Genomic DNA, 56,123 nt, shown 5'->3' on the forward strand with positions numbered 1-56,123 from the left:
TTCTCTCTTGGTTGAAAGATCTGATCGCAGAACCAGCTTTTAGTTCACTTCTATTTTTTTATCCCGAGTTCAGGTTACTTAGTAAAAACAAAAGGAATCAACACCATGAAGGGAATCACTCGCAGCGCACTTACCGCAACACTACTCTCCACTAGCTGTTTGGCTTTTGCATCGAGCTGTCCAGATATCTTGCGAGGAAAGCAAAGGCTTCTCAATTCAACGGAAGAAATAGAGCTTTGTGACGCCTTCAAAGGCAAAACGCTACTGGTCGTGAACACCGCAAGCCAGTGTGGCTTTACCCCTCAATTCGAGCAATTAGAGCAGTTGCATCAAACTTACAAAGACCAAAACTTTGCCGTTGTGGGCTTTCCAAGTAACGACTTTCGTCAAGACCGTGGCAGTGAAGAAAAAACCGCTAAAATTTGCTATCTCGACTACGGTGTTACCTTCCCTATGATGGCGCGAACCTCTGTTCTTGGCGAGGATGCAAACCCAGTATTTGCCGAGATCAGTACTCAAGCGGGCATTACTCCGAAATGGAACTTCTACAAGTTCTTGATCGACAAAGAAGGTAAAGTCGTTGCGACCTTCCCAAGTTCAACCTCTCCAACAAGTACTACGCTTACTAACATGATTGAACAGCAACTGTAAGGAAGGCTGCTATGACGACCACACGTACGACAATGCTGCAATTGGGTTATTTAGGACTGCTGCCCTTTCTGTTCAGCTTAGTTCTCATCGTTACAGAAAGGACTTTGTTTAACTTATCTGGGGAGCAGTTTTTTATTGCTTACAGTGCGGTGATTTTGAGTTTTCTTTCCGGGGTACTTTGGGGCAACGCCATTGATCATTTCTACCATCGATTGAGTCGAAATGCCTTGGTGCTAAGTAACTTATTCGTATTGCTTGCTTGGGGAGCATTGCTGCAAGGTAACAAGCATTATGTCACCGCGACTCTGTTATTGGCAGCTGGCTACATTGCCGTTTGGTACGCAGAAAAGCTGATTCGAAGAGTAGAAAAAGAGGCGGAGCCAAAAGGGTATCAGATGATGCGAGGCAAGCTCACGACAGGTGTGGTACTAATGCATGGGTTGGTTTTAATTGCTTAAACTGGTCTGTCCACCTACCAGATCACAAAACTCATCAAGTTATATAAAACAATGTTCATTTCGTGAAGTGTGCGTAATTTTGAACACCGTTTTGTTTTAATTATGAATGGATGGTCATATAAGTATCTCAAAAGCATTCACAAAGGATATGAATATGTTTTTTCGTAAACTTCTTTTTAGTACCGCAGTTATCAATGCAACAGCAGGTTGTGTGTCTTATCAAGCACAACAGGCTGCGGTCAATACGGTGAATACCACCGGAGTGGTTCTTAACAACGTAGTGAAAACCACCATCGCTCAGCCTTGTAACGTTGCCGTCACTGTTGCTAGCTTGTTTTATCCAAATGCGATCTTTATGACTGATATGCCAACCGCAGCTTGTACGGCTGTGCTTCGCTAACGCAAAATGAACACAAAAAACGGCGACCTCGATGGTCGCCATTTTTATTTTTCTCAAAAACTATAGTGTCAGTAGGTAATTCACTAACTCGTTGTATTCATCATAAGTACGAATCTCATTAGGGATAACGATGTACTTATCGTTGACCAATACACCTGGAACACCCGTTAATGTGCTTTGTTTGAACTGCTTATCAAAGCCCTTCTGCATTGAGTTAACGGCAAAGCTGTTGTAAGCCGCATCAAACTTCTTCGCATCGACGCCGTTATCAACGAAAATCTGCTTGAGTTCAGCTTCATCTTTTGGCGCTTGGCGCTTTTGATGAATTTGAGCAAACATCGCCGGTACCATCGTCTTCTCTACGCCCAAAGACACCATTGTTGCGTATGACTTAGCCATTGGAACGGCCATATCGCTGCCCATAAAAGCAACATGAACTTTCTCAAAACTTGCATCTTTCGGTAATGCTGGCTTCATGTTGTCAATCACTGCTTCAAACTTGTAACAATGGGGGCAATAAAAAGAGAAGAATTCCGTTACTGTCGGTTTGCTGGCCTTGTCTACATCTAAGACCTTGTAGTGCTTACCTTCTTCAAATTGTGCTGCGTGGGCAGTAAATGCCAATAAAAGGGTGCTGCATAGCGCGAGTAGCTTTTTCATGTTTGATTCCTTTAGGCACACCAGTGCCATTCTCATTAATAAATAAAACGCCAGTTGGGCTGGTCAATGATTGAGGCGGGAATCAAACAATTGGAGGACGGTAAGGCTTATAAATAACGAGCACCGCTTTCGGTGTGAGCGCTTTGTCGATCAAAGCAAGACAATGAGGGAGTTGTATCTGTTCATCTTGCAAAAGGTTCGTGGGAATTTTAACGAGGCATGAAGAGGTACAACTGGTATGTGGTTGCTGTCCTTTCTCTAAGACATGCACATCTTGATGAGACTCAACACAATCCGTTCGTTCAGTACCTAATGGATGATGAAAGTCATCAGAAGCCGTTTGTAACGTATGATGTTCAATCTGTGCCGTAGCCGCACGTACACTTGACGCAACGCCCGTTAGCAACATGGCTAATAGACAGAGCATTGTCGTCATAAATGTACGGTTAAAACTCAGCATATAACTTCTTCAAAATACGGTGAATCTTCATCATACAGAATCCTTCTTTTCATACAAGCCAATCACTTAATGCTAGGTTCACAAACAAGACGATTCTGACACTCGATACCGACTGCAATGCCGATAACACTTGAAATCACTATGAAACCTGAGTAATAGTTAGATCAGTTTTTGTACAAACAAGGAAAGATTAATGCTTAAAAAGAGATTCTTTAAAACAAAAGATGAAGTCGAAGTCACGTTCGAGCTAGACAAAAACCAGTGGGAGTCGATTCAAATTGCAGGCGATTTTAACAACTGGCAACCGGAACCAATGAAGCTCGTGAAGAAAAGTGGCCAATTTAAATTTAAAACGCGCTTGCCGAAGGAACAGAATATCCAGTTCCGTTACCTATTTAACGAAGCCGAGTGGGAAAACGATCCACAAGCAGACGCATACGTCCCAAATGGCTTTGGTAGCGACAATAGCGTCGTTTGTACCCAAGAGCAGCCAGCTTAATCACTAAATACATAAACTAAGGTGCACTAGTGCGCCTTTTTTATTGCCTAATTTTCATAAAGTTACCGCGAATTGTTGTTATATAGCAACAGTGTTTTACCTAAAGCGATATATATCAACAAACACCATTTCCTTAATATACCCACATCGCAGCGAAACAGGTGTTCTTGACTAAAAGCTGCTCTCATACAAAAACTATTCTCAAAAGAAGAGATGAAGGAAACAAAAGATGAAAAAACTGATTGTAATCACAGGTGCAAGTTCTGGTATTGGTGAAGCTATCGCACGCCGTCTAAGCGATGAAGGTCACCCACTTCTTCTTCTTGCTCGCCGTGTAGAGCGCTTAGAAGCACTAAACCTGCCAAACACGCTATGTGAAAAAGTAGACGTTACTGAAAAAGCTTCGTTTGAAGCGGCAATTGCTAAAGCAGAAGAGAAATTTGGCCCTGCTGACGCACTAGTAAACAACGCAGGCGTGATGCTACTTGGTCAAATTGACACACAAGATGCATCAGAGTGGAAACGTATGTTCGACGTGAACGTACTTGGTTTGCTAAACGGCATGCAGTCTGTGCTAGCACCAATGAAAGCACGTAACAGCGGTACTATCATCAACATCAGCTCAATCGCAGGTAAAAAGACGTTCCCAGATCACGCGGCTTACTGTGGTACTAAATTCGCAGTTCACGCTATCTCTGAAAACGTTCGTGAAGAAGTGGCTACATCAAACGTTCGCGTAACAACAATCGCACCAGGCGCTGTAGAAACTGAACTCCTTTCTCACACTACATCGCAAGAAATCAAAGATGGCTACGGTGCGTGGAAAGAAGACATGGGCGGCGTGCTAGCTGCTGATGACATCGCACGTGCAGTTCTGTTTGCTTACCAACAACCACAAAACGTTTGTATCCGTGAAATTGCACTAGCACCAACTAAGCAACAACCTTAATCTCTGCGATTCTAAGACAAAGAAATTCAAAAGCGGCTTCAAAGCCGCTTTTTTTGTTGCTGTAATCAAACGGACCCAAAACGGCATTATTTCCTCGGTTTAATCGTTCGATAAGCCACATCAGTTAGGTAGTCATTGAGACGATGTGATGCCGCGACCGCTTCCTCGCCATCAGTATGGCTGACAGCACGTAAAACTGCAGCATGAAGAGAAGATGCTTCAACCAAATCTGAGTCTTGGTTTTTAAATGCAAACCAAAAGCGGCGGGATAAACCTTGTAGTGGTGCCATTGCTAACTGTAGATACTCATTACATGCAGCTTTGACGAGCAAGGTATGGATTTCTTTAAGTAAAGACGCGTAAAGCAGATCATCTTGGCTTTCTGCACAAGCTTCTAACTGCTCTGCCAACATTAACATCTGCTGTTTCTCTTTAACACTTGCTCGCGAGGCAGCGTAGTTGACACATAAAGCTTCAATGTCGCGACGGACTTCTAGGATCTTTAGTTGACTCTCGACAGAGATTGCTGGGATTTGAATTCCACGTCGCGGGTGGATCTCAACCATACATTCATAAGCCAATCTTTGTAACGCTTCTCGAACTGGTGTTCGCCCAAGCTCTAACTCTTCTGCCAACTGCTTTTCACTGACCATACTCCCTGGTTCTAATTCGCGGAAGATGATCATTTTTTCAAGTTTGCTGTATGCAACTTCTGTCTTATTGACTGAATTTACGGTCATTCTCGTTCCTATTCCATTGATCAATCTTTTAGTGAGCAATCTCACGATAAGAAGTTTTGCCATTGTACCAAAAAAAGAAATCCGAATATATTAAAAACATACAATTGATATATCAAATGAACATCAGTCATCTATTAGTGAGGTAAGAATGAAATCTTGGAACATTATCCGTCGTTATGAACACACTCCGAACCTACCTGTTTTGGCTGAAGTGGAAGTGTTAGTCATTGGCGGAGGTCCTGCTGGTGTTGCCGCAGCTGAAACGGCAGGTCGTCTAGGTAAGAACACTTGGCTGATTGAGAAATACGGTTTTTGCGGTGGTGCTGCCGTCGCGGGCTTATCTGGCACTATCTGCGGTATGTACATGGCATCAGATGATGAAAATGCACAACCAGAACAAGTGGTATTCGGTTTTACAGAACGTTTTCGTCAAGCATTAGAAAACAAAGGTGGCGTCACTGCTCCACAGCGTTACGGTAAAACGTACACAGTGACTCACGATCCTTTGATGTGGCGTGAAGTAGCAGATGATTTCCTAGAGCAAGCAAATGTCAAAACTCTATTCCATACGTCAGTCACTGGCGTGATCATGGAAGGCGATGCATTTAAAGGCGTGATCATCGAATCAAACGCAGGTCAAAGTATCATCTTAAGTCAACAGATCATCGACGCTTCTGGTGATGCTGCTGTGGTAGCTCGTGCGGGTATGGATTATTACTTTGGCGACAATGGTCGTATTCAAAACCCAACCATGTTCTTCCGTTTTGGCGGTGTCGATATGGACACTTATCTCGACTACTACGGCAACGACACGATCTGCCCTCCAAAAGTCACCGAAAATATTCTTGCAGCCAACCAGAGCGGTGAATACCAGTTGCCACGTCATAAGATTTGGATTTTTCCGACCACACGCGCGAATGAGCTGATGGTTAATGCGACACGCCTTGCAGGTCAAGATGGACGCATGCTGAACGTCATTGATCCTGAAGATTTCACAGAAGCCGAAGTGTTCGGTCGTCGCCAAGTTCGTGAATACGCCCGTTTCTTGAATAACTTTGTTCCTGGTTGTGAACAGGCATTCGTTGTCGACACCGGTGTAGAAGTCGGCATTCGTCAAACGCGTTCTATTGTTGGTATCGAAACGCTAACTAATGAAGACGTTGTTAACTGTCGCAAGCGTGAAGACGGTATTTGCCGTACCCCTTGGCCTATCGAATTGCACTCCGGCGACAAACCAAAACTGCACTGGCTAATTAACGATTACTACGACATCCCATTCCACACGCTAGTGCCAGTGGTTGGTGAAAATATCATTGTTGCTGGTCGATGCTTGAGCGCCGAACACGAAGCCCTTGCTTCTGCTCGCGTCACCGCGCAATGCTTTGAGCTTGGTCATGCAGCGGGCATTGCTGCTGCACAAGCGATTGATACAAATACGGCGATTCGTGACCTAAATGTCGCGGAGATTCGCGCCACCATGATTAAAAATGGCTCACGCCTGTAAGGACTGAAAAATGACCGATCTAAAAATTGAACGTGTAGAACTTTACGCTGTAGCAGACCGCGATGCAGCACCTGTACCATGGGCAGATAACCAAGAACCTTTGTTATACACCAATAACATCGTCCGTCTAATTTGTAACGATGGTACAGAGGGGTTAGGCGCAACAATCAGCTATACAGAGAATGATTTTGACCGTTGCATTATCGAATCTCAACGCACCATAGTTCCAGGTTTACTGGGTAAAAATCCATTGGCAACTCAAGAGCTCTACAACTGGTTAATGGCGCGTTGTACTTGGGGTGGTCTGCCAGCTAAAGCGCCAATTGATATCGCAGCATGGGACATCAAAGGCAAAAAAGCGGGCATGCCTCTTTACATGCTTTTAGGTGGCGCTCGAAACAAAATGTTGTCTTATGCATCGACGCCAATGTTCGACACCGTAGATGAGTACTTCCCGTACCTAGACGACTGTATTGCACACGGCTTTAAAGCAATCAAGCTTCACTGCTACTGCGTGTACGAAAAGGACGTTGCCCTTGTTGACGCAGTTCAGGCTCGTTACGGGAAAACTGGCATTCGATTCATGCTTGATACGGCAACCTTCTACACGCCAGAACAAGCAATGGCAATGGCAAAACGTCTAGAAAGCTACCACTGGGAGTGGTTAGAAGCACCGGTTTCTGATTACGACTACAACACTTATAAACGCCTAGTTAAAAATACCGACCTTGAGATTTCTAGCCATGGTAACTGCTTGTTAACACTGCAAGAAGTGACCTATGCCTTATCACAAGAGATGTGGTCTGACATTCGCCAAGACGCGACGGTTTGTGGTGGTATTACGCCTCTAAACAAATGCTTCCACATTGCAGAGGGCTTCTCTAAGAACCTAGAGATCCAATCAATGGGTTACACGCTAACGCAAGCCGCAAACCTGCACGTCGCTCTTGCGCATAACAACTGTAAATTCTTTGAACAATTCTACCCTTACGAAGACTTTGAGCTAGCGTCGAAAACCGTTATCCGCACCGACAAAGAAGGTTATGTCCGTGCTCCTGAAGGCAACGGCTTAGGTGTTGAAATGGATTGGGACAAAGTGAAAGAAATGTCTGTGGCATCGTACGTGTTCGAATAAACCGCAGCTTCAAGACAAAAACAATTAATACAGAGACAGCAAAAGACTGACATCCCTCTAACCCTACACTGTCTGCCTTTCTAATTACTCGTATGGGAACGGGAGAAAGGCAGACGCCCTGAGTGTCAGTGACAATAAACAAGGCCGTCCGAGTATTCTCATTAATAGACAATATTGGAAAGTCACAATGAAATTGAATACTTCAGAAATCGACTGGAAACTTACTTTTGGCAGTTTTGGATTTGTACTGCTTCTAGGTATTCTTGCAGTGGTATACCCAGAAGCCGTAAAAAGCACCATGAGCGGCATGCTAGATTTTACCGTCATTAACTTCGGTTCTGGCTTCCTTTGGTACACACTTTTCGCAACAGGTGCCCTATTGTTCCTCGCCTTTTCTAAATATGGCGATATTCGTATGGGCGACACCAAACCTAAGTTTACGAAATTCCAACTGTTCGCAATGGCATTGTCTGCGGGCATGGGCGCAAGCACCATGTACTGGGGCTTTATTGAAGCGGTATACTACTTCATGGACCCTCAGTTCGGTATTACAGATAAGGCCATGGCAATGGAATACGCTACGGCTTACAACATGTTCCACTGGGCCGCTGCAGGCTGGTTTATCTACCTCATTGTAGCCATCCCATTCGCCGTCGTATTCTACCTAAAGAAAAGCCGACGCATGAGCCTAAGTGGTGTTATCAACTCACTTTTTAATGATCGCCTTCCAGTTTGGGCTCAGAAGTTTATTGACCTACTGTTCATCATCACCACGCTTGCCGCAACCGCATTAACATTAGGTTTGGGCATCCCGATGATTTCCTCTAACCTAGCGAGCTTAACAGGCATTCCAGACAATTTAATGTTGGGTATTGGCGTTATCCTTGGATTGTCAGTGATCTTCTCTCTCAGCTCTTACATCGGCATTGAGAAAGGCATGGCCCGCCTATCTAGTGCAACCATTTATATCTGTGCAGCGTTTGTTGGTATCATCTTCATCATCGGGCCATCAGCTCTGATCATGAACAACTTAACCAATGGCATTGGTATCATGTTGACTGAATACATCCGCATGAGCACCAACACAGATCCATATGGCACAACGTTGTTCCCTCAATACTGGACGGTATTTTTCCTAGCGAACTGGATTTCTTACTCACCGGGTGTAGGTGTCTTCATCACTAAGATCATCCAAGGTCAGAAGCTAAAAGACGTGGTTCTAATCCTAGTGATTGGCGGCACAATGGGCTCTGCGGTTATCTTCGGTGTATGTGGCACCTTCTCAATGGATCTTGTAAACAACGGCGTCGTTGATGGTGTCAAACTGATTGGAGAAGGTCAGCCAACTGAGTTGGTGAAGCAAGTATTTGACTCAACATCTATTCCAATGTTGCTAACTGCTATCTACCTAGTCACGATGATTCTGTTTACAGTAACAACACTAGATGGCACCTCGTATTCACTAGCAGGCATCGCAACTAAACAGCTAGATGAAGAAGCAAACGTAAACCCAATGTTTCGTCTGTTCTGGTGCTTATTGCTAACAGCACTACCAATCATCTTCTTACTGATTAATGCTGACTTGAATATCCTTAAAGCGTTCCCTGTACTGATCATCGTATTGATCGTGCCAGTGTTCTTCATCGCGGCGGTTAAAACACTCCAATACCTTAAGCAAAACTACGAACAAATTATGGAGCATCAACGCAAACAAGATGAAATCCTTGCCAAGGAAGTACAACAAGAACAAACCGAGGTTACCAACCAGCAACCTGCTCCACAGGCTAGTTAGTCACCTTTAGGCAATTAAAAAAGCTCCGAGTAATCTCGGAGCTTTTTTGTTTTGACTGACCCGTCCTGAAATGTGTTTTCACATTGTGGATGAATTCCGACTACTTCACCCAGATCCTTGCAGCTTTATCATTGTAGTGACTTGAAGAATGCCAGATTCGTGTCCATCGGTAACAACCATAGTAATGGTGTTTACCGCGTTTTTTACCCAACTTGATTTTGTAGCCACGAGTTAGACGTGGAGATATTGTCATCGCGGAAAACGTGTAGATGTAATTATCACTCAAGTCGTATACCGCTTTCTTTGGTGCAACGCATAAACGCTTACCTGTAAAGTCATCATTTTCGTAAAAACAGGCAAGACTATCATCAGGTTCAATCAATATCAGAGATGTCTTATCATTCAGATACTTAACAAATCTTTCATCCTTGTAATAAGTCCTATATTTAGTTTTTCGACCAAATTCATAGTCAGAAACTAAAGTCACACGATACCCATTACGAATAGTGAAAGATGACGTGATGTCGTTAAAGTCAGCAGGAAGTTTCAAAGGTTTGTTTATATCTTTGGTGGAGTAGCAAAGACTTCGCCCTTTATAGTGTGCATGCTCGTAAAGACACAAGGCTGTCTCACCTACCCCATCATCAACTTGATACGAAGGAGAACAATCACTTACAAGAGTCGGATTACCAATTGAAAAACCACCCACAGCACAAGCTTTAATAGAGCTTGTTTCGTTAGTAACAGCTTTGCCTATCAATGTTTGTTCATCGACAAAATAACTAATCGTATTGTCCAGTACGCGTTCATTTTGATCCAAGTGCTCTTGGTAAATGAACGAAAACACTCCCGCCCCATCAATAGACTGAGAGTAGGACTCTGGTTGTACACCCACCATAAGGTTATCACTGTCAACAAAATCGATTTCAATACCGCCTGTATTCTCAATGATCTGTCTAGTACTTACAGGACTGCTCACATACTCAGAACACTGAACCTTCAAGTTGTTATCAATACAAAATCGTACTTTATTGGTTTCAATAGTGTTACTGGTTAAGTAAACTTTGCTACTCAGTTTGACACCATTCTCAGCTTGCCAGTAGATATCTTGAGAGTTCCCTTGTTTATCAAAGTTCGTCGCCAACTCACCATCAACATAGGAAAAAAGTACATACTGCCCAGATGTACCCATGCTTTGTCGCGTTATAGAGAAGCTTTCGGAGACTATTTCTAGATTACCTAAATTGTCTAGCGCTGATGCTGACGTTCCGGATAGTGCTTTCTGGGGTATTGAACCCACTAATATATAAAACAAAATAAATGAAAACTTTTTCATAATACCTTTCCGTTTGTTCGTTACCTTATTTCATTAAGTAATAGGTTTTTAAATCTTCTGATGAGTTATAATTAAGAAGCTCAATTTCCTATGTTAAATGAAACAAATTAAAATTGGTTAGCAAGAATTTAAAAAGTAAAACATCTCGCTAACCAACACTTATTAAATAGAACAAACTATTGCTAGCATTTCTTGTAAAAATAAAGCAATAGTGCTAACAATAAATATTAATCCGTATTTTTCTTACAGATATAATATCCTTTATAGAAAGAGCGAGGTGCTTTTTGAACGGAAAGATCATCACTTAGCATAGTGACTTCTCCCCAGCCACCAGTGACAGCGAAACCGGATTCGATGTGATTGCTTGACCAGTACCCTGTTTCTCCAGGCCAAGTCGCATCAATCTCATCCATATCTTCATTGACAAGGGTTTGCATATCGGCCGCAGAAAGTGCACTTATCTTGCCACCTAGTGCTTTACAATATGAATTTAGAAGATGCTCATCTCCTTCAAAAGACGGGGCTGCTGTGTAAGTTTTTTTCGCAGTTTTATCTGCATTCCAAACATCTTCTTCATGTTTGAACGATGTCGAAGGGAAAAGAACATCAAACTGCTGTTTAGTAGGCGGGCGGCAATAAGGATCGCAATCAGATTCCGCAACAATCCTAGTAGTACACGCATTCCAAGTTGTGTTACCTACATCAAAGTAAACATCCTCACATATCTCTACTACATTTACTGCAGCCAAATTAAGGTTCCTCAATTCGTAATATGCTTGAACGTCTACCTTTTTCCCACTTAGATCCGGAGTATTGGTGCCCTCACTTACCTGAGTTGCTATAACTTTGTTATCAACTTTATCTTGTATCAGACTCAACCATAAGCCAACACCAACTTTTGAACCTTCTTCGTCATCCCCAGTAGGTCCGATATATGAAAAATCCACTGTAATGCCGATATCGCTATCTGCACTCAGTACAACATTATCTTGAACAGTTTGGCTTACAGACCACCAGTCTTGATAGTCTATAAGGTCATTGGCAGCTCTGAGTCGAGTCGATGTATTCACATAAACAGGCGACGAACAAAGCGAATCCAAACATAGCGAAATTTGCTTACCTGCGTCTTCTGCTTGGAGGGAGTACAAAATTCCGGAGGCCAGTTTTTCTTTGCTTACAGCATCGACCCAATAATAGTTGTTTCTTTCTCCAGATTTTGAATAAAGGTTTAGGCCCATACTGCCGTTAATGCTACCTGTCATTTTTTGCCCTACCTCCACTAAACCACTTTGGAATAATGTCGGTATTTCAATGGTATCAACCGAAGCAGAAACTTGTAATGACAAAAAAGGGGATAAAAGCAAAGGAGCTATGCGCTTATTTTTTATGTTTGAAAACTCAAATAATGCCATGGTGTATCTCTTATGTTAACAGTGAGAATTAGAGATACTCACCAATTTTTTAAACAATGAGAAGGACTGACTTCAAGCTTTTAATCATCTTATTTGACAATATCAATATATAATTTTAATTATAAGACTTACCGTCTCATAAATACTTATCATAAAGAACATATAAATAGACGATAAATTATTGGTGTTTTTAAATAGAAGCACCTTATTTAATATCGAATAAATAATGCACACCTTTAAATTAGATGAACTTTCGACACTAGGTGCTCAATCATCCTTTTGTACAAATAACTTAGTCAATGAACTCAAAATAAAAAGAAATCGAATAAAAATGAGCCAAGAAGATTTAGCTTCTTTTTGCGACACTTCCGCCAGTCACATCAGCAAAATTGAAAATTTTAAAGTAACCCCAAGACTCGACACCTTCCTGCGCATGTGCATTGCGTTAAACATTAACATTCATTTATCCACGAAAAACGACACGGACAATCATCAAAGACCATTACCTTAGGTACGTTTAAAATTGAAATCACTGACAAATTTGTTTAAGTTTCAGGGATAATTCCTACAAAACCATCACTGCTATGAACGTACTAGACACTAAGCAATCCCTTATCATCGTGGAAGACGACCCTAAATTGCAGGCTATGCTAAGCGAATACTTTGAAGGACAAGGCTTCGAAGTTAGCTGCATAGACAATGGGACCGACGCACCCGAGGCAATTCTTGAACGCCAGCCAGATCTCGTTCTTTTAGATTTGATGTTACCTGGGCAAGATGGATTGAGTGTTTGCCGCCAGATCCGTGAATGCTACAAAGGCAAAGTGCTGATGCTTACTGCCAGTGATGATGATTTTGACCATGTTGCTGCGCTTGAAATTGGTGCCGATGATTTCGTAACTAAGCCGATTAAACCGCGTGTTCTGCTTGCTCGTATTCGTATGTTGTTACGCCGCAAGGAAACCACAGCTTCAGACTCCGATACCTGCCTTGAAATCGGTGTGTTATGCCTAAACCGATTACGCAAAGCTTGTAATCTAAATCATGAGCCGATTGCACTCACCGATGGTGAATTCGATTTACTTTGGGTACTCGCTAGCCATCCTGAACAAACCCTTTCTCGCGAGTGGCTTACCAAAACGTTGCGTGGAATCGAATACGATGGCACTGACCGTACGATTGACAACCGAATTGTAACGTTAAGGAAAAAGCTTAGCGATAGCACAACTCCCCCACAAAAAATCATTACTGTCCGTGGTAAAGGCTACCTATTTATGCCTGATGCTTGGAACGCGTAATGAAACGAATTTATCTGGAAAGTTTTTTAGGTCTGATCATTCTTTTCGTCGCCAGTTTGGTTGGATATGAAGTCATTGTTTATCAATTAAATACGGACTATGACTACTTACTTGAAGAGCACGAGGCACAAGCTTTCCATGAATTGATCTACCCTATTTACCAAGATAAAGGGGAAGATTACACCATTCAGCAGCTAGAGAAGTTTGCGACATCAAGCCACATGTTGTTGATAGCGCAAGAAATGACGAGCCTCCCTCCTGAAGTTGAGAAAGTCTTTGATGAAGATCCTTTCGTTAATACGGGCTTCGATGATGAGAGAGATTTATGGTTTCGCTTTGAGCCGGGGTCCCCAATTTTTAAACTGAGCGAGAACCCCAACAGCCCTATCATTCAAGCCATTAACTTTGATGACAACATTGTTTGGCTTTTCTTTCTAGCTGGTTTCGCTCTTTACTGTGTCTTATTGATTTGGTTCCTAAGCCGCCGTGTTCGAGCACTTGAGAAGGTCACTGTAGATTTTGCCTCTGGTGATTTTAATGCTCGAGCCGATACGTCTAGTGCCAAATCCGTGGGTACTCTGAACAAAAGCTTTAACCATATGGCAGAGAAAGTGTCTCGCCTGATCACGACCAACAAGATGCTTACCAATGCTGTCGCGCATGAACTACGTACACCGATTTTCCGACTACAATGGCAAGCGGATCTCTTAGCTGACTCGACACTTAACAAACAACAAGAGAAATACATCAAGAGCATCGTAGAAGACATTGATGAAATGGAAAATATGGTCGAAGAACTCCTCTACTATGCCAAAATGGAGCGACCAAATGCCGAGATTCAAACTTCCTCTATCGCCTTATCAAGCTTTGCTCAATCGTTTTTACCCAAGTGGCAACGTGACACCCAACTTTCAATCTCGATTGACGACACAAGTTCTCAGCAGACGGTCATTGATGCTGACCCGAAACTGCTTAAACGTGCCTTAGATAACCTACTTCGCAATGCAATGCGTTATGCACAAAACCAAATCGTGCTAGAGATTGTAGAGACGCCTGAGAAGTCTTGTATTCGCATACACGACGACGGCTGTGGTGTCGAAGAGAAAGACTGGCCTCATTTGTTTGACGCGTTTTATAGTGCTGACAAATCACGTAACAAGAGCACCAGTGGCTTCGGTTTGGGGCTTGCTATTGTCAAACAGATTGTCGAACTCCAAAGAGGTGAAGTGTCAGTTTCACACAGTCCTTATGGCGGTGCGTGTTTTACGGTCTGCTTTCCCAAATAAATTCATAAACTTATCAATATTCCCGTAAACACCATTACAAAAGGCGACACTTCAATACAATTGGCTGACAGAGCACCACAATAAAACAGCGTACATTTAATCCATGAATTCACGGCAATAATGGATCAACGCAATGTATAAACCTCTTCTTCTCGTCACCCTTTCTTCCACACTTGCTGCTTGTGCTTACAACCAACAACCTGTTGTCGATATGACGAACGTCGATCACGCTCAATACGAACAAGATTTTACTTACTGCCAAGGTTACGCAGAAAAAGTAGATAAAGGTAAAGCCGCTAAAACGGAAGCACAAAATGGAGCCGTTACTGGAGCATTGGTCAGTGCCGTTGCTGGCGCATTAGAAGATGGCATCGGCGGGGCTGCTGTGGGTGCGGGTGCGGGCACAGCTGTCGGAGCAGGCGCCGGTGCTGTTGGTGGTGTTAATGATTCAACCAAAACTCAAGCATTGGTTCTTCGTAAATGCCTAGCGAACAAAGGCTACACAGTATACGACCTTGAATCATAAAGTATAAATTCTCATCAATTGCATAAATAATTGAGTTTATAGCTGTGAATTTCACAAATGTTTCACGATCACTATTCTACTCTCCAAGCGTAATTAGATGCCTTTTCTTTAGGGGGCTTGATCCCTCATTGCCCTCTCTTTTTTTGGCTTAGTCGTATAAGGCCCTCATTTTGAAACCAGGTAAAACAGACATTCGCCGGATATTGGACGCAACCGGCTATTCACTTCAAGGATTGAAAGCAGCATGGACTCATGAAGCCGCTTTCAGACAGGAACTAGTACTCACTCTCGTACTTTCTATCTGCGCATTCTTGCTTCCTGTCACCACCTTAGAACGCATCATGATGATCAGCAGCCTTCTGTTGGTCGTGATTGTTGAATTGATTAATTCCGCCATCGAAGCGGTTGTCGATCGTGTCAGCGATGACTGGCATGAACTCAGTGGAAGAGCCAAAGACATTGGCTCCGCAGCAGTTTTTGTTGCGCTTTTTCTCGCCCTTTTTGTTTGGGCGTCGATTTTACTTTAGACCAACCGAAGAATGTCACTTATGAAGACAATTGAATCCCCAGCTAAAGGTATCTCTTATATTACCTTCACGCTTTTGCTTGCATTGTATTTCGCTCTCGTAGTGAATATTCCTATCTACAAAGAGCTCGTTCATATTTTTTCAGGATTGGATCAAGTTAAAATAGGTTTCATCATAACGATTCCTATCTTCTTCTTTGCTGCGCTGAACTTCTTATTTAACCTGTTCAGTTGGCCCTGGATCGGCAAGCCATTCTTCATTTTCCTGCTTATCACGTCGGGCATGGTGAGTTACGCAAGCTACAACTACGGCACCTTGTTTGACACAGACATGATCACCAATATCGTAGAGACAGACACCAGTGAAGCCAGCTCTTACCTGAGTACCTATTCGGTCATTTGGACTGTCATCATGGGTGTCATCCCCGCTTTACTTGTTTTCAAACTGAAGTTCAAACCACTCAAAGATCAATGGCTTCGCTTTGCGCTAACCAAAATAGTATCTATGCTGGCATCGCTGGTTGTTATCGCAATCATCGCAGGGCTTTATTATCAAGACTATGCGTCGGTTGGTCGCAACAATAGTTACCTAAAAAAAGTCATCATCCCGACTCAATACGTGTACGCGATCTCTAGCTATGTAAAAGAAAACTACTTAACGACGCCAGAGCCCTATCGTGAGATTGGTACGGATGCGAAACAATCCCACCTTGCACTAGAGCAAGCAAAAGAGAAGCCGACGCTGCTTGTCTTTGTATTAGGTGAAACGGCACGAACTCAGAATTATCAAATCAACGGCTATGAACGACAGACCAACCCATACACCAGCAAGTTAAACGTCATCTCGTTCCAAGACGTTTCTTCCTGTGGTACAGCAACGGCTGTCTCTGTGCCCTGTATGTTCTCTCAATTACCACGCCACGACTTCGATCGCAGTAAAGCAGACAACCAAGATAACGCGTTGGACATCATGCAGCGCGCTGGTATTGATTTAATGTGGAAAGACAATGATGGTGGCGACAAGGGCGTTGCTCATAAGATCAATAAGATGGATGTCGCACGCGGCAAACAAAACACGCTTTGTAATGGCAATACTTGCTACGACATGGCGTTGCTAGACAATTTGGACGACCAAATCGCGAGCATGAAAGGTAACCGAGTTGTGGCGCTTCACCTGATTGGCAGCCATGGTCCGACTTACTTTCAACGCTACCCGAAAGACAAAGCGTTTTTCCAACCAGACTGCCCTCGCGCAGATATTGAAAACTGCAGTGTGGAGCAAATTGTTAACTCTTATGACAACACGATCCGCTATACAGACTTCGTCTTGGATCAAACCATTGCGAAACTGAAAACGTTGGAAGATAAATACAACACGGCGATGGTCTACGTCTCTGACCACGGCGAGTCTCTGGGCGAAAACGGGTTGTTCTTACATGGTATGCCTTATGGTTTAGCACCGGATTTCCAAAAGCGCGTTCCTATGATGCTTTGGATGTCACCAGGCTTTAAACAAGCCAAACATATCAACACCGATTGCTTGGAACAAGAAGCGCAGCAAACCGCAACGCACTCACACGATAATGTCTTCCACTCCTTGTTGGGCATTATGGATGTAGAAACCAATGCTTACGACGGCGCCTTAGATATCTTTAAGACTTGCAGAACGTCTTAGTCGAAAACAAATACCTAAAAGCCTGACACATTAACGTGAGTCAGGCTTTTTTATGGCATTTCACTCCCAAAAATCGTTCTTGTTCCAGTTATAATATTGGTCTTGCTAACAAACAAAGTAGAACCAAATGAAAATTGGCATCATTGGCTTGGGCGACATTGCTCAAAAAGCTTACCTTCCTGTTATCACTCAGCTTCCAAATGTTGAGTTGGTATTTTGTACCCGCAATGCAAACGCACTCAACGCACTCGCTCAACAGTATCGAATCGCAGAAACCTGCCAAGACTATCAGCAACTGGTTGGCATGGGCGTAGATGCGGTCATGATTCACGCCGCTACTAGCGTTCACTCTCAAATCGCGTCTTTCTTTTTAGAACAAGGCATCCCGACATTCGTTGATAAGCCTTTGGCAGACAGCGCTGCTGAAGTAGAAAAGCTATATGAACTGGCAGAACGCGTGAAACAGCCTCTGTATGTTGGCTTCAATCGCCGTCATATTCCGCTCTACAATCAAAATATGCCGAACATCCAGAAAGGCGAACTTTCAGGCTTGAAATCTCTGCGTTGGGAGAAAAACCGTCATCAATTACCGGGGAATATCCGTACCTTCATTTTTGATGATTTTATCCACCCTCTTGATAGCGTGAACATCACGGCCAGAGCAGATCTGAAAGACGTTTACATTACACATCAAATGGATGGTGACCAACTGGCTCGTTTAGATATTCAATGGCAGCATGGTGAGACACTGCTTCACGCATCCATGAACCGCCATTTTGGGATCACCACAGAACGTGTCCAAGCCTGCTATTCAAACAAAGCAATGGAGTTTGATTCGTTTGTTGAAGGGAAGCTGTGGCAAGACAATCAGGAGCAGAAATTGGGCTTAAAAGATTGGACACCAATGCTGACCAGTAAAGGCTTCCACTCAATGCTGTTGGATTGGTTTGAAGTTATCCAGTCCGGCAAAATCGCTTCTGAAATCGTAGCGCGCAATATCGCTAGCCACCAACTTGCCGAAGCGATTTGTCAGCACATTGAACAGTCGGTGCGTCGATAATTAAGCACTAAAACGAGCGCGGAACGCTTTGGGAGCCAATCCCATGGTTTTGATAAACACTTTGCGAAACGCGCTCGCGTCTTGATACCCAACTTGATATGCGATGACTTCAAAGGCTAAGTTACTCGACTCTAATAAATCACACGCCTTTTGCACACGAAGATGCTGCAGGTACTGATTCAAGTTCAAACCTGTCGCTTTTTGGAAACGTCTCTGAAGCGTGCGCTCCGTTAAACAACTGATCTCCGATAGTTCTTGGTTTGAAATCACATGTGAGAAATGATCAGCCATGTAGTGCTGGGCACTAAGAACGGCACTATCACCATGTTGAAAGTTAGGTGTGAATTGCTGATAAAAACGTTGCTCTCTGGCACCAGTATCGACCACCAGCATCTTTCCCAACAAACGCATCACTGCTGGTGTACTTAGCTGAGAAACCAACTCCAACCCCAAATCAAGCCAAGACATCATGCCACCAGCGGTAATGATGCTGCCCTCGTTGATAAGGATGGACTCGGGCTTAAGCGTCACGTTAGGAAACCTATCTCGGAATAACCCTGCCAGCCCCCAGTGTGTTGTGCACGCTTTGTTATTCAACAAATCAGCGTGAGCGAGAACAAACGCGCCTGCACATGCAGACGCAACCACCGCACCGGCTTTGTGCTGCTCAAACAACCAAGACGTTAACGCCTCACTTGGCGAAAGGTAATATTGCTCCGCACCGCTTGGCGGCAGTATGACGACCGTGAACTCATCGGCTCGAATAACGCCTTCTTTCCAATCAATGATATCTGCATGAAAGCGGCATTCAACATCCAGCTCAATCGAAGCGCGGTTTGCCATCTCAAACAGCTCCTGCAAGCCATAGACTGACGCTTTTGAAGCCCCCGGATAGTTCACAATAGCAATGTTTATCTTGTTCATTCCGATTGTCGTTTTTGACCTATTTTTTGTCATTTTAGACACTAAGCAAGACAAAAGAAAGCACGCATAATAGCTCCCATACCAAAGCAGCACATCCACTGAAAACAAAAGGAAAACACCATGAGCCAAGCAGCACTTCTTGTTATCGATCTACAAAACGACTACTTCCCTAACGGTAAGTTTCCTCTATGGAATACAGAATCAACACTAAACAACATCAAGAGCGCCATTGCTAAAGCGAATGAGAAAAATATTCCTGTCATTCATATTCAGCACATCGCCGACCCAGCAATGGGCATAGCGCCTTTCTTTAATGAAGGTTCTGAAGGCGCTGACATTCACCCTGAGATCTTCGCGCTAGCACCAAATGCCGATGTGGTTATCAAACACTTTGCGGACGGCTTTGAACAAACAAACCTTGAAGAAGTACTCCAAAAAAACGGGGTAACAGAGCTATTAGTCAGTGGCATGATGACGCAAAACTGTGTCACTCATACTGCGATTTCTAAAGCGGCAGAAAAATACGATGTATCGATTCTTATGGACTGCTGTACAACGGTCGATGAAATGATCCACAACATCGCACTGCACGCTGTATCAACTCGCGTCCCACTAGTAACGGCAGAACAAAAACTGTAAGCCTGCGAGCATCCACTATACTGTCTTAATTAGAATGACCCGATGCGCCACGCGTCGGGTCCTGTTGGTTGGCACTGACTCTAATTAACTCTAAAGGGACAGCACTATGAAGTGGATGTCAGTTTTATCAATTATCACCTTATCGAGCGCACTCTCCGGCTGTGGAGGGAGCGACTCCTCAGATCCAGAGATTGCGGTAAGAGCTCTCAACTTTCAGACCGTTAACTTCGTCAACCAAAACCCGAGCGGTGTTTCAGATATCAGTGTTCAAGCCAATTATGGCAGTCTGCAAGAAGATATTTATTCCAATCTGCCACTTTATGGTGCGACAGAAACAGGCTTGCTGTTGATTCAAGAAAACGCCAGTACTTTTGATATCACGTTTGATTTGATTGAAACCAATAGCCAGCAAACCTTAGTCAGTGAGACACGTTCAATTGCTGTCTCTAATCCTCAAGTGATCTTTGCTTTTGGTGACGCTAACACAGGTTTTTATGACCTCGTCTTCCAAGACAAGCCCGACACGAGCAGCACAACCAATACTCAAGTCTCTGTATTCGTTATGGATGCTAGCCAACTACAAGGCGGTATCAACAGTGATGTTTGGGTGGATGGGTCCCAACGGATCTTTAATCTGAGCAAAAGAACCTTGTCGAGCCAGATCATCGTGGGTGCGAATAGCGCAAATGTTCCGATTGAAATCAGAGAAACAGGCACTACAACGGTAATAGACACGTGCAGTATTTCTACCGAAACCAGAGCCATCATGGTGATATTGGATCCATTGGGCAACTGTCGAGTACTGTCTGTTTTAGACCCTGTTTTTTAAGCCAATTGTTGGTATTTTGGACACTCAATAAGGTATGCATAAAACGCATACCTTACTTCACTTTTTATCATTTGTGTCATCACAGACTTATCTCTACACTTCGCGCTCTTTTTTCTACTTGAGCGCACAATGCATGCTTTTTTCTCAAACCATTTTCGCTCAGGTGCTGAGAATGTCCGTCATGTTGGGCCTGTCGTTAATCATCGTCCATAACTCACCTAAGTTATTGGAAATATTAGCAGAGCAAGCCATCAACAGCGGTTGCCATCAAACCACTGGCGACGATGAACACCAGGATCACTCTCATCACCACCATCATCATCATCATTAATAAGAGCAAATTATGAGTATTTTCCGATTTCCAATTCTTGTTTGGCTTGGAATAGGGATTTTGATTATCTGTCTAGGGATCAGACAATCGTTCGGCATTTTCATGATGCCAATTTCAGACCACTTCCAAACGGGCCGTGAGTTCTTTAGCTTTGCTATTGCCTTACAAAACCTGTTGTTTGGTGTATTCCAACCGTTTGTTGGTATGGCGTCAGACCGTTGGGGCGCGAAGCGTATTATCATTTTAGGTGCCATTTCTTACGCTTTGGGTCTCTACCTGACTTCTATCGCAGTTGAACCAACCATGATGTATTTGTCGCTGGGTGTGCTAGTTGGCTTCGGCTTAAGCGCGACCAGTTATGTGATCGTACTAGGCGCAGTGGCGAAAGTTGTCCCAGCCCAACACGCGGCAAAAGCATTTGGTTTAACAACAGCAGCAGGCTCATTCGGCATGTTTGCGATGATCCCCGGTGCACAAGCGTTATTAAGTGACTTTGGTTGGCAAGGTGCGCTTCAGGTGTTTGCCGTGTTGTGTAGCTTTATGGTGATGTTTGCGTTGTTCATGAGAACAGCAAAACCACAAGCCAACAACGCAGCAAATGCTCAAGAAGATACGCAAACTCTGAAAGAAGCGTTAAAAGAAGCTTTCGCACACAAAGGTTACTGGTTGATCCACGCCGGTTTCTTCGTGTGTGGCTTCCATGTCATGTTTATCGCCACTCATTTACCAAGCTACTTGGCAGATAAAGATTTACCGGCTTCGACAGCAGCGATGGCACTGGCGTATGTTGGCATCTTCAACATCTTTGGCTCTTACTTCTGGGGTGTGATGGCTGATCGCTTTAACAAGCGTCACGTTATGTCTGCCCTGTACTTGATGCGCACGGTGGTGATTGGTGCTTTTGTGACTTTACCTGTCACCGAACACACTGCAGCCATCTTTGGTGGTGCTATCGGCTTCTGTTGGTTAGGCACGGTGCCACTGACTTCAGGCTTAGTACGCCAGATTTTTGGTGCTCGTTACCTTTCAACCTTGTACGGCTTAGTATTCTTCACTCACCAAGTAGGCAGCTTCTTGGGGGCTTGGGTTGGTGGTCGCATTTACGATTACTACGGCTCTTACGATCCAATCTGGTGGTCAACGGTTGTGTTGGCATTTATCGCGGCTCTTATTCACCTGCCGATCAATGACAAACCGGTACCACGTTTGAACTTGGCAACCGCGTAATCTAAGAAGGCTCTTAACGTTGTCGTTGGGAGCCTTTTCTCTTTTCTCCCTGCAACAAGCTTTCTGTATTCCCTCAATCGAATAGGCATTCTCATCAATGATTGCTTATTTAAGATAAAGTGCGTCCATTCATCCTCTGTTAAGATTCGTGTGACATACTTAACACAACGCTATAAATCAAAAAGGGTTTTAAATGAGAACACTCGGCAACATCATCTGGTTTGTATTCGGTGGCGTATTCATGGGTTTGCTATGGTGGTTCTTCGGACTACTGGCTTTCATCAGCATCATCGGCATTCCATGGGGACGCGCTTGTTTCGTGATGGGTAACTTCTCGTTCTTCCCATTCGGCAAAGAAGCGGTTTCACGAGATGAACTGACCAATGAAATGGACATCGGTACTAGCCCGCTTGGCGTGATTGGTAACGTGATTTGGTTTGTATTTGCAGGTATTTGGTTGGCAATCGGTCATATACTTTCTGCCGTAGCATGCTTCGTAACCATCATTGGTATTCCGTTCGCACTTCAACACCTGAAACTGGCGGTTATCTCTCTGGCTCCGATTGGTAAAACAGTCGTGACAACAGAAGAAGCGGCAATGGCTCGCTACAACATCAACCGTTAATTTTGTCGCCCTCTGAGCATCCTGCTTAGAGGGTTATTCCTGTCAAAAGTAAGCCCATAATCGCCACTGCATACTCAAGAATAATTGATTGAAAGTTCATACTCCCACCTTAGTTAAAAGTTAAAATTAATACCTAGTTCTACGCTGTTCTCTTCACTTATCTTGGTCGAGCCCGGCGAAACTCGATGCTCACCAAATGTGTACTTCACATAAGGCTCTACCCATTTTGGTTTTAAAGTAATACGTACTTCGTGATTGGTTCGATGACCGCCTTCTGTGAGTTTTTTATCGTAGTTATACGAATAACCAAGCCGGATAAAATCAATCGGTGTATAGCTTGCACCAACGGTGTTTTTCCACTCTCTTTCTGTCTTTTCCAATAATGGGAATGACTTACCGATTGAGCTGGTTCTCCACTCATGAGAGCTGTTGGCGAAAACCATCCAATCATCCCCTAATGCGGTTCCGGTAAATACGCCCGCATCATACACATCGAACAGATCTGCACGGCCATAGCTCACAAATGCTTCTGTATAGAACTGTCCGAGCATCACGCCATATCCCGTCCCCAATTCTAAATACCCCGTAGAATCCACTTCAGCAGAAATGTTCCATTCTTCCGTTGCTTGTAAGTACCCTGATGCAGTCACAATCCATTCATCATCTGTATTGGACACGTCTAAACCAAACTCTGGCATTTTGTAGTCAGCAGAAAAACACGGCACGGCAAAGAGCGCGCAAAGCAGCGTCAGAGATTTATTCATTGGAATACCTATCAGAAAGATTCGAAAAGAAAAAAGGAGCCACTTAAATCAAGCGGCTCCTTGCTACTTACCCTTATGCGATTTGGTTTACGAGCGCTCAACGCGGTCGCGAATCGCTCTTTTTATTTCCTGACGTTGCTCTTGTGATAGGGATTGAACCTTTTGTTTCAGCTCTGCATGCTGTTCTTTAGTTAATTGGTTTGTAGGCAAATTAGTGACATCTTCGATTGGGTGACTAATTTCTGGTTCGATTGGGTTAATTGGCGACGGCAGTTCAATCGGATGCATTGGAACCCCTTCAATTGGGTGGCTAATATCTGGACGGTTCGTGACTCCGGCAAATAAACGACCATCCTCGTTGCGGAATACCACCTCTGAGCCATCTTCTAAGCGCACGATGTAGTTATCCCCTTCTTTTGATGTATGACCTACAATGTCACCGTCTTCATTTCTAATCTCGCTATCATTAACGGTGTAAAAAGCACCTGAATCACCAACAACAATGTTTACAGTGTCTGTTTCATCTTTACTGATGAATACATGATTCCCATTGTCACCAACGATTACTGCCGCACCTTCAAGTTCAATGATGACACCATATGTCGGAACAACACCGCCTCCAAAGTCAGGATCTACATCTTCTTCAATAGGATGTTCAATCTTAGGTTTCACTTCTTCCACCACCAATCGACCATCTTCTACACTCAAGTGCACGAAACCCTTGTCATTCACAAACACCAACTCGTTATTGCGAACTTCGATGTTACCAACCACATTACCTGAAGCATCTTTCACGACATCACCGTCGGTGAAGTACAGTTCACCACCGACATTAAATACGGTGTTACCTTCTACGCCACGGATTGCGACTGTGTTGTACTCACCATTGTCGCCTTGAATTGCCATTCCATCGAAATGTTCACCTTCGAAGGTTTGTACCGATGCCACACCTGCTGGCTCACTAGGGGAGTCCGAAGAACTTGATGATGAACAACCAGCTAGAAAAGATGCTGCGATAACTGCACTCAGTAATTTAACTTTCATGATTTACTCTCTTAATTTGTCGAAATTCAGGGCTGCCTCTTGCAGGTTCTGTGGACTCCCTGCCCGATGAAGAGAAGTATATTGAACAGTGTTTTTTGGTACTAATTGCTTAAAATAAACCCGCACTTAACGGCGGGTTATTAATAAACAGAGGTATAAGGCGTGATAACTGAGGGTTATTATTGTTACGACTCTCGCTCTAGGTGTCCGGTAATAATCTCCGTTACAATATTGCGCAACCAGTGCACCATCTCATTATGTCGATTCTTGTGGTGGTAGTAAGCCAGCAGAGACGGTTCGATCACCATACCATCGAGCTCAATATCAAGCCTACGGAGCTTATACAACTTATCGACATTCACGGTTTTAGACGCCGGAAACACCATATCTGAATTTGCGACCACATCAATAATTGCTGACGGGAGTTCCGAGCGAAACGCAATGTTTGGCTCTACCCCTTTGATCTTCATTATTTTTTCTGAAAATGAGATATTAGAGTTCCAGTCAGCGGCAATCACGGTCGCAAACTCAAGATGCTGGCAATCTGACACTCGTAGGCGATCACCTTGCAAGGGGTGGTCTTTTCGAACATAAGCACAAAACGCATCTTTTACGATTTCTTTCGTCAAGAGCTCTTTGGGAGCGTGGTTGATTTCGTAGTTCACACCAAGCAGAACTTCATCCTTAATAATTTCATCCATGGTAGAGCGCGACCAGTTCAGTAAATGAATTTGCACATTGGGTGCCGCCTGTCTGATTGCTTGAAAAATTTCGCTTGCATAGGAACTAAGGATAAAAGGGGCTAACGCAATCTTGACCGTCCCGTTCATCTCTAATGGGTTAAAGTCTTTTGAGCCATTTAACGTCATCGATATCTCATCAAGTAACGGCGCTAAGCTTTCCGCTAAATCATTCGCGTACTCGGTAGCTCGCAAGCCATGATGGGTTTTCACGAACAGCTCATCTTCGAAATGGTCTCTTAAGCGCTGCAGTGCTTTACTTACAGCCGGCTGCGAGACAAACAAACGCTCAGCGGCTCTACGCATATTGCGTTCTTGATGGAGGATAATAAACGTCCTCAACAAATTGAGGTCGAGATTAGAGAAAAGATCTTTGGCCATATTCCACATCGATAATAACTTGAGGTTATTATTCAGCATAAGAACAGATTTGTGCACTTTCCAATCTCAACCTATGAATTATTTGCACTCTCTACGCCTCTATGACGAAAAAATAACAAAGATTGAGATCTAGTTGGCGTTTATAAAATTCGAAATACACCGTTCCGATGAACACCCTGCTCTCAGTAAACGTTAATCTGCGGCATTCTTCGCTTATCACATTCGTCAAATTTATCATTTTACATGGCTTTGAAATAAGTCGTTTTGCTCATCCCTGTATCAACTCGGATGCAGGTTTCTAGATAACTTCTTTGATGCAGGTGTGAGGATATCAAGTGTTCGCTTTTATGCGTTGATTCTCAAAAAGTAGAGTAAAAAACCTAGTACATTAAACGAGATAACCCACACCAAATTTGTAGATTGAGAACTTCTGTTAAGTGCATCCATCTTTCTCTAATAAAGGAGCTGCTCAAGCGTTTATTAAGGAAGATAAAAAGCAGTGAACTTTGAAGATTTTTTATATCTCATTGAAAGTGATTTTAGCTTTTCAATGTTCAATCAGTAATGTAGATAGGTTAAGGTTTATGGGTTACAGTTTGATACAGCAACCAAAAGTCTTTCATTCTTATACCAAAAATGGTTTAGACGCATAGCAAGGATTCCTATGATAAATAAAAAAGTATTGATTCTCTTTGCGCATCCTTCCCAGCATCGCTCAGAGGTGAATACTCCCCTTTTTAAAGCAGCTAATACAATTGAAGGTGTCACTTGTGTCGATCTCTATGCCGAGTACCCGCACTTCAATATCAATATTGACCGAGAACAACAGCGTTTACGCGACCACGATGTGGTGATTTTTCAATTTCCGCTGTACTGGTATTCCACGCCAGCCATTTTAAAAGAGTGGCAAGATCTGGTTTTAGAATACGGCTTTGCTTATGGTTCGGAAGGGACAGAGCTTCATGGCAAAACCATGCTTTGTGTCTTATCCGCAGGTGGTAAAGAAGAGGCCTATAAAGCCGAAGGCTACAACCACTTCACCATCCGTGAGCTATTAGCTCCTATCGAGCAAATGTCGGCACTGACTGGGATGAACTACATTGCTCCACTTGCATTGTTTGGCTCCCGTACAGCCCAAGAAGAAGATCGAATTCCACAGCATGTTGAACGCTACAAAACGCTACTCAATGCGCTCGTCAATGACACACTTGACCTTGAAGCAGCGGCATCGCTCATCAAACTCAACAGTGCATTACCACAACTGATTAAGGAAGCATCATGACAGGGATATTCTTACAAGCCTTTGTTTACCTTATTGCCGCTGTCGTCGCCGTTCCTTTAGCAAAACGTCTAGGCTTAGGCTCGGTATTAGGTTACTTGATTGCGGGTGTGGTCATTGGTCCTATTATCGGCCTCGTAGGTGAAGAAACCACAACAATTCAACACTTTGCTGAATTTGGTGTGGTCATGATGTTGTTCCTCGTTGGTTTGGAACTTGAACCTAAAATGCTGTGGGCAATGCGTAACCGCTTGATGGGCTTAGGTGGCTTACAAGTCGGTGGAACCGCTGCTCTGATCATGGCCATCGCGCTTTATTTTGGACAAACTTGGACCGTTGCATTGGCCATTGGTCTGATTTTCGCTCTATCATCAACAGCGATTGTTCTGCAAACCTTTAGCGAGAAAGGACTGACCAAAACAGAAGGTGGTCAGAACGCGTTCTCGGTGCTGCTTTTCCAAGATATCGCCGTAATTCCAATGTTGGCGTTTATTCCGCTATTGGCACTACCAGAGTTGGTAGAACAAGCGCAATCGGCAGCGCAAGCAGCTGCAGAACACCATGAGGAACTTAGCCTAGTGGCTGGACTTCCTGGCTGGGCTTACGGTCTAGTGATTACGGCTTCTATTGCTATCGTCGTTGTTGGCGGGCATTTCCTCAGTCGCCCACTATTCCGCTACGTAGCAAGCTCTGGTCTACGTGAAATCTTTACTGCAACAGCATTAATGCTGGTGATCGGCATTGCGGCTTTGATGAGCCTAGTGGGTCTGTCTCCGGCTCTGGGTACGTTCTTAGCAGGTGTGGTTCTGGCGAACAGTGAGTTCCGCCATGAGCTGGAATCAAATATTGAGCCGTTTAAAGGCTTGCTACTTGGCTTGTTCTTTATCACGGTAGGTGCTGGCATCGACTTCTCAGTGCTGTTCAGCGACTTTGGTTTGATCATCGGTCTAACGCTAGGCGCGATGATTCTGAAAGCAGCGATTCTATTCGCACTTGCGTTCATCTTCCGTATCAAAGGCAGTAACCGTTGGTTGTTTACTTTGAGCTTGGCGCAAGCGGGTGAATTCGGCTTTGTGCTATTGAGCTTCTCAGTACAAAACCACGTAATCCCATTCGAGCTTTCACAAACGCTGGCATTGGTTGTTGCGATCTCTATGTTCCTAACGCCTGGTCTATTCATTCTATTTGATAAAGTGATTCTTCCTCGCTTTGAAAGTGAATCGAATGAGCGCGAAAGTGACACCATTGAAGAACAAGGTACCGTCATCATTGCAGGTATCGGCCGCTTTGGTCAGATCGTAAACCGCTTGTTGGTATCTAATGGCGTGGAAACGGTTGTACTCGACCACCAAGCAAGCCAAGTCGACAACATGCGACAAATAGGCACTCGTGCCTACTTCGGGGACGCTATGCGCCCAGATATGCTACATACCGCTGGCATTGAGCACGCTGCCGCGATTGTCGTAGCCATCGACAATCAAGAAGCGAGTGTTGAACTGGTCAAATACGTCAAGCACACGTATCCGAAGGTGAAAATCATTGCGCGCGCCTTTGACCGTGGACACAGTTACTTACTTCGTCAAGCAGGCGCAGATATTATTGAATCTGAAACCTATCATTCAGCTTTGGAGATGGGCGGTCATGTTATGAAATCACTGGGCATTCACCCGTTCTATGTAGAGCAACAGAAAGCAACCTATAAACGCGTGGAAGACCGAAAGTCTGACATGTTATACGAAGCATGGGCAGACGATTCTGAAGGAGAGCGTTACGATAACAACTTCCGTCAACTGTTTATCCATCTTGAAGAAAAGATGGCTGAAGAGATGCAAAAAGATCGTCACGATAAGCTCTCCCGTTCAGAACGTGGATGGACACCGCCACCAAAAGGGTATGCGGATGACTTCAACGAAGAAAACGTCCAAGAGCTGAACCCTTGCAAAGAACAACCTCAATAAACGCGAAAACCTCCCACGCTGGGAGGTTTTTTTAATGCGAAAAAGGGAGAATAATTACCTACATCAGATCACTCATCAATGTCTCATACTCTTCATTCGCTTCATCAACTAAATGCGACAATTCTAATGCGTCGGTTTTCGCTAAGTTGAACTGCCACGAAATGGTGTCTTCTTTCCCGCAAATACAAGTTTGAGCGCCACTACTTTCAAAAGAAAGATCATCAAACTCGGTGGTGTGGCGTTCTTGAAGCTCGACAATTTCAACTTCCAATTTACCGACGGGATTGACTTCAACATGGGCGTGTAAATCTGGGCTATTCGATAAACAATACTCTCGATGAACTGCAATCATGGCTGCCTCCTTGGTCTGCCAACTGACAACTCATCAAATAGTGTAGACGAGGCATTTTGAACGTGGGGTGAAATAATAATGAAGATTGATCCTGAATAAAAATTCATCAATTTTAATTCCAAACCAACTCTGAATGTTCGACCCGATAACCGTCAGTTTTTACATAAAATTACTTCGTCAATGCGCGATTCAATCGCCTTTATTGCTAATGTCACTGCCATCGGCACATGAGCTTGGTAGGGATGCAATACATAAATTGGGTTCACCTTTGACGCTTTCACACCGGGAACCGGTTCAAGAAACGAGTTCGACTCCAACATAAAATCAGGCAAGAGCCCAACGCCTAACCCCATTTCTAACAGACTCGCCACATCAAAGACGGTATTCGCTCGGTGCTTCACTGGATATTGAATTTGATGTTCTGGCTCCTTGGAAGCAAACGCATGGATAACAGGTTCAAGCTGCCAATGTTGAGCAATATAAGGCGCACTTTCAAAATCAGTATGCGCGCCTTTCGCACGACACAAGACGTCACAAAACTGCCCCACTTTACGCTGCTTAATGTTTGAATCGCCAGAAGCCCCTACTCGTACGGCAAGATCGATATCCTGTTGAACGATATCCACATGCTTATCGTCACTGATCAAATTTAACTGCACATCAGAGTAATCAGCAAAAGCGCTCGTTAAAGCTGGCAACACTATTGAACCCATTAGTGCATGAGGCGCAGTGACGGTAAGCCTTCCCGTTGGCACTTGCTTTAACTCTGTGGCTTCTAACCACGCGGCCTCTGCTTGTTTTGTCATTTGCGCGCACTGCTCGTAAAAGCGCTCACCCGTCGAGGTCAGAGTTTGCTTTCTGGTCGTACGTTTGAGTAAGCAAGTATCCAGCTCTAGTTCGAGTTGCTTCAAAGCAGAGCTCAACACTGACTTAGAAAGCTCTAACTTATCGGCAGCTTTGGAGATTGAACCACACTCGACAATATGAACGAACAGAGACATCAAACGCAGCTTATTCATCGTCCTTCCTTATTGTTCTTTTTTACAGAACATTAAATTCTTATTACTTTGTTTTTCTATCTTAATTCTAACCCTATGATTACTCCATAAACAAACACCAATCACAGGATATTCAGGATGACTCAATCAGTTTTAGAACGCGCTCAAGCAGGTATTTCAGCATGGCAAATCGCTTTCAACAATCAAGACGCTGCGGGCTGTGCAGCACAATACGCAGAAGATGCGGTTATGATTGCAAAACCATTTGGCACATTTGAGGGACGTGAAGCGATCCAAGCATTCTGGCAAAACATCATGGACCAAGGTTTTAACAGCGTGGACTACACCAACACTAAGTGGGAAAAAGACAGCGAAAATGGCTACATTCTTACTTCAGATTGGACGATGAACAAGGCGTTTGGTGTCGTGCACAAAGAGTTATGGGAAATTCAAGAAGATGGTTTGTCTCGCCTAACTTACGATGAGTTTGAAGTGCTTGGCGAGCGATAAGCTTTAAGTCTTTCAGAATAAAAAATCCCCAAGCCGAAACTTGGGGATTTTTGTTTTTCAGTTTACTTAACTAAATTAAGCAAAGATGAAGGTGTATAGGTAACCTGCGCCCATTGCCATCGTTAAGATAACGAATAGGAAGGCTGCAATCATTTGGTTCTTAAAGATTGATTTCAACAAAATCACTTCTGTAAGACTTGCGCCTGCGCTACCAATGATAAGTGCCATTACCGAACCCAGTGCCATACCTTTTTGTACTAGCGCCGCACTTAGTGGAATAACTGCCTCTGCACGGATGTACAATGGAATACCAATAATTGCTGCTACTGGAATCGCGTACCACTTCGCTTCACCTGCGTACTCCGCAATAAGATCCGTTGGGATGAAGCCGTAGATGAATGAACCAATCGCAATACCCATCATTAGGTAAGGGAACACTTGTTTAAAGTCTTTCCAAGTTGAGTGCCAAATACGTACCCAGCGGCTAGGCTCTTTTTCTTCCACGATTGTCGCTGTTGCACTACCGTCTGATGAACAGCAAGACACTTCTACTTTAGGTTCTGCTTTTGGTGCGCTATCACCACAACAAGATGTTTTCGCTACCACAGGCGCTGGCTCACTACAGCATGATGTTTTTGCTGCAGCTGGTGCAGGTTCACCACAAGTGCTAGTACCACAGCTTGATGCTGGTTTTGCTTGTTCTTTTTTCTTGCTTGAATCACCGCAAGATGTACCACATGAAGAGGTGCCTGCTGCTTCGTACGCTTCTGGTTTTACGTAACGTTCAAAGCCTAGCTTTTCAAGTACATAGCCTGCAACCACAGACACTGTCATCGCAATAGCAAAGTAGAATACCGCTACTTTCCAACCAAAGGTCACTACAAACAAACCAATGATCACTGGGTTAAGCAGTGGACTAGCAAATAGGAACACCATCATAGGTCCAAAACCTGCTCTTGCACGCAATAGACCTTTCAAGAAAGGAATGGTCGAACACGAACAGAAAGGCGTAATCGAACCTAATAGCGCAGCGATAAAGTAACCTTTACCCTTTTTCGAGCTCAGGATAGATTGGATTTTTTCTGGCGTTAGAAAATCTTGCAACACACCCACGATGTAGCTAATTGCTAGGAATAGGATGATAAGTTCGGTTGCTAGAAACGCAAACATATCAAGCGCTTCCTTAGCCATGGTCATGATTTCTGGATTCATATTGATTCTCCTACTGATGTCACATCAGTAACTGTAAATTTCCTAATGAAGCTGAACTCTTCATTTCTACTTTTCTCGAATTATAGAATTAAAAATCGACGCGTCAACCATTATATTTCGATAAATATCGAAATATAATTTAAAGTCTTAATAATCAATTAATTAACTAGGTAATTTTTCTTGTTTGCTATTCACCCACACTTTCACTATCATCGAAATGTATTTATCGTCTGTCATTCCAAGAGGTCAGTATGGAACTCGAAGCTGTAGCAAAAGCGCTCAAAGAGCTAGGACACCCTACCCGTTTATGTATCTATAAAGAGGTGGTCAAAGCAGGCTATGAAGGAATCGCGGTTGGTGGCGTACAAGATAAACTTGGTATTCCAGCCTCTACCCTTTCTCATCACATTTCGAGCCTAGCCTCAGCCGGCTTAATTAGTCAGCGTCGTGAAGGTCGTACTTTATATTGTGTTGCTGAGTATGAATGCTTAGATACGGTTATTGGTTTCTTGCGTGACGAGTGTTGCATCAATGAAAACTGCTAATCTCGAATCAATTTGGAGCGAATACGAACACGCTATTCATGCGTTCTTGCGCTCTAAAGTCAGCAATGAAGATGATGTAGACGACTTAAAACAAGAGATTTTACTTAAGACTTATCAAAACCTTGCGGATATTCGTGATGTATCAAGCGTCAAATCTTGGCTCTTCCAAATAGCGAATAACGCCATCATCGATTTCTACCGTAAACGCGCTCGAAATCAGCGTGATAATGACCTCGTTGCTGACGATCTTTGGTTTGAAGAGCAAGAATCAAACCTGAAACAAGAACTGTCAAAGTGCATTGCGCCGTTTGTGCAAGCATTACCAGATGAGCAATCGCAACTGCTCTCTTCTATAGAGCTTGAAGGCATGAGCCAGAAGAAGTTGGCCGAAGAACAAGGTATCAGCTACTCAACCCTCAAATCGCGCGTACAGAGAGGACGTGTCGAATTGAAAAAGCTATTTGAAGAATGTTGCAGTTTCTCGTTCGACAAACAAGGTCGTATGACAGATTGCAACCAAAACGGTGCTTCTTGCGATAAATGTTAATCCATCGCTGAATGCGCCTCACAATGAATACCGATAGCTTGGCGGCTCGTCATCGAGTCGCCTATCTATGAACTCAATCACAGCTTTATCTCTTCGTCAGCTCTCTCATTTGCTATCTTGCTGAATAATAAGCTTTACTTCTTCTGCTTTAAGGAAGAAGGAAACTCGTTTTTATGATCTCATTAAGAGAACTCACCAAAGAAAACTATCTAGATTGTATTCGTCTCAATCTTCACCCAGAACAAGAAGAAAACCTTGCCTCCAACGCGATTACGATTGCTCAATCACGCTTTGAAACCGACTACCGATTGAAAGTGATTTATGAGCAAGAGACGGTGATAGGTTTACTTGCGTTTTGCCATGAAGACGAGCCGCTTGATTACTCCATTTACTGGCTGTTCCGCTTTATGATCGACAAAGATCACCAGAACAAAGGGTATGGAAAGCAAGTACTTAGCTTGCTCGTTGAAGAAGTGAAACAACTCGGAGGGAAAACCTTATTCACGATGCATAAACCCTCCAATCAGCAGGCAGGTAAGCTTTATCGTGCGTTCGGATTTCAAGAGAATGGCGTACTCGATGATGGTGACATCTCACTACAATTAGTGCTTTCTTAATCCAGTACGAATCCAAAATGGAGAATTCTGGCTTTTACACCTGTTTATCAAACCATTCGGTCACCAACGCCACCAGCTTTTGATGTACGGGGCTTAACGTATTGCCTCGCTTTAGTAGCACATAGCCAGCACGACCTTCGTTTGCCATAAAATCGATGTTTAACGGGACAAACTCGCCTTTCTCATCATGAGCTTGCACTAAATGATGAGGAAGCAAGGCAAAGCCATCATTTTTCAATAATCGCATCAACACATCGATGTTACTGATTCGAGAAATGTTTGGTGACATCACCTGTTGATTACCAAGTGCACTGGTACTGAAATTTTCTGCAATGTATTGATGATGTGACGCAAGATCCTGCAGAGTCACCACGGGTTTCTGCGCTATTGGGCTTTTCTGATGCGCATAGAAGGTAAACCTTGGATAGCCCAAGTTAATAAAAGACATCCCTTCGGTTGGGAACGCTTTGCCGCTGTTAAGTACCACCGCAAAATCCGCTTGTTTCGCCATAAGCATTTCTAACGCTTCATCTCGGCTGCGATGTAACCAATGAATCGCTGTACTCTTGTATTGCTTACGCAAAGACAGATCGATGTCCGCGATGGCATCACACGGTACCGACATGTCGTGACAAATCGTTATCTCCGGAACATCCCCTTGAGAGTAGCTGTCGCAAGAAAGCTCTAAAGACTGCATTTGGTAAAGAATATGCTTGGCTTGGGTAAGTAACGTCGTTCCTACTTCCGTCAAGACTGGTGTTCTTCCTTTACGTTCAAACAAGATCACATCCCAATCAATTTCGAGATCGCTGACTTGGTGATGCAGCGTCGCTCTGTCTTTCCCGATTACCCTTGCGGCTTGGCTAAATGATCCATGCTCTGCGACAGCGACAAATGCAGTAAGTTGGTCAAAACTGGCTCTGGGCATTGGAAGGTCCTCAAACAATAAACCTGTTTATCTTAGCTCAATCTAAACTGTCTTGTTGCAAAATCTGCAACATAACTGAGATTACATGGTGAATATTAAACGTAATAATGACCTCGTATTGAAACGTTACGAGGGCAATTCAATGAAAGGTTTTAGCAAAAAAGTACTTCTAGCAGCATCAGTTGCAATGGCAGTTGGCAGCATCTCTACCGCAGCAAATGCGTGTTCACGTTTGGTTTGGGAGACTCAAGACCACGGTGTATTTGTCTCTCGTACTATGGATTGGATGGAAGCCAATCAACCAACCATTGATGTTCGTCACGCAGGCCAAACATACCGTGGCTACGATAAAGACGATGCGCTTACGTGGACATCGAAATACGCTTCTATCGGTGTAAGTATTTACGGCGTGGGCATTATTGATGGCTTTAACGAGAAAGGCTTTGCGGCGAATGCCCTGTTCTTGGATGAAGAAAACCCAGGGGCACCACAAGCTGGCAAACAACAAATCGAAAACTCGCGCTTTGTCGCCTATTTGATTGATAGCTTTGCATCCGTTGATGAAGCATTGAAGAATCTAGATTCAATCCAAATCCAACAGTTCAGCCACAATGGCATCGAAATGAAGGGGCATTATTCATTAGAAGACGCAAGTGGTGACTCTGCTGTGTTGGAATACATCGACGGCGCTTGGCAAGTGCATCATGGCAAACAATATGACGTGATGACTAACAGCCCAGAGTACGCGCAACACTTGAAAAACTGGCAAGAAGCGCAACCCAAAGCGAAGAGTGATGTGAATGGTGAGTTCCCCATCCCGGGTAACATTAATTCTGCTCAACGCTTTATCTGGAACAGCTACATGAAGGACCAGCTTAAAGAGCCTAGCAGCTACACCAATGGCATTGCGAAACTGGATAGTGTGACCTACAAAATCCCATTGGATGCGGCAAACCGCCCAGTGAATGGCGAAATGCGTGGCTACGCAACCATCTATGGTTTGGTGTACAACCTAGACCAAAAAGTAATGAACGTGCGTTACCAGTATGACGACAGTTACACGCAGTACTCAGTGGACTTTAATAAGTTGAATGACGGCCATAACTACACCATCAAAGCCGATTTACCGGATCTGTTTGGTGACATTTCATCTCGCTTAGAAAAAGGCGATGGCGTCATGGGTCAACACTTAGTGAAATAGCTTAAACAGCAGAACTTGAAAGGTGTTTGGACAAACATCTACCAAAGGCGCCGACTTACTCGGCGCTTTTTTTATACTCACAGCACATAAATAAGATAATAACTCAATTTGGATTACATAAGTTTATGAATATGAGAACAAATGATAATTTTTGAAAGCATTGCCTTAAGGCTAATATACGTGGAACAAAATGAAGATTTCCAACTATTCTAACGTTATTAAGCCATATAACTCGGTGCTTTATGCCCTTAGAGGAAAAGAATGAAAGCGATCACTTACCAAAAAGATCAAGATACCTTTACCTATACCTATACCGACATCGACACTCCAGCGCTTGCGAGTGGATTAGATGTGTTAGTGAAAGTTCATGCTATTGGGCTCAACCCTGTCGATGCAAAGGTCAACCTTTGGCACGAGATGGTCGATGGCATGGACGATACTTTCGTTGGTGGCCTCGATGTTTCGGGGGAAATCGTTGCCATCGGTGACAAGGTATCGGGTTGGCAGGTAGGTGATCGCGTTCTCTATCATGGCAACATGCGTCGAATGAGCGGTGGTTTCGCCGAATACGCGATTCACGACTCACGCACGTTGGTTGCTCACCCAAATGTTGAACCAGAAATCGCTGCCGCAACACCTTGTGCTGGCTGGACGGCTTATCGAGCTCTTGTCGACAAGCTAAACATCTCAACTCGTAAAAGCATCTTTATTGCTGGAGGATCGGGAGGCGTTGGCTGTTTTGCTATTCAGCTGGCACGCTTCTTTGGCGTAAAAACCATCATCACAACCAGTTCAGCGCTCAACCATGAATTTGTTCGATCGTTAGGCGCAACACATGTCATTGACTACAAACTAGAAGATGTTCGAGAACACGTCATGTCTATCACTGAAGGCTTAGGCGTAGAAGTATCTTTGGATTGCGTTGGTGGCGACAACGACATCTTGTGTGCCTCTGTGCTGGGGTTTGAAGGCGAAATGGTAGAGCTAGTAAGAACAACCCGAGCAACCGAATACCCAGGCGCTTTCCTGCAAGGGCTTACTTTCCATCAGTTAAGCTTAGGATCTGGCCATGTTCACGGTGAGATAGGTTTTCATTCTTTGGTAAAAGCCGGGAGTGAGTTTTCTCACATGCTAGAACGCGGTGAGATCACAATACCTAAGTTGGAATTGGTGGAGCTAAAAGACGTCCCTCAAGCATTAATAGCAATTCGTCAGCAACGTACGGTTGGAAAAGTTGTCGCGACAATAACCAATTAGTGCTTAAGCGACAGCATAATGATGAAGCGCAAGCTTGGAAAATAGCTTGCGCTTCCTATCCAACACTTAGTTTGTCACCAACAACATTGCTGATTTCGCCGCCACTTTAACCTCGTCACCGTTAGGCACTTGTTCTCCGGTCATCATATCAACCAGAGCCTTGTTCACTGTCAGTTGCAGTGATTGCGCTCGCGCAGATTTGTTGAGTACCAAGATGCCCTTCTCGCCGCGCTGAAGTACCAACATATCGTCGTTACCTTCCAGTACCGTCATTGGTTCGCCATGAACAAGATTATGGAATGCCACCATCTTTGCCATACGCGCGTCCTTCCACGCATTTTGCCATCTTGGTTTGCCATCCACGCCCTTGATACCACTGGTATCCAAATCCGTGTAGATAAGCGGAACACCACCATCGCGTCCCAGAATGTAGGCATACGCTAGCCATTCGTTCTCTTCATCCATGACTAAATCCAAGAACACATCATTGTTTGGAATATCATGAGTAATCGCGAAAGTAATAGCTCGACGGTTAGATAAAGCCTGACCAAAACAGTACGGGTCGATCAAAGATTTAAAACTGCCTTTCTTCGAAAATGCCTTAAAAATGGTTGAGAACAACGGGAAGTCGTAGGCCCCCAAACGCGTTTCTTTTAAGTACGGTTCAAGGAACAATTCATATTCTTCTTCTGTCGCGCCACCATCTGTGATGATTTCACCAAAGATATGAACGTCTTGAGTAATGTCATCAGTCCACACTTGCTTTAAATGCTCAAGAGTCATGTGCTTTGCGGCATCAATACGGAAACCTTTCACGCCTAAAGCCTTAAGCGCTTTCAGGTAAGTACGTTGCTGCTCAACAACATGCTTGCACACACGTAAAGTCGGCAACCCAGGATCGGCTGGACCGCCCGAGATTCGACCATTTTGAACTTCCCACTTGTCTTTCCAATCTTTAATGCCAAAAGCTTCAACGAAGTCATTCTCATCAAACAACGGTTCTGACAAGTCACCGAATAGAATCAGATCTTGATACTTGCTAGCATTTTGCTGGTAATCGTCCATCACGGCTTGGCGTGGATATTGTAAATCCGAGCGTAAATGGGCTTCGTTCGCCATGTGATTAAAGACGACATCGGCGTAAACCAATACGCCCACACGGTCGAGTGCTTCAACCATGTTTTTAAAATCTGTGGTATTACCGAGCGCATTGTCGATAACACGATAATCTTGAGGTTGGTAACGCTGCCACCAGCGTTCATCTTGTGCGCTTTTCATCGGCGGAGAAACCAATACCGAGCCGTAACCTAGCTCGCTGATCTCTGCTGCGCGTTGGGCAATGTCAGCATACTTCCAATCAAAAGCGTGCAAGATAACATTTGCACCTGTTAATTGTGTTTTCTGTAAGCCACTCATGTCTATCTCCTAGTCGCGTTCGCTCACCCATTGTTACTCGAATTCATCGTGAGCGAATCCAATAGGCAAAATTATAAGAACTATTGGCGAGCCTCCCTCACCCCTTTCGCATTTCTGCTAGGAGGAAAAACAAGGCGTAGCTTATCTCCAGTTAAGGTTTAAACGTCCGTTTGAAAGCACTCCAAAGCCTTAGGCACAGCAAAAACCGCAAAGATACGAGCCTAACCTCATGTTTTATAATGACTTTATAATAAAAACATTCTGTCCGTGCCTAATATCACTATTACGCCTTTTCTCAGTAAGAATCTGAACATGGGGCAATAATTCGATATGTAACAAATATTTAAGAAAGCGAAACTGCCGTTCACGTCACAGTTGGTGCGGTTTATAAATTGACAGGAAAGGAGAGAAAGACTCGAAAAGATGATGAGAGGAGCACAAATAAAGAACGCTACATACAAAAATAGCGCGATAAACGCGCTACTTTTTAAGTACGGTATAACACCTTAGTACCTTGTTCATTTCAATGCACTATCTCAGCGCTTCATGCGAAAATAATGTTTAAGATGCTCGAAAGTCACCTTACTATGTCTATGCGGACTTTTAGCTATCAAATGGAAGTATTGATTTCCGCTTATTCAAATTCATTGAATTTTCTAACATTGCTCTTGAAAGAGCGGTCATTAGCCCATACATTTTATGTAGCTAAAAATTGAGGCTTAAGATGGCGTTGGACAAAAAAGATCAGAGAGTTATAGAAACGTACTTCAATATGGGGACTGGTTATGTATTGAATTACAGTAACCGTACCTTTTCAGAGTTTTTCGAACAATTTAGCATCGATATCTATGATGACCGTTATGCCGAATTTGGAGATTCAAAAGCCAAACGTCTCCGTTCATTCTTCAATCAGCATGATAACTCTTTCATCAGCAAAATACTGTTAGAAATGATCGCAGAGCATGACATAGAAAGAGAAACTAACCCTTTTTCATACACTGACCACAATGATGACTTGCGACAACGTTGTATCAATATAGCTAATCAACTTAGCCAATCATCGAATCAAGCTCAGCCACCACTAGAAAAGCGTTTTGTGAACCCGTTTAAAACAAATAGTCAACCGGACTTTTTCCCTCGTCAGCGTACAAACGGTTGGGAAAATAACTCTCAATCAACAACACCATATCAAGAACCTGAAAGCTCACAGCCTACAACTGTAGAACAATTCGTAGAGAACACAACTCCTTCATATTATGAGCCTGTAGCAACCAACATTGTTAAAGAACGAGTCTTTATTGTACATGGTCATGACGAACACTTACTTGTTGAAACTGAGAACCTCTGCCGTAAGTTGAATTTAGAACCAATAATACTTAAGGATCAATACAGTGGTGGCAAAACAATAATTGAAAAACTTGAAGCTCACAGTGACGTGAAGTATGCAATCATTTTATACACCGCTTGTGATGAAGGCAGGAACATCGGTTCAAGTGAACTTAAAAAAAGAGCAAGGCAAAACGTCGTATTTGAGCACGGTTACTTCATAGGCAAGCTTGGTCGAGACAAAGTAGCTGCTGTAGTTAAAGGTACAATTGAGATACAAGGTGATATTAGCGGTGTTGTCTACATTCTGCATCAAAATGGCTGGCAATATCAATTAGCTAAAGAGATGAAGCACTCTGGCATTACAGTCGATTTGAATCATGTATAGTCTTTGTTGAAGCTATTAAATTTGACCGTAATTAAGGAGTTGATTGCATCAACTCCTTTTTATTAACCATAAATATCTTCAAAACGGGAGATATTTACATGAAACCAACATCAACCACCCTAACATTCGACGAATTCCTTGCTGAATCTCGTGCTATCGACTTGGCTCGTAAATGGTTGAGAAAGAACACAGCTAAAACAGGCAAAGTACTCAACAAAAGACTCAAACTACTACTTGAGCGTGCTTTATCAAGCTTGTTTGAGCCAAGTGAAGCAACAAAGTTAAGTCGCCAGATCAACTCATACACAACGACTCTTGTTGCTTCATTTGAAGAACTGCAACAACTCGCCAAAGAAGTTGTTAACGACACCAACGATCAAGCCAATCAATCTAAGCAGCTTAAAACCCTTGCGATAGAAACAAGACAACTGACCAGCCAGTTTTTAACGACTCTAGAAGACTACCGACGTTCAAGCACTAAAGGCGGTAAGTTGGCTCGTGGTGGCAAAATCGACAAGAAGCTATACGCTGAAGCCATTCGCAAGCTTGAAGCACTAGAAAAACTCTGTGACCAGACATCAAAGGCAGCAGCATTTCTAGCAATAGACAACATAGAAGCCGCTAGTAAACAACTACAGTTCATCATCAACGCCAAACTTTAATCCCTCTAGCCCTCGCACCACGTCGAGCGCTTTTTCATGCTCAAAAAACTCTGCTCAATAACCCTTATAAATACAAGCATGAAATGAGAAATGCATCTTCTCATTGCACCGAATGATTCCACCCAGTGAGCCGCGCTGGTTGGTGCGAAATGCGGCAATTCTAATTTACAAAAGAGGCAATAACATGAAAAAAGCGGGTGGCAGACCAGAACGGTTTGATGAGATAGCCAGTGCCGAACTGGCAATATTGTCTTGTCTTGGTATCAAATCGATTAGTTCATTAGCTCGTGAAAACAATTGCTCACGGAACACTGTAACCAAGTACGTTAATCGATTTAAAGCACGTTTAAAAGGACTCGGTTATGCAGCAGATTAATCTCAATCACGTTCAGCGTGACACTTCAAATCGTTGGCTTGCTAGTGCTGTTCTTGATGCCATTCAATATCAAGCACCAGAAGCGTTCCAAGCTTCTTGTCGTGTTGCTGGTGGACTGAGTACTTGGTTAGACGAAGAAGAGCTTGAAATACTCTTATCTGCTCATTCAAATGAACTAAAGCAAGTTCAAAGGCAAGCCGAATATGAAGAACGCAAACGAACTAAAGAGCAGTCACAAGTACTCTACGCCTACGACAAAGCAAACGACGATCTTAAGTTCGCTGTTGGTAGAACAACGTTAGACCGCGAGCAAATGACGTTTACTGATTCTCAGTTTAAGAACTGGGTTCAACGTCAACTAGAACGTAAAGACATTACGGTGTCACAACGGGAAGATCTATTAGCTGCCAACTACTGGCTAGCAAAAGCACAAACAATAATCATTAAAAACGGGATTTAAAACATGTACTTTCAAGAATTAAAAAAAGCAGCTTCGGCGTTGGACAGTGGTTTTCTTTACAGCATCGTTAGTCGATTAGCGACACTTGAGCAACAGTCACCAAACGTTGTAAAGGCATATCAACTCGAATTTGAAAGCGTATTAAAAGAAAAATCGATTGAATATCTTGCAACAGTCGAAAAACGAATGGGGTCTAAAGGTTCAATGGAGGACTTGACTGACGATATCAAGTACTTGCTTCATGGCAAACATTTGGATCAGTTTATGCGCGAGTGCCACCACTACTCTAGCATGCCTCGTCCAGTCGTTAAAACAGATAACTATGCCTTTCGCAAATGGCTTCAAATCAATCAACGTAATCTAATGGTGTAAAGATGAAACTATCAAAGGAACAAAAACGAATTGCCGAACTTGAAGCCGCATTATATGCCGCTGAGTTGAAATTGGAACGCTTAGAAGAAACGGAAACAGAACAAACGTTCAAATCAAGCATTACTGTTAAACCAGTTGAGTTGCAGAGTTTCCGAGTCTTCAATAGAGCAATCGACGATAGCATTGCAAATAGCCAATATTTGAGTACTGGTCAAACAGATGCTCTTTCAGAATTAAGATGGATGGTAATTCATTGCCGTACTCCGCAGCAAGTTCTTGACTATGAAAAGCAGTTAATGAGAACTAAAGCAGCTAGTTGTTCAGCAACAGCTATCGGTCAATTAGCTCGTGACGTTTCGATTAAGTCTGTACTAGGTTCGAAAGTCGCTACTCAACTTGCCGTGTTTAATGCTTTGTTCGAACTAGATAGAGTTCAAGAGGAAATGGACGTGTCTGACTTTAACGATGAATTGTTAAAACATGATGCCACTTCAATTCTTAACCGTTCAACTGGCAAGTTGTCTGATTTAGTGGCTTTGAGAAAGGCGAGAATGAATGGTTCATTTGAGCAGATAGAACAAGTTATCGATAAGATATTGAGTGAAGAAGATTGAAGCGAGCATTTGCTCGCTTTTTTAGGTCTACAATTTGATACTGTAGCGCTCTGGCGGACGATACGTTGAAGCTAAACCCTTCTTTGATGAAATAAGACCGAAGCCAATCAACTAGGTGATACTTAGCGTTTACGATATGGTCAAGCGTCAACTTTGCTGAAGTGAGTTAGTCTGGATACAATCTATCAGTTTCACTTCCCCGATGTGACCGGACCTGACAGGTTGCCCTAAATCAGTTCTGCCCCTTTTTGTGTTTCAACGATTAGATAGGCGCTCAAATTCAACACCTTTTGACTTATTTTCTCTTATGCTTTTTCTAACACATCGCTCGACCCAAAACGACGACCATCGAGCCGTTTACGAGCCCCTTCCTAAGGGACAGGTCCCAGGTTCGAATCCTGTCGGGAGCGCCAAATAAAACAAAAGCTTAGCGAACATGATTCACTAAGCCTTTTCAGTTTTCGGAACACTGTATAGCGAATATGAGCCAAATTAAACAAACATAAACACAATATTAAAGGGTGTCACATTCTGTAAATGGCTTACTAGAAACAAAATGACTCAAACAGCTAGGTTTAGGCTCGACTACAGAATCTTTCACTAAATCCAAACCTGAATAACGTGACCTCAATTAGTATAAAATGAAAAAGAGCTATAAGTACTACCAGAACTAATAGCTCTTTCGATAAATCAATTAACGAGATTTTCTCATCCGCTTAGGGGATTTCAATCCTAAATAATACTTATATAGAAAAGCGAATGAATATTTTTTTCTACCGCCGCTAATATAAGTAATAAAGACAATACCATTCAATACAAGCATATCTTCAAAATGAGTTGTCGAATAGAAATTAAGTGATGGGTGGTTGCGCTTAACAGCTTCAACCAATTCCTCAAACTCTGCCTGTAGTAAGGATGAGCATTTAAGTCTATCATCAACTTTACTATTTCGAATATCTTCGACAAAAAACTTAATTACTTCATTTCCTGCCTCAAGAGCCAGATCATTAAAGTGGCGGTCTACAGCTTGTTCTCGTACATTTTTATACATACAATAATGAATACTTAAGACACAATCTTTTCTAAGTTTCTGTCCGTCTCGAATCTGCTGTTCAATACCAAGCCTAATTAGGTCTAAAAATGGTCGGAGGCTAATAGTCTGGTCTGCATTCTTAATATTAGTATAAAGTTCATCATAAGCATTATTCCATGAACTTTGACTACTACCAAAAAAGACCTCAGTTAGTTTTCTTAAAATATGTTCGTCAGCTGGCAGTTGATTAAACTGATTTTTTTTCGTAAGTCTCGCTAGGATCTGAGACTTTATAAACCCTTCTGAAACTTTACCTTCTAAACACTCTAAAAACGCTTCTTTCGAATATGCAAAAATAATTTTAAATAGGAACGCATACATTTCTTCATGCGACCATTCAAGATTAATAATCTTACTTTCAAGTGCATTTTTATTTGTCAAATTCCCAAGTTTAGAATAAAGGTCTCTTCTTAAAAACAACTTTGGTTGAATTCTATCAAAATTAAAGGATGAACAAAGACGAATCAATGGAGAGATGCCTAAACTCCAATCTGATGGATCTACAACAAAATCAAGTTGGTCAAATGTGACGATTAGTCTTTCATCGTTTCTTCTTAAAGAATCTTCAGCGTACTTTAGCTCATTTTCTATCTGAAGGAATTTATCGTCAGATTCAACAATTTCTTTGAACTTCATCGAAGTATGATGATCATTTTTTATATCGAAAGAAAGGTTGCTTTTACCAAATTTTTCGGTTTTATAGACAGTTAGCCAAAGATATACTGTCCAAAACTTCCTCATTTTATTATCTTCACCAAGATAGTCTTTTAGATAATTAGAAACTTCAAAATGTCTGGAATTTTTACTCTTAGCATCATCAATTGCATGAATGATATTATAGTTAAGATGTTTCTTCTCAGCCCTCTCAACCATAATATTAAAGAACTCATTATTCTGTAGAGCTTTATAAAACGCAGTTTTCCCCGTCCCTTTTCCTCCAAGAAGAATATTATAATCGTTCAAAAATAGATCTAACATACATTGTCGTATATAAAAGTCGTTATTAAAGAAATCATTGTTATATGCGATATTTTCCGCATATGGGTCAGGCATATTTTCTTTTAAAGCTTGAACAACAACATCGTAACTTTTAGATTTACTTTCTAAAGTGATATCTTCATCTAAATTATTATTTATCGTGTTCTGAGCCTCATCATGAGCCGTAGACGGTTCATCATTGATAGGCTCATCCTCCATACCTGAAATATTATCAATTTCAAATACTAGGAAATCAAAAAATTTTGAGTAACTGGTCGAGCTGGAACTCGACATAAAAAATTTTGTATCTTCAATGTCTTCATACTCAGTGCCGACAAGCTCCAGCATACTTTCTCTTTGAAAGTAGAAAGTCGGTATTGTAATATCATCATCACAATACTCTTCAATTTTCTTTGTAAACTTTCTAAATCTAGTTGTCACTGACGATGATACGATGGATAGAACCATACAAAGTTTAGACGAACTGCTTTTTTCATTAAACCTTTCTAAGAGGAACTCAATTCCAGCAATATTTTGCTGGTCATCGCCACACAACCCCACAGTAATATCGGAAAGTTCTGTCAGAGAACCAAAAACATTGTTAAAACCTGTACGTGAGTCAACGAGTATAACATCTGGTTCATATTCTTCTTCAATATCTTTTAAGAGAGTATCAAAGTCTTTAAGAAAGATATCTTTACCTTGAAGATCTACTCTAGATAAAGCTTCTAAATAGTAGTATTTACTATCTCCAAATATATCACCCGCTGGTAATAAGTTTATTCGTCCCTCTCCAGAATATGAAGCCGATATTTCATAAACATAGTTTTCATCTAATTTCATATCTTTTGAAAACTTTTTATCAACAAGATACTCCACCACTCCACTTTTAGGGTTAGCAAACTGCGATATTCCAAAAAAATTTAATAGCCCAGGAGCTTCGAAATCACAGTCAATAACGAATACTTTTTTACCAAGATTTGCATAATAGCCAGCGAAAAGGGCTAAAGATGTTGTTCGACCAACACCTCCCTTATAACTAAAGAATGTAACAAGCGGCGTGTTCTTTTTTGACGTCACTTCACTTCCATCGAGTAGGTTATTAAAACCCCTCCTTAATCCATAGTTAACTTTATCTGATTTAAATAGATAAGAGTACGAATCATCCTCGTAGTCTTCTTTCGAAATAAAACTATAATTAATATTATATTTCTCATGTTTTTTTAATTCTTCAGATATACATAGTAGAGAGTCCAAACTATTAACTTCATCAGATACAACTGTAACAGTAGCATTTTGATTCATCGAAAGATCAATAGAAAAGTCAATTATTTTTGATTCATATAATAATTTAGTTAACTCTTCTTTAATCTCATCTAATATTTTAAATGATAATATCATCACGAAACCCTATCTTATATGAGATTCAATTTGATTAAATATTTGATCAGCATAATCGCTAAAACTTATTACATATTTTGGTATATCACTAGACCTAAACTTGGGTGGTATATCACTATATACATACCTAACATCTGCATCCCAATTGTTATATAAATTTATAACTTCCTGAGAAATTCCGGCTCTAGTATCAACCAAGGCAAGTCCTGAATGAAATGAATTAAAGACATCATCATATACATTGAAACGATGGTGTTTTATTGTTCTATTGAAATCAATTCCACCTTGATTTATGTGTTTTATATCTCCATCTCTGTCATAACCAGCTAGTGCATAGATTCCATATTTTAAACTACATTCGATAACATAACCTGATATGTAATACAGATTCAATGTCAGCCTTTTGACTGAACCATTACATACAGGCTTTTTACTTAAATGTTGCTGCAGCTCACTTTTAAGCACCGCACTGGTATGTTTATGTTTTCTTGCTGCATTAAGAAACTCTAAATACTTCATGATCACTCACTACCTTCCAACTGAACCATCACAATATCACGCCTAAAAGACAATGAGTATCAACTTCTTAAATCAACAAACTTATCTCCCATTATCACACTATTACACCTAAATTTTGTGATATTGATTATGCCGATTACTCTATGTGTAAATACACTTATTCACAAAACCCCAAGTTAAAAAGCAGGGCGAAAGCTTGCAGCAGTCCACCACTGAAAAACACGAGTGATAATTTCACGTACAGCCGTCCCCCCTATTTTTTCAATGCTCTCATAAGCTCGCTATCGCAATATTGTCGTGGTTCATCAAAATTGGCCAATGAGATTGAGTTTTGCCATACATATTCTCGTGCAAATGGGTTTGGTGTTGTTTCGATTCGTAACGCGAAATTGTCCATAAGTGAGCTGTGTGATGTCGAGTATGGGTGTACGATTAAGTCACACTGTATAATCAAATCTGCCAGATTGTGTATGAGTTAGTACAGCTGAAGTTTCACCTTGCGCGGCTCTGATTGATTCACAAGCATACCTCTACCATCCTCGCATCAATTTTCTGAACTCGCTAGGCTCAGATGCCAGATCAAGTAGTTCTTCGTCGCTCCACTCTTCAATAGCGGTGATTAAACGTTCAAAGTACTTGATGTCAGCATTAGTTAAACCATTCTTTCTTTTTTTATTGACTTCGTTCATTCGCTGGAATATTTGCTTGATCATGAACTGTCGGTCAATTTGTTGGCTGGAAAGACTTTCTTCTGGATCGACATTTTGACTTGAAAGTAAGCTTGGACAAAGCATGTTGTTACCTCTTGTTCGTTTTTGTTGTATTTATCAAAACAAGAAACAGCCGAAGCGGCTTAACAAAACGAGAGGTTTTACGAATGAAATGAATTAGCAAATTTTCAACTGTGCTTGTGGTGAAGCAAACCTGCGTAGAAAGCAATTTAATATCTAGAACCGACTCTAAACGACGTTAAAGACTCATTCGACAAAGCGTACTGCTAGCCAGTGAAACCGTCTGAAATCGCATTGAAGAGCATCTAGCTAACGCTTTACAAGTCAAAGATAACCAACAAACAATCACAAGCTAAACTGTCCGGTAGCACGTAGTGCTACCGCAAGACCATCTATTTGATGAAAGCGAAGCGATAACAAGGTGAGCCGAAGGCGAACGGGCGAAGCCCCAATTAAAGACCTACCAAAACATTTTCATCCCGTTTTTAACGCTCTCCCTTATAGTTATTAAGACTTTCTTTTTTCTCCTGTTCTTTCTTTTTCTACAGTTCTTATCCTCTGCTTTTATTTACACCGTCTAAACCTAGGCATATCAATGCTTCAGCTCGCTAGACTCATACGCAAATGATACGGCTTGATATAGCAAATGATACGCTTTTGATGCGACATAGAAGAGCAATTGATACTCTTTTGATACAGAATGAGCCATTAGACTGACACGCAATTGACACGCCAGTTAATACCTTATATCAATCAAAACTGTCAGATTAATAGTTAAATCCAGTCAATAATAGCCAAAATCAAAAGTTTAGAAGTATAAATACTCTTGTACAATAGAGATGTTGTGCAAGAGTTCTTTTTGACTCATATTGAATCGCGAGGCGGTGCGCTAACACCCCTCGCACCCTACATCTCTATTGACCAGTGTTAGCGCACTGTATTTTTACTCAATATGAGAACAAAACAGATGTATAAACAAATTTCCCTTTTTCAAAACGATGATGGTTTCACCGTCAACTTGTCACTTGCGAATACTCGCACTCCACGTAAGAACACAACCTTCCAGAAAGTAGCTACAGCAAAATTAGCTCAAAACGAATCTAGCTTGTTTACTCAACTTCGCACGATTTCAAGTAAAAGCCATGCACAAATGATGTCAAAACGTCTGCAAGGAATGAACATCAACGCGACTTATACAGCTACCGATAATCAACATCTATTCATCCTTGATGAGAAAACCAGTTTTATATTCGTTGTTGATATGTGTGAGCGTACCGTTTCTTGTTTAAAAATAAGCGACCGAATTTTTGTTAGTGGTCATCATGACCCACTTTACCGAGAATTTTGCACAGAAATCGCAAAGCAAACAAAACCTGAGTCTTATTTCAACCCTTGCCCTTTGAAGCTAACTAAACGCAATAGCGAAAATATTGTAAAAACTGACCCGAACACTGCATTACTTGCGCGAATTGAAGAACAAGATGCCTTAATTTCTCAGTTGTATGCTGAACTAGAAATAACAAAATCGGTTTCGGCTGAAATTGCGCTGGGATTACTAAGGCAAACGAAAATTGAAAAGCCAGACACTGAATGCATAGAAATTCAAGAAGTAAGCTTACCGCAGAAAGCTATTGATGAAAAGATAGGCTCACTCGCGGTGAATTATAATCGAGATTTACTAAAGGCAATCAAGCCATTAGTTAAGCCTTGTCATATTGTCGAACTGGAAATGATTGTTCAGTTATTAGACAGAGGGATGACATTGTTACCAAAAAGATTCACGCTTGATAAAATTAAAGCACACTATCCACTCATGTTTGATGAAAATAATTATTTAAACACTGCGCAATTAATTGAAAGCGAACAACGCCGAATCGCATCTGATGCACTAAAGCGTAAAGATTGGTCTGAAGAAGAATCTCAATTTGAAATGCTAGACAGTTGAAACCCTACACTCTATACACCGCCTACACGTAAACGTGTAGAGCGTGTATAGTATGTATAGTTGTTAAATCACTTTTTACACATCAAAAAAGTAATAATTGCCTGAGTTTTTGCGTCGTCGCTCAATTCCGAGCTGTACAACTTGTTTGCCGAATGCAGTGCTCGACAAGCTTTTCTCTTTGTTAACTTTACGCCATGAGTCATACAACGCAAAAAGCTCTAACGCTTTATACGATTCTTGAACATTAGTCTCACGAAATTCATCTAGCCAGATTTCAACCGATGAACGACAACGCTGAGTTTCGTACTGAATTTGTGTAATTCGCTCAATATGATTGTCTACGTACAGTGGACATTCTGCGTTTTCATCGACGCATCGCCATAAGTTTTCGAAATTTACGTGCTCTAATGCGTCGAAAAGCGGCTTTTTCAAGTTAACTTGCCAAATACGACGCGAGCCCGTTGAGTCTTTTAAAATATCGCTAACATCTACGTTACTTGACGCTATCGCATTTGTTACTTTCTCAAATTGCAATATCGTCGATGTGTTCGGATTTCGCATAGCGACCTTATCTGCGTAACACCACTCTTTAAATTTAGAGAGCATGGAGTTGTTGATCGAAGATATTTCATCAAAATCAACGACAAGCAGCTTTCGCCACAAGCCGTTGCCGAATGTGTCTTTGATACTAGAGACATCACGTCTCAACGCTAACTCAGCGATTGGCTCATACAGTTTTTGATTGAACGTGCTCTTACCGAAGCGTTGCTCAACAGCGAACAAAAGAGGCATCGGCACTTGCTCTTTCTCTAATTTGTTAATTGTGCGTTTAACATTCCAAACCCAAGACTTGAAAATTAGTATGTCATCATCACTGAATTGTGCATGTTTTTTCAGCTTTACAAACTCATCTGAGAGCGTATCGTCGTATTTCAAGCGCTCTCGAAGCTGATCAATTGTCGCATCGTACATATTCACGTCATATTGAGTTAACGCAGCTTTTACATAGCGTGGCTTGTGAAACGATACATCAACTTTTTTACGCTGCAACCAGAGCTGAATGTCTGCATTAAGCTCACTCGGCGTAAGTGTCATCTTATCTTTCGTGAAGCGGCAAAAGCCCCAGCGAATATCAGACTGCTCGAAATATTTCTCTACGAGCTGCAGACTATCAGTGCATTCTGCAATACTTTGTAGCTCTGACTGTTCAATAAAATCATCTAATTTAACAACATTCATATAACATTACCTTAATAGCCTGAAGAAATAAGCGGATTTTTGTCAATTTCACGCGTAAGGAGATACTTCTCTGTGTATGCAAACACTTTGCGAATATCACCGTTCGACGCACTGAGAATCATGCGAATAATTTGCATAAATTTGCTATTTAATTGCTTATCTTCGATTTCTTTATCAACAACCTCTGCTACTTTAGCAATTACTAATTCTTCGTTATCTGACTGATTAAAATCTATGCCGTTTACTCGTGACAGTAAGTTAGCGGGAATTTTATCTATAGCGTTTGCTGTCATGATGACTACGCAATTAGTACGCGTTGAAAACTTATTGTAAGCAGATGATATTGCTTGCAGTTTTTGCGAACTCAGTTTATCAATTTCGTCAATGACAACGACTGGTGAGCAATTCGATAGATCATGCATCGCTAATTTTCTATCTAAATTGTCGATCTGCTTAGCTGACTGTGCGCATGAAGCGTCAATAAATAACGCTGAGTCAGAAATAGAATCAGCGACTATTTTTGCTGCAAGCGATTTGCCTGATCCTGTGCTATTACTGTGAATCAGAAAGAAACCTTTCATTTTTGCGATAATCTCTAGCTGTTTCTTATTCGAATCAGAAAGAAGCATATCGTCGAGTGATTGTGCTTGTTTAATATACATTGTAGAACTCTCATTTTAAGCTGTTGTTTAATATACGTTTCGCACTTCCCTGTGACGTGTATATACCTTAACCGGCCAAAATAGAGTTCTAAACAAAATAAATTGAAAAATTTTTTTTATTTTTATTTTTCAATATCTTATTGTAAAAAAACAATCTCATAGATATGAAACATGGTTAATATAATTGCGTTAAGTTGGCTTTCGCTCTTTGCACTGTAGACACGCCGACACCTAGCTTCTGAGCAGTTTTGCGAATCGATAGCCCGCTTTCGAGGCAATCAATGATAGCTTGCCTATCTACTGTGGCAGTACGACCTTTGTACTTACCTGCCGCTTTTGCTTTAGCAATACCCTCAGCCTGACGTTCAAGAAGCATTTGACGCTCAAACTGATAGACAGATCCTAGTAGGTTCAGTAATAGCTCATTCATTGGGTTGCTTTTGTCAGCACTGAACAACATATTCTCTTTAATGAACTGAACCGCTACTGATTTATTGTTAAAGAACTCAATCAAACCTAGTAGGTCTTTCATATCACGAGCAAGACGTGAGATATCATGAACAACAACCGTGTCACCCTCACGTACATACTCTTTTAAACGCTTGAGTTCTTCCCTATCAGTTGTTGAACCACTACATTTATCGACGAACACTTTATCAAGTTCAACACCGTCCAATTGTCGAACTATATTTTGTTGTACCGTAGACACACGAATGTAACCGACCTTGCTCATATTTCACTCACCGTATTCATTGAACTCTAGATACGACTACAATAGGCTGTATTCATGGCCGATAGCAACCGTAATGAATACAGTTACCGTATTCATCTAAGTGTGTTCTTAGACAGTAGTCAAAAGAATACAAAAAAGCCCCCCGTATCTCTACGAGGGCTTAGTTTTAATCGGCAATCAGTCTTTCAAGTGACTCTATTCGCTCACCATTGTGTTTAGTCGTTGCCTTTACAAGATAAATGTCATCAAGAATGATATCTGTTCTCTCCAACACCACTTTTTGTTGTGTCGCCAAGGTATCAAGAGTCGAGTTCAACTGACCATAGTTGTTTGAAAATGAAATATTCGAAATCGCTAAAGGCATTAATATGACCAAAAGCCCTGCTAGTACCTTATTCATCCACACCTCCGAGTTGTTCAAGTAGTTCTCTACGTTTCCGTTCTCGCTCTGATTGCTCAAGTAACGCCTCTTCTTGCGACACCAAGCGACTTTGCTCGTGTTGCTTCATCTTCTTTCGAATAGCGTTGATCCGTTTCTCTGCTTCTTCTTGGTACTTTGGATCTTTAAGTTGTCCTCGACGATGCTCGTCTAAAGAACCTACCATTCTCAGCAAATCAAGAGAATTGCCCGTCCATCCCTGTTCATCTTCTTCTTTGATGCTATTGGTTCGAACTAAATTTAAGAAACTCATAACGCCTCCAAATCAGCTTCAAGTGAAGCAAGAAGAGCTTCTTTTTCCGACCGCGATAAGTCATTGATGATTGATAATTCCAACTTGGACGCACGGTTAGTAACCCGTTTTATCTCAGCTTCACAGATCGCTGTGATTGCTCTTTCAGCTAGTACTACACCAAACGCACCAGACAATACCATTTTAAGAATTTGACTTGTGTCGATGTCACCAGCACCAGTCAAAGGCATTGACATATCTTTTAACTTCTTCTCTCGATTTTCGATGTCTCGCAATTCTGCTTTGCGTTCTAGCTTTTGTAGTTCCGCGGCTTTCTTGCGCCTCGCAGCACCACTGCGTCGCCCTGCTTCTTTGGCTTTCTCATTATCAGTGAAATGAAGATTTTCTTTTTTCATACTTGTTCAACCTGTTCATTAATACAGATATATTTATTCAACAGATTGAAACCAATAAAAAACCGCCCATTTTAGGCGGCTTTTATTGAATACGACGTTAATTAAGTAAAATTTAATAAAGACGAGTCTTGTTTTTTACTTGTTTAACAAAGCAGATTGCTTCACTTTGTAATTAAACCATTCATCTTCATAGCCAAACTGAAACACTTGATTTAATTTTCTTCCTTGATTCAAAGCAGCAGTATAACCCTTTGAACTAAAACGATAGGTTTTCATTCCATCATAATCAATAACGATGTCGTCATTCGTTTTTGAAATGAGTTCATGAAGATTCAAAGCAGACTTATCACCAGCATTGTATCTAACGAACGTACGCATTCTTTTGTTTTCACCACAAGTGTTCTGAACGTAATACTTTTTATTGTTGATACTAGGCAAAACATTGTAGTAATTCATGTCTTCACACTTAATATCTGTATGAATGTAGAATGAGTTAATCTTAGCTATTTTATCTCTATTTCTATATTCTCGGCTCCCCTTTTTAGGCATCGCGCTAGGAATCACTTGAAGTACTGCGTTTCTTTCTTTAGAGCCTGTATACACAGCATAAAGAACATCATTTGTACTCGCTACTTTGTAGTCGCCGTGATCGGTCATCACATCTGGTGTTAAAAACTTAGACTCTGAAATCACTTGATGAACAAGTGACTCACTACCCTTTTTTAAGCACTCTCTCGTAGTTTCAGCACTCAACGTATTGCCGTATGGGTGATTGAATCTGCGCTTGTCCCAATGAATGGCAGCCAACATTGAATTAGTAATATAAGCCGCATTACGTTGTTTTATTAATAACCCAGTAGAGTTCAAATCGCCAAAACGTTCAACTTTCTGACCTTTGTCTATTTGCATAAACTCGTTACAAGTCATGTCACCAAATACTTCTTCAACCGTTTTAGGGTTCTTAACAAATTGATATCGATTGTCTTCAATTTGCTTCTCAGCACTTCTCTGCACTGTAGTAGTTTGACAGCCAGCCAATACAACTACCGATAACGCACTGACTACACCAGTTTTAATAAATTGCACTTTTTTCACTTCATTGTTCATAAACACCTCAAATAAAAACATCAAGCACCCATATGGGTGCAATTCATCTTTATCTTATATGTAACCCTATCTGCACCCATAATGGTGCAGAAGAAATCATGAACCAAGTCACAGAAAAAAAGAACATTACTGGCATTAGAATCAAAGAGATACGGTTAAGTAGGGATTGGTCTCAAGCAGATGTAGAGCGTGAATGTAGTCTGCGTGGCATTGATATGACACGTAGTAAGCTTGCCAAGATTGAAAGTGGAATGATTCGAGTAACCGACGAGATGATTAGGGATTTGTGTGTCGTGCTCCGCACCGATGCTAATTCGTTGTTTGAGCAATAGAGAGCCGAAGCTCTCTATTAAACTGGTTGTATTGTTCTAGTAGCTATACGACTCCCATTCTTCAGAGTCTTCAATTTCCCATGGTTCCCTGTTGTCTTCTGTTCCCTGTGTCAACAACGAAGCGTAGTCTACTACTGTATTCCCAAACCCGTATTTCTGGTCTAAAACAAGGTACTTCTTGATGCCGTTGATCTGTTCAATCACGATTTTCCACTTACTTGTTTGACCAACTTTTTCAATACAGTAGAAACGTATCTCTCGGAGAACCTTTCTCAACTCAATGTTACGTTGTTCAACATCTTCAATACTTGAGATAAGACTAAAATCAACTTTTACATCTACGTTATTCTGGTCGAGTACTTTACTTTCTTCTATCAAGTCCGAGACTTCTTTAATATCGGTATAGACACGAGCCAGTGCTTCTATGTTTCCGTTCTTTGTTAACAAGTCTACTGTAGCGTTTAGCGTTTCAAGTCGTTGTTGATACTCTGAAGTTCTACTTACGTATAGAGTTGAACTAGATTCATATTTCAAATAGTGAAGAGCTTCATTCAGATAAACTTCAGGCTCTCGAATACGCTCAACTTGGTTACAACTCCCTTCAGTCGCTTTGACACACATCTTGTAAGCGCGAGGTTTCCCTTTGTAGTTACTCGTTCGAGTAGTCATTGCTCCACCGCAAGCACCACACTTTAACAACCTTGAATACGCACCGCGTTTAGATGTTCTTCCTGCTTGTTGTCTTTTATTCAAAACTTGGTATTGCTCATACGTAATCAAGGCGGGAAAAATGTCAGACACGATTTCAATCGGCTCTTTATTCATTCGACCATCTTTGCCTGTGTCAAAGTAAGCTTTTGCACCATAAAGTGCATGATTTTGAACGATAGCGCGTACACCACTTGCAGACCAAGCAGAGTCATTTCCAGTTGTCATTTTAAGTGAGTTGAGGTGTTTGGCGGTTGATTGGTGGGATTTTCCAGATAGTTTACAGTTGATAAGCTCTTGAATTGTCGCTTTCTTGTCGTTGAAAGTGAAGCCGTCACCGTCTCTTGATACCCATGCAGGTAACTTCCCTGTAACCTTCTTATCTCTTCGGGCTTTCTCGCGACTTGCTTTGATGAGGTGTGACTTGCGCTCAGATTCTTGATGCGCCCGTTCAGCCGAGATCATCAATACAATGTTATCAGCAATGTTGTTGATGTTGTCTGCATCGTAAACAACACCAGTCTTCAGCATTACTAAACGCACGCCTAGTTGAACTAACTGATATACAAGGTCTTGAGTGTAGCGCCAACCACGTCGACTTAAGCGGTCATGGTCTTCAATCAGCAAGTAGCTATCACGTGGGATTTTACCCATGCGTATCGCGTTAATCAGATCTTCAAGGGCTGGACGTTTGCCCCC

61 protein-coding genes (1 of these 61 running past the window's edge) are annotated in these 56,123 nt (G+C 42.1%); 36 read left to right on the forward strand and 25 right to left on the reverse strand.

The window, feature by feature from the left end; genetic code table 11:
• Window positions 1–105: 105 nt before the first annotated feature.
• The 3 genes from OQJ86_RS16895 (at window position 106) to OQJ86_RS16905 (ending at window position 1,509) form a co-directional block, all read left to right on the forward strand.
• Window positions 106–651, forward strand: coding sequence for a glutathione peroxidase (locus OQJ86_RS16895; protein WP_265988532.1), 546 nt, complete (start codon window positions 106–108; stop codon window positions 649–651).
• A gap of 11 nt (window positions 652–662) precedes the next feature.
• The gene (locus tag OQJ86_RS16900) at window positions 663–1,109 is read left to right on the forward strand and encodes a DUF3429 domain-containing protein (RefSeq protein WP_039974992.1); all 447 of its coding nucleotides are present in this window, start codon (window positions 663–665) and stop codon (window positions 1,107–1,109) included.
• A gap of 154 nt (window positions 1,110–1,263) precedes the next feature.
• Window positions 1,264–1,509, forward strand: coding sequence for a hypothetical protein (locus OQJ86_RS16905; protein WP_005433479.1), 246 nt, complete (start codon window positions 1,264–1,266; stop codon window positions 1,507–1,509).
• A gap of 60 nt (window positions 1,510–1,569) precedes the next feature.
• Here OQJ86_RS16905 and OQJ86_RS16910 read toward each other — a convergent pair whose 3' ends face one another.
• Both OQJ86_RS16910 and OQJ86_RS16915 read right to left on the reverse strand, forming a co-directional pair.
• A complete protein-coding gene (locus OQJ86_RS16910; protein WP_038867316.1) occupies window positions 1,570–2,169 on the reverse strand; it encodes a thiol:disulfide interchange protein DsbA/DsbL in 600 nt (199 codons plus the stop codon).
• 82 nt (window positions 2,170–2,251) lie between these two features.
• Window positions 2,252–2,629 carry a hypothetical protein gene (locus OQJ86_RS16915; RefSeq protein WP_265988535.1) on the reverse strand — a complete coding sequence of 126 codons (378 nt, stop codon included), beginning with the start codon at window positions 2,627–2,629 and terminating at the stop codon, window positions 2,252–2,254.
• Window positions 2,630–2,822: 193 nt separating this feature from the next.
• On the opposite strand from OQJ86_RS16915, the gene OQJ86_RS16920 reads away from it, so the two are divergent.
• A complete protein-coding gene (locus OQJ86_RS16920; protein WP_009696260.1) occupies window positions 2,823–3,128 on the forward strand; it encodes an isoamylase early set domain-containing protein in 306 nt (101 codons plus the stop codon).
• 229 nt (window positions 3,129–3,357) lie between these two features.
• On the forward strand, window positions 3,358–4,077 hold the full coding sequence (locus tag OQJ86_RS16925; protein WP_265988538.1) for an SDR family oxidoreductase: 720 nt from the start codon (window positions 3,358–3,360) through the stop codon (window positions 4,075–4,077).
• 86 nt (window positions 4,078–4,163) lie between these two features.
• Here OQJ86_RS16925 and OQJ86_RS16930 read toward each other — a convergent pair whose 3' ends face one another.
• Window positions 4,164–4,817, reverse strand: coding sequence for a GntR family transcriptional regulator (locus tag OQJ86_RS16930; protein ID WP_265988540.1), 654 nt, complete (start codon window positions 4,815–4,817; stop codon window positions 4,164–4,166).
• A 148-nt stretch (window positions 4,818–4,965) separates the two neighbouring features.
• On the opposite strand from OQJ86_RS16930, the gene OQJ86_RS16935 reads away from it, so the two are divergent.
• The 3 genes from OQJ86_RS16935 to OQJ86_RS16945 all read left to right on the forward strand — a co-directional run bounded on the left by OQJ86_RS16935 (window position 4,966) and on the right by OQJ86_RS16945 (window position 9,248).
• The gene (locus OQJ86_RS16935; protein WP_045404659.1) at window positions 4,966–6,321 is read left to right on the forward strand and encodes an FAD-dependent oxidoreductase; all 1,356 of its coding nucleotides are present in this window, start codon (window positions 4,966–4,968) and stop codon (window positions 6,319–6,321) included.
• A gap of 10 nt (window positions 6,322–6,331) precedes the next feature.
• Window positions 6,332–7,456 (forward strand): mandelate racemase/muconate lactonizing enzyme family protein, encoded by a 1,125-nt coding sequence (locus OQJ86_RS16940; protein ID WP_045404660.1) that lies wholly within the window; start codon window positions 6,332–6,334, stop codon window positions 7,454–7,456.
• A gap of 187 nt (window positions 7,457–7,643) precedes the next feature.
• A complete protein-coding gene (locus tag OQJ86_RS16945) occupies window positions 7,644–9,248 on the forward strand; it encodes a BCCT family transporter (RefSeq protein ID WP_265988544.1) in 1,605 nt (534 codons plus the stop codon).
• Window positions 9,249–9,348: 100 nt separating this feature from the next.
• Here OQJ86_RS16945 and OQJ86_RS16950 read toward each other — a convergent pair whose 3' ends face one another.
• Entirely contained in the window at window positions 9,349–10,584 is a 1,236-nt protein-coding gene (locus tag OQJ86_RS16950) for a hypothetical protein (protein WP_265988546.1), read from the reverse strand.
• Window positions 10,585–10,811: 227 nt separating this feature from the next.
• Window positions 10,812–11,996, reverse strand: a complete 1,185-nt coding sequence (locus OQJ86_RS16955) for a hypothetical protein (protein ID WP_265988548.1) — start codon at window positions 11,994–11,996, stop codon at window positions 10,812–10,814.
• A gap of 226 nt (window positions 11,997–12,222) precedes the next feature.
• Here OQJ86_RS16955 and OQJ86_RS26640 point away from each other — a divergent pair, with 226 nt between their 5' ends.
• From OQJ86_RS26640 to OQJ86_RS16985, 7 genes are all read left to right on the forward strand, one after another.
• A complete protein-coding gene (locus OQJ86_RS26640; RefSeq protein ID WP_416236457.1) occupies window positions 12,223–12,507 on the forward strand; it encodes a helix-turn-helix domain-containing protein in 285 nt (94 codons plus the stop codon).
• A 73-nt stretch (window positions 12,508–12,580) separates the two neighbouring features.
• A complete protein-coding gene (locus OQJ86_RS16960; RefSeq protein WP_265988550.1) occupies window positions 12,581–13,294 on the forward strand; it encodes a response regulator in 714 nt (237 codons plus the stop codon).
• Window positions 13,294–14,580, forward strand: a complete 1,287-nt coding sequence (locus tag OQJ86_RS16965) for an ATP-binding protein (RefSeq protein WP_265988552.1) — start codon at window positions 13,294–13,296, stop codon at window positions 14,578–14,580. The genes OQJ86_RS16960 and OQJ86_RS16965 overlap by 1 nt, the downstream gene beginning before the upstream one ends.
• A gap of 133 nt (window positions 14,581–14,713) precedes the next feature.
• Window positions 14,714–15,106 carry a glycine zipper family protein gene (locus tag OQJ86_RS16970; RefSeq protein WP_265988554.1) on the forward strand — a complete coding sequence of 131 codons (393 nt, stop codon included), beginning with the start codon at window positions 14,714–14,716 and terminating at the stop codon, window positions 15,104–15,106.
• 170 nt (window positions 15,107–15,276) lie between these two features.
• A complete protein-coding gene (locus OQJ86_RS16975; protein WP_265988556.1) occupies window positions 15,277–15,633 on the forward strand; it encodes a diacylglycerol kinase in 357 nt (118 codons plus the stop codon).
• Window positions 15,634–15,654: 21 nt separating this feature from the next.
• Window positions 15,655–17,307 (forward strand): phosphoethanolamine transferase, encoded by a 1,653-nt coding sequence (locus tag OQJ86_RS16980; RefSeq protein WP_265988558.1) that lies wholly within the window; start codon window positions 15,655–15,657, stop codon window positions 17,305–17,307.
• Between the two features lie 127 nt (window positions 17,308–17,434).
• Window positions 17,435–18,367 (forward strand): Gfo/Idh/MocA family protein, encoded by a 933-nt coding sequence (locus OQJ86_RS16985; RefSeq protein ID WP_265988560.1) that lies wholly within the window; start codon window positions 17,435–17,437, stop codon window positions 18,365–18,367.
• Here the strand turns inward: OQJ86_RS16985 and OQJ86_RS16990 are convergent, their stop codons facing one another.
• Window positions 18,368–19,291 (reverse strand): GlxA family transcriptional regulator, encoded by a 924-nt coding sequence (locus OQJ86_RS16990; RefSeq protein WP_265988562.1) that lies wholly within the window; start codon window positions 19,289–19,291, stop codon window positions 18,368–18,370. It abuts the gene before it with no gap.
• Window positions 19,292–19,411: 120 nt separating this feature from the next.
• Between OQJ86_RS16990 and OQJ86_RS16995 the strand changes: the two genes are divergently transcribed.
• From OQJ86_RS16995 to OQJ86_RS17015, 5 genes are all read left to right on the forward strand, one after another.
• Complete coding sequence (locus OQJ86_RS16995) at window positions 19,412–19,930, forward strand: cysteine hydrolase family protein (RefSeq protein ID WP_104048349.1); 519 nt, start codon at window positions 19,412–19,414, stop codon at window positions 19,928–19,930.
• Window positions 19,931–20,036: 106 nt separating this feature from the next.
• Entirely contained in the window at window positions 20,037–20,759 is a 723-nt protein-coding gene (locus OQJ86_RS17000; RefSeq protein WP_171374571.1) for a hypothetical protein, read from the forward strand.
• A gap of 172 nt (window positions 20,760–20,931) precedes the next feature.
• On the forward strand, window positions 20,932–21,090 hold the full coding sequence (locus tag OQJ86_RS17005) for a hypothetical protein (protein WP_265988567.1): 159 nt from the start codon (window positions 20,932–20,934) through the stop codon (window positions 21,088–21,090).
• Window positions 21,091–21,102: 12 nt separating this feature from the next.
• Complete coding sequence (locus OQJ86_RS17010) at window positions 21,103–22,317, forward strand: MFS transporter (protein ID WP_020194086.1); 1,215 nt, start codon at window positions 21,103–21,105, stop codon at window positions 22,315–22,317.
• 193 nt (window positions 22,318–22,510) lie between these two features.
• Window positions 22,511–22,942: a YccF domain-containing protein gene (locus OQJ86_RS17015; RefSeq protein WP_009704819.1), complete on the forward strand. Its 432-nt coding sequence runs from the start codon at window positions 22,511–22,513 to the stop codon at window positions 22,940–22,942.
• A 113-nt stretch (window positions 22,943–23,055) separates the two neighbouring features.
• Here OQJ86_RS17015 and OQJ86_RS17020 read toward each other — a convergent pair whose 3' ends face one another.
• From OQJ86_RS17020 to OQJ86_RS17030, 3 genes are all read right to left on the reverse strand, one after another.
• The gene (locus OQJ86_RS17020) at window positions 23,056–23,706 is read right to left on the reverse strand and encodes a hypothetical protein (protein WP_061034497.1); all 651 of its coding nucleotides are present in this window, start codon (window positions 23,704–23,706) and stop codon (window positions 23,056–23,058) included.
• Between the two features lie 87 nt (window positions 23,707–23,793).
• Entirely contained in the window at window positions 23,794–24,750 is a 957-nt protein-coding gene (locus tag OQJ86_RS17025; protein WP_265988571.1) for a hypothetical protein, read from the reverse strand.
• Between the two features lie 185 nt (window positions 24,751–24,935).
• The gene (locus OQJ86_RS17030; protein ID WP_038877812.1) at window positions 24,936–25,871 is read right to left on the reverse strand and encodes a LysR family transcriptional regulator; all 936 of its coding nucleotides are present in this window, start codon (window positions 25,869–25,871) and stop codon (window positions 24,936–24,938) included.
• 664 nt (window positions 25,872–26,535) lie between these two features.
• Here OQJ86_RS17030 and OQJ86_RS17035 point away from each other — a divergent pair.
• A complete protein-coding gene (locus tag OQJ86_RS17035; protein ID WP_039975008.1) occupies window positions 26,536–27,153 on the forward strand; it encodes an NAD(P)H-dependent oxidoreductase in 618 nt (205 codons plus the stop codon).
• On the forward strand, window positions 27,150–29,108 hold the full coding sequence (locus OQJ86_RS17040; RefSeq protein ID WP_265988575.1) for a monovalent cation:proton antiporter-2 (CPA2) family protein: 1,959 nt from the start codon (window positions 27,150–27,152) through the stop codon (window positions 29,106–29,108). The genes OQJ86_RS17035 and OQJ86_RS17040 overlap by 4 nt, the downstream gene beginning before the upstream one ends.
• 58 nt (window positions 29,109–29,166) lie before the next feature.
• Here OQJ86_RS17040 and OQJ86_RS17045 read toward each other — a convergent pair whose 3' ends face one another.
• Together OQJ86_RS17045 and OQJ86_RS17050 are read right to left on the reverse strand one after the other, a co-directional pair.
• Entirely contained in the window at window positions 29,167–29,460 is a 294-nt protein-coding gene (locus tag OQJ86_RS17045) for a hypothetical protein (RefSeq protein ID WP_042604928.1), read from the reverse strand.
• 152 nt (window positions 29,461–29,612) lie between these two features.
• Window positions 29,613–30,479 carry a LysR family transcriptional regulator gene (locus tag OQJ86_RS17050; protein ID WP_265988579.1) on the reverse strand — a complete coding sequence of 289 codons (867 nt, stop codon included), beginning with the start codon at window positions 30,477–30,479 and terminating at the stop codon, window positions 29,613–29,615.
• A gap of 117 nt (window positions 30,480–30,596) precedes the next feature.
• On the opposite strand from OQJ86_RS17050, the gene OQJ86_RS17055 reads away from it, so the two are divergent.
• Complete coding sequence (locus tag OQJ86_RS17055) at window positions 30,597–30,968, forward strand: YybH family protein (RefSeq protein WP_009704826.1); 372 nt, start codon at window positions 30,597–30,599, stop codon at window positions 30,966–30,968.
• Window positions 30,969–31,043: 75 nt separating this feature from the next.
• On the opposite strand, the gene OQJ86_RS17060 is transcribed toward OQJ86_RS17055, so the two are convergent.
• Window positions 31,044–32,180, reverse strand: coding sequence for a permease (locus OQJ86_RS17060; RefSeq protein WP_265988583.1), 1,137 nt, complete (start codon window positions 32,178–32,180; stop codon window positions 31,044–31,046).
• A gap of 251 nt (window positions 32,181–32,431) precedes the next feature.
• Here OQJ86_RS17060 and OQJ86_RS17065 point away from each other — a divergent pair, with 251 nt between their 5' ends.
• From OQJ86_RS17065 to OQJ86_RS17075, 3 genes are all read left to right on the forward strand, one after another.
• A complete protein-coding gene (locus tag OQJ86_RS17065; RefSeq protein ID WP_005433559.1) occupies window positions 32,432–32,725 on the forward strand; it encodes an ArsR/SmtB family transcription factor in 294 nt (97 codons plus the stop codon).
• Window positions 32,712–33,272, forward strand: coding sequence for an RNA polymerase sigma factor SigZ (gene sigZ, locus OQJ86_RS17070; RefSeq protein WP_005442530.1), 561 nt, complete (start codon window positions 32,712–32,714; stop codon window positions 33,270–33,272). Before OQJ86_RS17065 ends, sigZ begins: the two co-directional genes overlap by 14 nt.
• Before the next feature lie 173 nt (window positions 33,273–33,445).
• On the forward strand, window positions 33,446–33,889 hold the full coding sequence (locus OQJ86_RS17075; protein ID WP_265988587.1) for a GNAT family N-acetyltransferase: 444 nt from the start codon (window positions 33,446–33,448) through the stop codon (window positions 33,887–33,889).
• A gap of 34 nt (window positions 33,890–33,923) precedes the next feature.
• On the opposite strand, the gene OQJ86_RS17080 is transcribed toward OQJ86_RS17075, so the two are convergent.
• Entirely contained in the window at window positions 33,924–34,817 is an 894-nt protein-coding gene (locus OQJ86_RS17080; protein ID WP_038867278.1) for a LysR family transcriptional regulator, read from the reverse strand.
• Window positions 34,818–34,902: 85 nt separating this feature from the next.
• On the opposite strand from OQJ86_RS17080, the gene OQJ86_RS17085 reads away from it, so the two are divergent.
• Both OQJ86_RS17085 and OQJ86_RS17090 read left to right on the forward strand, forming a co-directional pair.
• Window positions 34,903–36,018, forward strand: coding sequence for a linear amide C-N hydrolase (locus OQJ86_RS17085; RefSeq protein WP_038867275.1), 1,116 nt, complete (start codon window positions 34,903–34,905; stop codon window positions 36,016–36,018).
• A gap of 261 nt (window positions 36,019–36,279) precedes the next feature.
• Window positions 36,280–37,275 carry a zinc-binding dehydrogenase gene (locus OQJ86_RS17090; protein ID WP_265988591.1) on the forward strand — a complete coding sequence of 332 codons (996 nt, stop codon included), beginning with the start codon at window positions 36,280–36,282 and terminating at the stop codon, window positions 37,273–37,275.
• A gap of 66 nt (window positions 37,276–37,341) precedes the next feature.
• On the opposite strand, the gene OQJ86_RS17095 is transcribed toward OQJ86_RS17090, so the two are convergent.
• Complete coding sequence (locus tag OQJ86_RS17095) at window positions 37,342–38,691, reverse strand: alpha-amylase family protein (protein WP_265988593.1); 1,350 nt, start codon at window positions 38,689–38,691, stop codon at window positions 37,342–37,344.
• Between the two features lie 724 nt (window positions 38,692–39,415).
• On the opposite strand from OQJ86_RS17095, the gene OQJ86_RS17100 reads away from it, so the two are divergent.
• The 6 genes from OQJ86_RS17100 to OQJ86_RS17125 all read left to right on the forward strand — a co-directional run bounded on the left by OQJ86_RS17100 (window position 39,416) and on the right by OQJ86_RS17125 (window position 42,889).
• Entirely contained in the window at window positions 39,416–40,405 is a 990-nt protein-coding gene (locus tag OQJ86_RS17100; protein WP_225473238.1) for a TIR domain-containing protein, read from the forward strand.
• 98 nt (window positions 40,406–40,503) lie between these two features.
• The gene (locus OQJ86_RS17105) at window positions 40,504–41,067 is read left to right on the forward strand and encodes a hypothetical protein (protein WP_265988597.1); all 564 of its coding nucleotides are present in this window, start codon (window positions 40,504–40,506) and stop codon (window positions 41,065–41,067) included.
• Between the two features lie 184 nt (window positions 41,068–41,251).
• Entirely contained in the window at window positions 41,252–41,443 is a 192-nt protein-coding gene (locus OQJ86_RS17110) for a hypothetical protein (protein ID WP_229621223.1), read from the forward strand.
• On the forward strand, window positions 41,430–41,903 hold the full coding sequence (locus OQJ86_RS17115) for a hypothetical protein (RefSeq protein WP_258666578.1): 474 nt from the start codon (window positions 41,430–41,432) through the stop codon (window positions 41,901–41,903). Before OQJ86_RS17110 ends, OQJ86_RS17115 begins: the two co-directional genes overlap by 14 nt.
• A 3-nt stretch (window positions 41,904–41,906) precedes the next feature.
• On the forward strand, window positions 41,907–42,275 hold the full coding sequence (locus OQJ86_RS17120) for a hypothetical protein (protein WP_265988605.1): 369 nt from the start codon (window positions 41,907–41,909) through the stop codon (window positions 42,273–42,275).
• A gap of 2 nt (window positions 42,276–42,277) precedes the next feature.
• Entirely contained in the window at window positions 42,278–42,889 is a 612-nt protein-coding gene (locus OQJ86_RS17125) for a hypothetical protein (RefSeq protein WP_265988610.1), read from the forward strand.
• A gap of 694 nt (window positions 42,890–43,583) precedes the next feature.
• Here OQJ86_RS17125 and OQJ86_RS17130 read toward each other — a convergent pair.
• From OQJ86_RS17130 to OQJ86_RS17140, 3 genes are all read right to left on the reverse strand, one after another.
• Window positions 43,584–46,361: a KGGVGR-motif variant AAA ATPase gene (locus tag OQJ86_RS17130; RefSeq protein ID WP_265988646.1), complete on the reverse strand. Its 2,778-nt coding sequence runs from the start codon at window positions 46,359–46,361 to the stop codon at window positions 43,584–43,586.
• Between the two features lie 9 nt (window positions 46,362–46,370).
• Window positions 46,371–46,880: a hypothetical protein gene (locus tag OQJ86_RS17135; protein ID WP_265988612.1), complete on the reverse strand. Its 510-nt coding sequence runs from the start codon at window positions 46,878–46,880 to the stop codon at window positions 46,371–46,373.
• A 530-nt stretch (window positions 46,881–47,410) separates the two neighbouring features.
• A complete protein-coding gene (locus OQJ86_RS17140) occupies window positions 47,411–47,674 on the reverse strand; it encodes a hypothetical protein (RefSeq protein WP_158155390.1) in 264 nt (87 codons plus the stop codon).
• A gap of 904 nt (window positions 47,675–48,578) precedes the next feature.
• Here OQJ86_RS17140 and OQJ86_RS17145 point away from each other — a divergent pair.
• A complete protein-coding gene (locus OQJ86_RS17145) occupies window positions 48,579–49,556 on the forward strand; it encodes a hypothetical protein (protein WP_265988616.1) in 978 nt (325 codons plus the stop codon).
• 75 nt (window positions 49,557–49,631) lie between these two features.
• On the opposite strand, the gene OQJ86_RS17150 is transcribed toward OQJ86_RS17145, so the two are convergent.
• The 7 genes from OQJ86_RS17150 to OQJ86_RS17180 all read right to left on the reverse strand — a co-directional run bounded on the left by OQJ86_RS17150 (window position 49,632) and on the right by OQJ86_RS17180 (window position 54,384).
• Window positions 49,632–50,795, reverse strand: a complete 1,164-nt coding sequence (locus tag OQJ86_RS17150) for a VapE domain-containing protein (RefSeq protein WP_158155394.1) — start codon at window positions 50,793–50,795, stop codon at window positions 49,632–49,634.
• An 11-nt stretch (window positions 50,796–50,806) separates the two neighbouring features.
• Window positions 50,807–51,457, reverse strand: a complete 651-nt coding sequence (locus OQJ86_RS17155; protein ID WP_158155396.1) for an AAA family ATPase — start codon at window positions 51,455–51,457, stop codon at window positions 50,807–50,809.
• 175 nt (window positions 51,458–51,632) lie between these two features.
• Window positions 51,633–52,190: a recombinase family protein gene (locus OQJ86_RS17160; RefSeq protein WP_265988619.1), complete on the reverse strand. Its 558-nt coding sequence runs from the start codon at window positions 52,188–52,190 to the stop codon at window positions 51,633–51,635.
• A gap of 166 nt (window positions 52,191–52,356) precedes the next feature.
• Entirely contained in the window at window positions 52,357–52,590 is a 234-nt protein-coding gene (locus OQJ86_RS17165; protein WP_265988621.1) for a hypothetical protein, read from the reverse strand.
• Window positions 52,583–52,882: a hypothetical protein gene (locus OQJ86_RS17170; protein ID WP_256894037.1), complete on the reverse strand. Its 300-nt coding sequence runs from the start codon at window positions 52,880–52,882 to the stop codon at window positions 52,583–52,585. The genes OQJ86_RS17165 and OQJ86_RS17170 overlap by 8 nt, the downstream gene beginning before the upstream one ends.
• Window positions 52,879–53,277 (reverse strand): hypothetical protein, encoded by a 399-nt coding sequence (locus OQJ86_RS17175; RefSeq protein ID WP_086046709.1) that lies wholly within the window; start codon window positions 53,275–53,277, stop codon window positions 52,879–52,881. The genes OQJ86_RS17170 and OQJ86_RS17175 overlap by 4 nt, the downstream gene beginning before the upstream one ends.
• A gap of 135 nt (window positions 53,278–53,412) precedes the next feature.
• Complete coding sequence (locus OQJ86_RS17180) at window positions 53,413–54,384, reverse strand: hypothetical protein (protein ID WP_256894036.1); 972 nt, start codon at window positions 54,382–54,384, stop codon at window positions 53,413–53,415.
• 98 nt (window positions 54,385–54,482) lie between these two features.
• Between OQJ86_RS17180 and OQJ86_RS17185 the strand changes: the two genes are divergently transcribed.
• Window positions 54,483–54,716 carry a helix-turn-helix domain-containing protein gene (locus OQJ86_RS17185; protein WP_158155404.1) on the forward strand — a complete coding sequence of 78 codons (234 nt, stop codon included), beginning with the start codon at window positions 54,483–54,485 and terminating at the stop codon, window positions 54,714–54,716.
• A 36-nt stretch (window positions 54,717–54,752) separates the two neighbouring features.
• On the opposite strand, the gene OQJ86_RS17190 is transcribed toward OQJ86_RS17185, so the two are convergent.
• Window positions 54,753–56,123, reverse strand: partial view of a recombinase family protein gene (locus OQJ86_RS17190; protein WP_194592247.1) — the 3' portion only. The gene runs 174 nt beyond the window's last position; 1,371 of the gene's 1,545 nt are visible here — the last part of the coding sequence; the start codon falls outside the window, past its right edge; it ends in the stop codon at window positions 54,753–54,755.

It is taken from the genome of Vibrio sp. Sgm 5 (genome assembly GCF_026241575.1).
GTDB lineage: Bacteria > Pseudomonadota > Gammaproteobacteria > Enterobacterales > Vibrionaceae > Vibrio > Vibrio jasicida.

What these genes read in the sequence shown, in the direction of transcription:
- OQJ86_RS17110 (WP_229621223.1), top strand. Translation starts at nt 41,252, where the DNA reads ATGAAAAAAGCGGGTGGCAGACCAGAACGGTTTGATGAGATAGCCAGT.
- OQJ86_RS17125 (WP_265988610.1), top strand. Translation starts at nt 42,278, where the DNA reads ATGAAACTATCAAAGGAACAAAAACGAATTGCCGAACTTGAAGCCGCA.
- OQJ86_RS17080 (WP_038867278.1), bottom strand. Translation starts at nt 34,817, where the DNA reads ATGCCCAGAGCCAGTTTTGACCAACTTACTGCATTTGTCGCTGTCGCA.
- OQJ86_RS17075 (WP_265988587.1), top strand. Translation starts at nt 33,446, where the DNA reads ATGATCTCATTAAGAGAACTCACCAAAGAAAACTATCTAGATTGTATT.
- OQJ86_RS16900 (WP_039974992.1), top strand. Translation starts at nt 663, where the DNA reads ATGACGACCACACGTACGACAATGCTGCAATTGGGTTATTTAGGACTG.
- OQJ86_RS16960 (WP_265988550.1), top strand. Translation starts at nt 12,581, where the DNA reads ATGAACGTACTAGACACTAAGCAATCCCTTATCATCGTGGAAGACGAC.
- OQJ86_RS17165 (WP_265988621.1), bottom strand. Translation starts at nt 52,590, where the DNA reads ATGAATAAGGTACTAGCAGGGCTTTTGGTCATATTAATGCCTTTAGCG.
- OQJ86_RS16950 (WP_265988546.1), bottom strand. Translation starts at nt 10,584, where the DNA reads ATGAAAAAGTTTTCATTTATTTTGTTTTATATATTAGTGGGTTCAATA.
- OQJ86_RS17040 (WP_265988575.1), top strand. Translation starts at nt 27,150, where the DNA reads ATGACAGGGATATTCTTACAAGCCTTTGTTTACCTTATTGCCGCTGTC.
- OQJ86_RS16955 (WP_265988548.1), bottom strand. Translation starts at nt 11,996, where the DNA reads ATGGCATTATTTGAGTTTTCAAACATAAAAAATAAGCGCATAGCTCCT.
- OQJ86_RS16915 (WP_265988535.1), bottom strand. Translation starts at nt 2,629, where the DNA reads ATGCTGAGTTTTAACCGTACATTTATGACGACAATGCTCTGTCTATTA.
- OQJ86_RS16995 (WP_104048349.1), top strand. Translation starts at nt 19,412, where the DNA reads ATGAGCCAAGCAGCACTTCTTGTTATCGATCTACAAAACGACTACTTC.
- OQJ86_RS17045 (WP_042604928.1), bottom strand. Translation starts at nt 29,460, where the DNA reads ATGATTGCAGTTCATCGAGAGTATTGTTTATCGAATAGCCCAGATTTA.
- OQJ86_RS16985 (WP_265988560.1), top strand. Translation starts at nt 17,435, where the DNA reads ATGAAAATTGGCATCATTGGCTTGGGCGACATTGCTCAAAAAGCTTAC.
- OQJ86_RS17180 (WP_256894036.1), bottom strand. Translation starts at nt 54,384, where the DNA reads ATGAACAATGAAGTGAAAAAAGTGCAATTTATTAAAACTGGTGTAGTC.
- OQJ86_RS17105 (WP_265988597.1), top strand. Translation starts at nt 40,504, where the DNA reads ATGAAACCAACATCAACCACCCTAACATTCGACGAATTCCTTGCTGAA.
- OQJ86_RS17160 (WP_265988619.1), bottom strand. Translation starts at nt 52,190, where the DNA reads ATGAGCAAGGTCGGTTACATTCGTGTGTCTACGGTACAACAAAATATA.
- OQJ86_RS17095 (WP_265988593.1), bottom strand. Translation starts at nt 38,691, where the DNA reads ATGAGTGGCTTACAGAAAACACAATTAACAGGTGCAAATGTTATCTTG.
- OQJ86_RS17155 (WP_158155396.1), bottom strand. Translation starts at nt 51,457, where the DNA reads ATGTATATTAAACAAGCACAATCACTCGACGATATGCTTCTTTCTGAT.
- OQJ86_RS16965 (WP_265988552.1), top strand. Translation starts at nt 13,294, where the DNA reads ATGAAACGAATTTATCTGGAAAGTTTTTTAGGTCTGATCATTCTTTTC.
- OQJ86_RS17120 (WP_265988605.1), top strand. Translation starts at nt 41,907, where the DNA reads ATGTACTTTCAAGAATTAAAAAAAGCAGCTTCGGCGTTGGACAGTGGT.
- OQJ86_RS17005 (WP_265988567.1), top strand. Translation starts at nt 20,932, where the DNA reads ATGTCCGTCATGTTGGGCCTGTCGTTAATCATCGTCCATAACTCACCT.
- OQJ86_RS16980 (WP_265988558.1), top strand. Translation starts at nt 15,655, where the DNA reads ATGAAGACAATTGAATCCCCAGCTAAAGGTATCTCTTATATTACCTTC.
- OQJ86_RS17170 (WP_256894037.1), bottom strand. Translation starts at nt 52,882, where the DNA reads ATGAGTTTCTTAAATTTAGTTCGAACCAATAGCATCAAAGAAGAAGAT.
- OQJ86_RS16945 (WP_265988544.1), top strand. Translation starts at nt 7,644, where the DNA reads ATGAAATTGAATACTTCAGAAATCGACTGGAAACTTACTTTTGGCAGT.
- OQJ86_RS16990 (WP_265988562.1), bottom strand. Translation starts at nt 19,291, where the DNA reads ATGAACAAGATAAACATTGCTATTGTGAACTATCCGGGGGCTTCAAAA.
- OQJ86_RS17025 (WP_265988571.1), bottom strand. Translation starts at nt 24,750, where the DNA reads ATGAAAGTTAAATTACTGAGTGCAGTTATCGCAGCATCTTTTCTAGCT.
- OQJ86_RS17065 (WP_005433559.1), top strand. Translation starts at nt 32,432, where the DNA reads ATGGAACTCGAAGCTGTAGCAAAAGCGCTCAAAGAGCTAGGACACCCT.
- sigZ (WP_005442530.1), top strand. Translation starts at nt 32,712, where the DNA reads ATGAAAACTGCTAATCTCGAATCAATTTGGAGCGAATACGAACACGCT.
- OQJ86_RS17140 (WP_158155390.1), bottom strand. Translation starts at nt 47,674, where the DNA reads ATGCTTTGTCCAAGCTTACTTTCAAGTCAAAATGTCGATCCAGAAGAA.
- OQJ86_RS17175 (WP_086046709.1), bottom strand. Translation starts at nt 53,277, where the DNA reads ATGAAAAAAGAAAATCTTCATTTCACTGATAATGAGAAAGCCAAAGAA.
- OQJ86_RS17130 (WP_265988646.1), bottom strand. Translation starts at nt 46,361, where the DNA reads ATGATATTATCATTTAAAATATTAGATGAGATTAAAGAAGAGTTAACT.
- OQJ86_RS16925 (WP_265988538.1), top strand. Translation starts at nt 3,358, where the DNA reads ATGAAAAAACTGATTGTAATCACAGGTGCAAGTTCTGGTATTGGTGAA.
- OQJ86_RS17100 (WP_225473238.1), top strand. Translation starts at nt 39,416, where the DNA reads ATGGCGTTGGACAAAAAAGATCAGAGAGTTATAGAAACGTACTTCAAT.
- OQJ86_RS16930 (WP_265988540.1), bottom strand. Translation starts at nt 4,817, where the DNA reads ATGACCGTAAATTCAGTCAATAAGACAGAAGTTGCATACAGCAAACTT.
- OQJ86_RS26640 (WP_416236457.1), top strand. Translation starts at nt 12,223, where the DNA reads ATGCACACCTTTAAATTAGATGAACTTTCGACACTAGGTGCTCAATCA.
- OQJ86_RS17085 (WP_038867275.1), top strand. Translation starts at nt 34,903, where the DNA reads ATGGTGAATATTAAACGTAATAATGACCTCGTATTGAAACGTTACGAG.
- OQJ86_RS16895 (WP_265988532.1), top strand. Translation starts at nt 106, where the DNA reads ATGAAGGGAATCACTCGCAGCGCACTTACCGCAACACTACTCTCCACT.
- OQJ86_RS16935 (WP_045404659.1), top strand. Translation starts at nt 4,966, where the DNA reads ATGAAATCTTGGAACATTATCCGTCGTTATGAACACACTCCGAACCTA.
- OQJ86_RS16970 (WP_265988554.1), top strand. Translation starts at nt 14,714, where the DNA reads ATGTATAAACCTCTTCTTCTCGTCACCCTTTCTTCCACACTTGCTGCT.
- OQJ86_RS16920 (WP_009696260.1), top strand. Translation starts at nt 2,823, where the DNA reads ATGCTTAAAAAGAGATTCTTTAAAACAAAAGATGAAGTCGAAGTCACG.
- OQJ86_RS17015 (WP_009704819.1), top strand. Translation starts at nt 22,511, where the DNA reads ATGAGAACACTCGGCAACATCATCTGGTTTGTATTCGGTGGCGTATTC.
- OQJ86_RS17010 (WP_020194086.1), top strand. Translation starts at nt 21,103, where the DNA reads ATGAGTATTTTCCGATTTCCAATTCTTGTTTGGCTTGGAATAGGGATT.
- OQJ86_RS16910 (WP_038867316.1), bottom strand. Translation starts at nt 2,169, where the DNA reads ATGAAAAAGCTACTCGCGCTATGCAGCACCCTTTTATTGGCATTTACT.
- OQJ86_RS17090 (WP_265988591.1), top strand. Translation starts at nt 36,280, where the DNA reads ATGAAAGCGATCACTTACCAAAAAGATCAAGATACCTTTACCTATACC.
- OQJ86_RS16940 (WP_045404660.1), top strand. Translation starts at nt 6,332, where the DNA reads ATGACCGATCTAAAAATTGAACGTGTAGAACTTTACGCTGTAGCAGAC.
- OQJ86_RS17000 (WP_171374571.1), top strand. Translation starts at nt 20,037, where the DNA reads ATGAAGTGGATGTCAGTTTTATCAATTATCACCTTATCGAGCGCACTC.
- OQJ86_RS17050 (WP_265988579.1), bottom strand. Translation starts at nt 30,479, where the DNA reads ATGAATAAGCTGCGTTTGATGTCTCTGTTCGTTCATATTGTCGAGTGT.
- OQJ86_RS17030 (WP_038877812.1), bottom strand. Translation starts at nt 25,871, where the DNA reads ATGGCCAAAGATCTTTTCTCTAATCTCGACCTCAATTTGTTGAGGACG.
- OQJ86_RS17135 (WP_265988612.1), bottom strand. Translation starts at nt 46,880, where the DNA reads ATGAAGTATTTAGAGTTTCTTAATGCAGCAAGAAAACATAAACATACC.
- OQJ86_RS17060 (WP_265988583.1), bottom strand. Translation starts at nt 32,180, where the DNA reads ATGAATCCAGAAATCATGACCATGGCTAAGGAAGCGCTTGATATGTTT.
- OQJ86_RS17185 (WP_158155404.1), top strand. Translation starts at nt 54,483, where the DNA reads ATGAACCAAGTCACAGAAAAAAAGAACATTACTGGCATTAGAATCAAA.
- OQJ86_RS17035 (WP_039975008.1), top strand. Translation starts at nt 26,536, where the DNA reads ATGATAAATAAAAAAGTATTGATTCTCTTTGCGCATCCTTCCCAGCAT.
- OQJ86_RS16905 (WP_005433479.1), top strand. Translation starts at nt 1,264, where the DNA reads ATGTTTTTTCGTAAACTTCTTTTTAGTACCGCAGTTATCAATGCAACA.
- OQJ86_RS17115 (WP_258666578.1), top strand. Translation starts at nt 41,430, where the DNA reads ATGCAGCAGATTAATCTCAATCACGTTCAGCGTGACACTTCAAATCGT.
- OQJ86_RS17150 (WP_158155394.1), bottom strand. Translation starts at nt 50,795, where the DNA reads ATGAATGTTGTTAAATTAGATGATTTTATTGAACAGTCAGAGCTACAA.
- OQJ86_RS17020 (WP_061034497.1), bottom strand. Translation starts at nt 23,706, where the DNA reads ATGAATAAATCTCTGACGCTGCTTTGCGCGCTCTTTGCCGTGCCGTGT.
- OQJ86_RS17055 (WP_009704826.1), top strand. Translation starts at nt 30,597, where the DNA reads ATGACTCAATCAGTTTTAGAACGCGCTCAAGCAGGTATTTCAGCATGG.
- OQJ86_RS17145 (WP_265988616.1), top strand. Translation starts at nt 48,579, where the DNA reads ATGTATAAACAAATTTCCCTTTTTCAAAACGATGATGGTTTCACCGTC.